The organism is Streptomyces sp. TRD_SC_5, from assembly GCF_056836825.1.
In genome coordinates, this window is record NZ_JBWZZS010000001.1 from 3574238 (window position 1) to 3630584 (window position 56347).

Here is a 56347-nt window from a genome sequence, read left to right on the forward strand (position 1 = left end):
GAGCTGGTCGCGCCCGCCGTCAGTACCACCGATACCGCAACCGCTCGTAACACCCAGACGTCTCGCAGCGCACGGCGTTAAGCCCGCGTCGCACGACCATCCCGTCCCAGGGGGACTCCTTCATGTCCGAAGCCATGCCCGGATCCATGCCCGGATCCATGCCTCAGAAATCACAACAGCCCCACCAGCCACATGAGTCACAGCAGCCCGTACTGCGACTCGAGCAGCTGACCCGCGTCCACGGCAGCGGCGCCACCGAGGTGCACGCCCTGCGCGGCGTCAACCTCTCCGTCTTCCCCGGTGAACTCGTCGCCGTCATGGGCCCGTCCGGCTCCGGCAAGTCCACCCTGCTCACCATTGCCGGCGGCCTCGACAGCCCCACTTCGGGCCGCGTCGTCGTCGAAGGTACGGACATCACGGCCGTAGGCCGCAAGGAACTCGCCGCCCTGCGCCGCCGCAGCATCGGCTACGTCTTCCAGGACTACAACCTCATCCCGGCCCTGACCGCCGCCGAGAACGTCGCCCTGCCCCGCGAACTGGACGGCGTATCCGCCCGCAAGGCCCGCGTCGTCGCCGTCGCGGCGCTGGAGGAGATGGGCCTCGGTTCGCTCGCCGACCGCTTCCCCGACGAGATGTCCGGCGGCCAGCAGCAGCGCGTGGCCATCGCCCGCGCCCTGGTGGGCGACCGTCGCCTCGTCCTCGCCGACGAGCCCACCGGCGCCCTGGACTCCGAGACGGGCGAGTCCGTACTCGCACTGCTGCGCGCCCGCTGCGACGCGGGCGCCGCCGGCATACTCGTCACCCACGAGCCGCGCTTCGCGGCCTGGGCCGACCGGGTGGTCTTCCTGCGCGACGGCTCCGTCGTCGACGAGACCCTGCGCAGCCAGGCCGACTCCCTGCTCTCCGGGCAGGCGGCCGCACAGTGAATCGCTGGTACCACTCCTGGGTGGCCGCGGTGCGCATCGCCCGCCGCGACGCCTGGCGCTTCAAGGGCCGCAGTTCCCTCGTACTCGCCATGATCGCCCTGCCGATCCTGGGCGTGAGCGCCGCCGATCTGACCGTGCGCAGCGCGGAGCTCTCCACCGAGCAACAGATGGGACGCGACCTGGGCGCCGCCGACGCCCGGATGTCCGACCCGGGCATGGGCGGCGTGCCGATCCACCAGTCGCCCGACGGCATCAACAGCACGCCGGTCAAGGACTACGAGGACGGGCCGTGGCCCGAGGGGCCCGGTGACATCCCGGCGGCCTTCCCTGCGGGCGCCAAGACGCTCAAGGACTCGAACGGCAGCGGCAAGCTCCGTACGAAGCACGGCCTTCTCAACGCCGTGATCCACGAGCTGGACGCCACCGACCCCATGACCCGGGGCATCATGACCCTCGACGAGGGCCGGTTCCCGGACAAGGCCGGCGAAGTCGCCGCGACCACGCACTTCCTGGAGTCGGGCGGCCTGGAGGTGGGCTCGACGATCGCGGCCCGCGGGCTGGCCACCGAGTACCGGATCGTCGGCTCGTACGAACTCCCCGACTCGCTCAAGGCCGATGAGGTCCTCGCCCCGCCCGGCACCTTCCTGGCGCCGCTCGACAAGGCGCTGAAGGCCGACGGCCTGCCCGGCACGGAGGCCGGCAGCACCTACCTGGTTTCCGTGGGCGGCGCCGGCGACGGCGACGGTTTCACGTGGAACATGGTCAAGAAGGCGAACAGCCAAGGCATTTCGGTCGTTTCGCGAGCCGTCGCCCTCGACCCGCCCGCCGACTCCGAGGTGCCGCTCTACCAGAGGGACGGCTGGAGCAACTACGAGCAGAGCGCGGCGTCCGAGGCCGCGGCGCTCGCCGCCGTCGCCACCGTCGTCGGCCTCGCCATGCTGGAGATCTGCCTGCTGGCCGGCCCCGCGTTCGCGGTCGGCGCCCGGCGCTCCGCCCGCCAGCTCGGCCTGGTCGGCGCGAACGGCGGCGACCGCCGCCACATCCGCGCCATCGTGCTCTCCGGCGGTCTGGTCATCGGCGTCGCCGCGGCCGTCGTCGGCACCGTACTCGGCCTGCTCCTCACCTTCGCGCTGCGGCCGCTGCTCGAGGACTACATGGGCAAACGGTTCGGCAGCTTCGACATCCGGCCGCTGGAACTGCTCGGCATCGGTCTGCTCGCCGTCCTCACCGGCCTGCTCGCCGCGATCGTCCCGGCCATCACCTCCTCCCGGCAGACCGTGCTGGCCTCGCTCACCGGCCGCCGCGGCGTACGCCGCTCCAGCCGCGTACTGCCCGTCATCGGCCTGATCGCGGCCGGCCTGGGCATCACCATCACCCTGTACGGGGCCACCGCCACCGACAACGTCACCATCGTCGCGGGCGGCAGCGCCCTCGCCGAGCTGGGCATCGTCGCGCTCACCCCCGCCCTGGTCGGCCTCTTCGGCAGGCTCGGCGGATGGCTGCCGCTGTCGCCGCGCCTCGCTCTGCGTGACGCCGTACGCAACCGCGGCCGTACGGCCCCCGCCGTCGCGGCCGTGCTGGCCGCCGTCGCGGGCACGGTCGCGGTGGCGACGTACGCCGCCAGCACCGACGTACAGCAGCGTGCCGCGTACTCGGCGCGGCTGCCGCACGGCGCGGTGAGCGTGATGGCCGCCGAGGGCGGCGGCCGCGATGTGCCGGCCGTGCGCGCGGCCGTCCAGAAGCACTTCCCCGTCGACGTACGCGCCGACGTGGACCGCATAGCCGTGGGCAACGCCAACTGCGCGCCGTACAGCGACGCCAAGGGCTGCGGGCGGTACGAGATCTTCACACCCAAGGACAACCGCTGCGCCCTGTGGACGGAGGACGTCCCCGGCTCGAAGGAGCTCACACCGGCCGAGCGCCGCAAGCTGTCGGAGGACTGGCGCTGCAAGGAAGGCTCCCAGTACTCCGAGTACGACGTCCTCGTGGCCGACGACAAGCTGCTGTCGGTCCTCGCGATCGACGATGCGGCCGCCGCCGCCGCGCTCAAGAGCGGCAAGGCTGTCTCCTTCGACCGGCGCAATGTCGAGAAGGGGCAGGTCGGCATCAAGCTGATCACCGACACCAAGAAGGCCGACCTGATGGCGCAGGAGGGCAAGGAGGCCCCCGGCGAAATCAAGTCCTTCCCCGTCCACCAGGTCCCGGAATCAGCCACCGCGTACGGGCTGAAGATCGTCCTTCCCGAGCAGGCGGCGAAGGCCGCCGGGCTCACCACCGCCCCGCTCGGCGCGTACTTCTCGACCGACAAGCTGCCCAGCAGCACCCAGCAGCAGAAGCTCGACGCGGCACTCGACGCACTGGGCACCAACGACGCCCTGTACGTCGAAACCGGCTACACCAGCGACAACAGCATCATCCTGCTGGCCCTGACCGTCTTCGCCGGGCTCGTCACCATCGGCGCGGCAGGCATCGCCACGGGCCTCGCCCAGACGGACGCCGAGCCCGACCTGAAGACCCTCGCCGCGGTCGGCGCGCCCCCACGGGTGCGCAGGACGCTGAGCGGATTCCAGTGCGGGGTGGTCGCCGCGATGGGCGTGGTGCTCGGCTCGGCGGCGGGCGTGCTGCCCGCGATCGGGCTGCGGCTGACCGAGGAACGCCAAGAGCTCAAGTGGTACGAGGAGGCCCTCGCCTCCGGCATGGGCGGCATGAGCGACGCACCGTACGTCCCGATCGTCATCCCCTGGGAAACCCTCGCGGCACTGCTCGTCGCCGTACCCGTGGGCGCGGCGCTCCTCGCCGCACTGGTCACCCGGTCCCGCACCGCTGTGGCGCGGCGCGCGGCGGCCTGACACACGGCGGTTGTTTCCCGTGCCCCCGTACAGGGTGGATCACCTCTGTGCGGGGGCACACCGTGTTGTGACGCAGGTGTACGAGAGAATGGCCGCATGGAGATGCCGAGGAGTGAACGGTCGCAGGAGAGCCCCCATGTCCTGGTCGTAGGACAGGACGGAATGGCTCTCGGCGGCGCGGACGACGAGTCTCGCGAGGTGCCAGTGACGGAGATGGTCGAACAGCCCGCAAAAGTCATGCGCATCGGCAGCATGATCAAGCAACTCCTGGAGGAAGTACGGGCGGCTCCCCTCGACGAGGCGAGCCGGGTACGCCTGAAGGACATTCACGCCAGCTCGGTGAAGGAGCTCGAAGACGGCCTCGCGCCCGAGCTCGTCGAAGAGTTGGAGCGGCTCTCCCTGCCCTTCACGGACGAAGCGATCCCCTCCGAGGCGGAACTGCGCATCGCGCAGGCCCAGTTGGTCGGGTGGCTCGAAGGTCTCTTCCACGGCATCCAGACGGCGCTTTTCGCCCAGCAGATGGCGGCGCGGGCGCAGCTGGAGCAGATGCGACGCGCGCTTCCGCCGGGGTCGGGTCACGATGACGACGACCAGGAGGACGGCCACGGTCCGGTGCGCTCGGGCCCGTACCTCTAAGTCCTTTCGGCAGCTGCTTGCGAGCGACGAGAGGCCCGCACCGCCAGGACGGCGGTGCGGGCCTCTCGCGTACGTCGACCGCGGACTGCTCAGGCCGTCGTCGTCAGCAGGATCTTGCCGACGTGGTCGCCCGCCTCCAGTGCCCGGTGCGCCTCCGCCGCCTCGGTCATCGGCACGACCCGGTGCACGACCGGGCGTACGCGGCCGGTGGTGATCAGCGGCCAGACGTGCTCCCGTACGGCGGAGACGATCGCCGCCTTCTCGCCCAGCGGGCGCGCCCGCAGCGTCGTCGCCGTGATCGCGGCGCGCTTCTTCATCAGCGCGCTCAGGTTGATTTCGCCCTTCACACCGCCCTGCATGCCGATGATCGCGAGGCGGCCGTTGACGGCGAGCGCCTTCACGTTCCGGTCCAGGTACTTCGCGCCGATGATGTCGAGGATGACGTCGGCGCCGGCCCCGTCCGTGGCCTTGCGGAGTTCCTGTACGAAGTCCTGCTCGCGGTAGTCGATGAGGATGTCGGCACCGAGTTCCGCGCAGCGCGCCAGCTTCTCGGGGCCGCCCGCGGTGACCGCCACCCGCGCACCGACCGCCTTGGCGAGCTGGATCGCCATCGTGCCGATACCGCTCGCGCCGCCGTGCAGCAGCAGCGTCTCGCCGGGCCGCAGGTGGGCGATCATGAAGACGTTCGACCAGACCGTCGAGGTCGCCTCGGGCAGGGAAGCCGCCGTGACGAGGTCCATGCCACTGGGCACGGGCAGCAGCTGCCCCGCCGGTACGACGACCTTCTCGGCGTACCCGCCGCCGGTCAGCAGCGCGCACACCTCGTCACCGACGGACCAGCCCGAGACACCGGGCCCCAGGGCGGCGACCCGCCCGGAGCATTCGAGACCGGGGTACGGGGACGAGCCGGGCGGCGGGTCGTAGAAGCCCTGGCGTTGCAGCAGGTCGGCGCGATTGACGGCGCTCGCGGCGACCTCGACAAGGACCTCGCCCTCGCCGGGTACGGGATCGGGGACCTCCGCCCATACGAGCGCCTCGGGGCCACCGGGTTCAGGGATCGTGATCGCATACATGGCCGCGAGGCTACTCCGCACCGGAGGCAAGCACTCCGTCTCCCCGGCTACTCCGGCGCTGTCACCCGCATGTCCCCCGCGCTCGTGGCACCGGGCGAGACGCGCACGATGGTGATCACGCGGTCCGTCAGCTGGAGCGGGCTGGCCACCGGGTCGTCGTAACCGAGCAGCCGGTGTCCGCGCAGGACGCTGACCACCAGGTCGTCGGTCTCCCGTACGTTCCGTCCCACCTCGGCCTTTATCACCGGCCGTTCGATGAGGTCGAGACCGCTGCCCTGCTGGATCAGGTCCTCCATCACCGTGCCCGCGCTGGGGCTGAGCACGGACAGGCCGAGGAGGCGGCCGGCCGCGCTGGCGCTGGTGATGACGGCGTCGGCGCCCGACTGGCGCAGCAACGGCGCGTTCTCCTCCTCACGGACCGCGGCGACGATCTTCGCGCCCCGGTTGAGCTGGCGTGCGGTGAGCGTGACCAGGACCGCCGTGTCGTCGCGCTGGGTCGAAATGACGATCTGCCGGGCCCGCTGGACTTCGGCGCGCAGCAGTACGTCGCTGCGGGTCGCGTCGCCCAGGACGCCCGTGAACCCGTCGGCGTTGGCCGCTTCGATGACCTTCGCACTCGGGTCGACGACCACGATCTGCTCTTTCCTGAGCCCTGTGGCCGCCAGGGTCTGGATCGCGGAACGGCCCTTGGTGCCGAACCCGACGATGACGGTGTGGTCGCGCAACTGGGTCCTCCAGCGGTTCAGCCGCCACTCCTCCCGGGTCCGCTCCGTGAGGACCTCGAGAGTGGTGCCGACCAGGATGATCAGAAAGAGCACGCGCAGCGGCGTCACCAGCAGCACGTTGGTGAGCCTGGCGCTGTCGCTGTGCGGCACGATGTCGCCGTAACCCGTCGTGGAGAGGGTCACGGTGGAGTAGTAGACGGCGTCGAGGAAGTCGAGGCTCTCGTCGGCGTTGTCGTGGTAGCCGGCGCGGTCGACGTAGACGATGAAGACCGTCAGCACCAGGACCGCCAGCGCCATCAGCAGCCGCTTGCCGACCTGCCGCAGCGGACGGTCGACGATACGGCGCGGCAGCTTGATCCGAGCGGTGACAAGGTGCTCGTCGGCATGCCTGGCCATCGCGTCTTGGCCGGGAAGTTTCACGTGAAACGTCCTTCTGTCCAGGGCAGGTCGAGGATTTCCAGTTCCTGGCCGGCCCGTGCGCCGCCGGGCGGGACGACGGCCAGGCCGTCGGCGGTGGCGATGCCGCGGAGCATCGCCGGACCGTTGTAGTGCAGCGGCACGGCCCGCTCCGGCCCGTTTCCGTCCCTGCCGCCTGCGCGGTGGACGACGGGGACGAGCCGGGTGTCGTACGGATGGCCGCTCACATCGTCCCGTACGGGCGAGACGTACGGCGCGAGGGGTGGCCGCTGGGCACGGGCGCGCAACAGCGGCTCGGCGAGGGTCAGCAGCCCGGACACGGCGGCGAGCGGATTGCCGGGCAGGCCGACGAGGTACCGGCCGCCGTCTTCACCATCTGCCAGGCGCGCCAGCAGCATCGGATGGCCTGGACGCACCGCGACACCGTCCACGAGCAGCTCGGCGCCCGCCCTCCGCAGGATCGGGTGGACGTGGTCGAGGGGGCCGGCCGCCGTACCGCCCGTGGTGACGACGAGGTCGGCCTCGGAGTCGGTGACCGCCCGGTGCAGCGCGTCGGCGTCGTCACCGAGATGCCGGGTGCCGATCACATCGGCGCCGAGCGCGCGCAGCCACGGGTCGAGGAGGGGGCCGAGGGCGTCGCGGACCATACCGTCGTGCGGCAGGCCCTCGCTCAGCAACTCATCGCCCAGTACGAACACTTCGACGCGGGGCCGGGGCGCGACGGACAGCCCGTCATAACCGGCGGCCGCGGCGAGCCCGAGCACGGCGGGGGTCACGAGCGCACCGGCGGGCAGCAACTGGTCGCCGGTACGGCACTCCTGGCCGCGCGGCCGGATGTCCTGCCCCTGCACCACCTCGCGGCGGGTGTGCAGCCGCCCCCTGGCCTCGTCCAGCCGGGCGTGCTCGCTGCGGATCACGGCGGTGGCGTCGGGCGGGATGCGGGCTCCGGTGGCGATACGTACGGCCGCACCGTCGGCGAGCGGGCCGGGCGCGGCATGCCCGGCCAGCACCTGCCCGCCTTCCGCTACGTTCCACCACGGTCCCGGCCCGGCGACCGCCCACCCGTCCATGGCTGACGTATCGAAGGAGGGCAGGTCGGTGAGGGCGTCGAGAGGCTCGGCGAGGACCAGCCCGAGGGCCTGCGCGAGCGTCACCCGCCGCGCGGGGGGCACGGCTGCCCCGCCGACCCGGGCGGCAACGGCACGGGCCTCGGCCCAGGGCGTGGCGCCGGTACGGGGCGGGGGCGGCGGCACGGCACCGGGCTGACCTGGGCCGTTGGTGGGGCCGTTGGTGGCGCCGGAGTGGCCGGAGTGACCAAGGTGCGCGGCGTCACCGGCGCCACGGGCGTGGCCGGTCTGACCGACGTGGCCGACATGACCCGCCTGACCCGCCTGACCGGCCCGACCGGCCTGGCCCGCCCGACCAACCTCACCGGCCTCATCGGCATGACCGGCCTGATTGGTGTGACTGGCGGGGCTGACGTGGCCAAGAGGAGCGGCGTGGCCGACGAGGTGGTCGGCCTGATCGCCGTGGCCGGCCTGACCCGCGTGACCAACCTCAGCCTCCTGACCGGCCTGGCCGGTGAGATGTGTGTGGCCGGTGTTCTGGCCCGCCTGCTTCGGCGACTGCCCCGGCTCATGCTCCGCGCCAGGAGCCGGTGATGCCGGCGCCCGGCGTACGAGAGCGAGCGCCTCTTCGACCTCGCGGTCCTCCTGGCTCACCCGGCGCCGTCTTCCGTGCCGTGTCCGCTCGCTTCGCCCTTGGCCTCTTCCTCCGCTTCGGCCGCCCAACGGGCGGCGAGAGCAGCAGCCTTGCGAGCCGCTTCGGCGACGGCGTCCGGCCCGTCCCCGCCGGCCTTCGCAGCCGCGTAACCGACCAGGAAGGTGGTGAGCGGCGCTGCGGGCCTCGCAACACCGTGCGCGGCGTCGCGGGCGAGGTCGAGCAGGACGTTGATGTCGACATCGAGTTCGATGCCGAGTTCGTCCTTGACTGCGGTCATCCATTCATCCAGCACGTGCCCATGCTCCCTGATCCTGGACCGGGCGGCGGCAATGTCTTCCCAGGTGTCGCAGTCGAAGGAGTCGAGCGGCCCGGCGGCGACGCGGGTCAGGGCGAGCTCGTGCGTGAGCATCCGCAGCGGCAGCCCGGAGAGGCCGCCGTGCTCGGTGGCGAGGAGGGCCAGTTCGCGGCGCAGTGGTTCGGCGCGGTAGGCGGCGACGAGCGGCTGGTCCCGCCCGCCCGCGTCCACGAGCAGCGCCGCTTCCCGCCCACTGCTCTCCAGCGCATCGAGCAGCCGCTGGACCGTCCCGCTGCCGATGAAGGGCAGATCGGCGGAGAGTACGAGCAGACTCTCCGCGGTGGTACGCCGCACTCCGGCGTCGAGCGCGGCCAGCGGCCCGCCCCCGGCCGGTTCCTCACGCGCCCACTCGACGGCCCGCAGGGTCGCCCGCCGCCCGCCGACGACGACGGTCGTCCCGGCCCCGCGGCAAACACCCAGCACCCGGTCGAGGAGGGTACGCCCGCCCACGCGGACACCGGGCTTGTCCGCCCCGCCCAGCCGCTTGGCAGCCCCTCCGGCCAACACGATGGCGTCGTACGCGGTCGCGGTCATGCCACGAGTATGCGGGGCGGGGTTTTTCTTCAAGACGCCGGAGGGGCTGAAGTTGCCCTGGGGGCAACATCCAGCCCGTCCGGCGTTTGAGGACACGCCGGAGGGCGTCCGGGTGTCCTCCGGGCGCCTGGGGGCTTGCCCCCCACGCGGCGTGGCCGCACATGTCACAGCCGGGAAGGGGCGGGTAGGAGAAGGCCCCGCGCAGCGGCCCTAAAGCGTGCGCAGCAGCAGCGTCGGCCGCTCCACGCAGTCCGCCACGTACCGCAGGAACCCACCCGCAGTCCCCCCGTCACATACCCGGTGGTCGAACGTCAGCGACAACTGCACAACCTTGCGCACCGCCAACTCCCCCTCATGCACCCAGGGCTTCGGCACGATCCGGCCGACCCCGAGCATCGCCGCCTCCGGGTGGTTGATGATCGGCGTGGACCCGTCGACCCCGAACACCCCGTAGTTGTTCAGCGTGAACGTGCCACCCGTCAGATCCGCCGGCGTCAGCGACCCCTTCCTGGCCGACTCCGTCAACCGGGCGAACTCCGCACTCAGTTCATCCACGTTGCGCGCATGCGCGTCCCGTACGACGGGAACGACCAGCCCCCGCTCCGTCTGCGCTGCGAACCCGAGGTGCACGCCCGGAAGACGGACGATCTCGCGGGAGGCCATGTCGACGGTGGAGTTGAGCTCCGGGAAGCGGGCCAGCGCAGCCGTACAGATCCGGGCGAGGAGCGCGAGTACCGATACCGGTGGCCCGCCCGCCTGGTTCATCGACGTACGAGCCGCCATGAGCTCGGTCGCGTCCGCGTCCACCCAGCAGGTGGCATCCGGGATTTCACGCCGGCTGCGCGACAGCTTGTCCGCGACAGCGCCGCGCATCCCACGCAGCGGGACACGTTCACCGACGGCAGCCACCGCAGGTACGGGCACGGGCGCCGGCGGAGCCACCTCCTCCGCCCCACGGATCGCGCCCTCCACATCGGCTCGCAGGATCAGACCGTCGGGCCCCGATCCCTGCAAGGCCCGCAGGTCCAGACCGTTCTCGCGCGCCAGCCGCCGCACCAGCGGTGAAATGACCGGCACGGGCCCGACCTCAGCGACCTCGGCCTCGGCCACCGCCACCGACCCTGCAGCCGCCACCGGCCGGATACGCCGTCGCCGCGCGACCGCCGCTCCCGTGCCGTACCCCACCAGCACGTTCCCCGATGACTCCGCCTCACCGGCATCAGCAACCGAAGCCGACGCCGACGAAGCAACCGAAGAGGACGCCGCCGCCCCCACCGCGACCGTCAGCAGCGGTGATCCGACCGGAAGTTCGGTCCCCTCCTCGCCGAAGCGGGCGGTCACCACGCCCCCGTACGGGCAAGGCACCTCCACCATCGCCTTGGCCGTCTCGACCTCGACCACCGGCTGGTCGACGGCGACCACATCGCCCACCTCCACCAGCCAGCGCACGATCTCCGCCTCGGTCAGTCCCTCCCCGAGGTCGGGCAACTTGAATTCCAGGACCTGAGGCATCAGATGCCCGCCTCCCACTGGAGCCGCGCGACCGCGTCGAGCACCCGGTCCACTCCCGGCAGATGGTGCCGCTCCAGCATCGGCGGCGGATACGGAATGTCGAACCCGGCGACCCGCAGCACCGGCGCCTCCAGGTGATGGAAGCACCGCTCCGTCACCCGGGCGGCGATCTCCCCGCCGGGCCCGCCGAAGCCGGTGGACTCGTGGACGACGACCGCCCGGCCCGTACGCCGTACCGAAGCCGCCACCGTCTCGTCGTCGAACGGCACGAGCGAGCGCAGGTCGACGACCTCCAGGTCCCAGCCCTCCGCCTCGGCCGCCTCCGCCGCCTCCATGCACACCGGCAGGGACGGCCCGTACGTGATGAGCGTCGCGCTGCGCCCCGAGCGCCGTACGACCGCACGCCCGATCGGCTCGACGGCGGTGGGCGCGTCCGGCGACCACGCCGCCTTCGACCAGTACAGCCGCTTCGGCTCGAGGAAGACCACGGGATCGTCCGACGCGATCGCCGCCCGCATCAGCCCGTACGCGTCCTCGACCGTCGCCGGCGTCACGACATGGAGCCCCGGAGTCGCCATGTAGTACGCCTCGGACGAGTCACTGTGGTGCTCGACCCCGCCGATCCCGCCGCCGTACGGCACCCGGATCACCATCGGCATCGGCATCGCGCCGCGCGTACGGTTGCGCATCCGTGCCACATGGCTGATGAGCTGCTCGAACGCCGGATACGCGAAGGCGTCGAACTGCATCTCGACGACGGGCCGCAGCCCGTACATCGCCATGCCCACGGCCGTTCCCAGGATCCCCGCCTCGGCGAGCGGCGTATCCGTGCACCGGTCCTCGCCGAACTCCTTCACGAGCCCGTCGGTGACCCGGAAGACCCCGCCGAGCGCGCCGACGTCCTCGCCCATCACATGGACGCTCGGGTCCTCCGCCATCGCGTCGCGCAGCGCCCGCCCGAGGGCCTGCGCCATCGTCGCCGGCTTGGCGGCCTTCGCGTCGACCGCGGTCGTCGCTGCCGTCGTCATCGTTCGTCCTCCGCATCGAGCTCGGCCCGCAACAGGGCTTCCTGCTCCCTCAGCTGCGCGGTCTTCTCGGCGTAGACGTGCGCGAAGAGGTCCATGGGGTCGAGCACCGGGTCCGCGTTCATCCGCTCGCGCAACTGCGCGGCCATCGTCTCGGCCGCCTCACGGGCCTGCTGTATGCCGTCCTCGTCAAGCATTCCGCGCTCCGTGAGTTCCCGCTCGAGGAGCTGGACCGGGTCATGGGCGCGCCATGCCTCGACCTCGGCGTCGCCCCGGTAGCGGGTCGCGTCGTCGGCGTTCGTGTGGGCCTCGATGCGGTACGTGACCGCCTCGACCAGCGTCGGACCGCCACCCCGCCGGGCGCGCTCCACCGCTTCGGCCAGCACCTCGTGCACGGCGGCGGCGTCGTTGCCGTCGACGAGCCGGCCCGGCATTCCGTACCCGACGGCCTTGTGGGCCAGCGACGGGGCGGCGGTCTGCTTGGCGAGCGGCACGGAGATCGCGAAGCCGTTGTTCTGTACGAGGAAGACGACCGGCGCCTGCCATACGGCGGCGAAGTTCAGCGCTTCGTGGAAGTCGCCCTCGCTGGTGCCGCCGTCGCCGACCATGGCGAGCGCGACCACGTCGTCGCCCTTGAGGCGCGCGGCGTGCGCGAGGCCCACCGCGTGCGGCAGCTGGGTCGCGAGCGGGGTGCACAGCGGCGCGATGCGGTGCTCGCGCGGGTCGTAACCGGTGTGCCAGTCGCCCCGGAGCAGCGTCAGCGCCTGTACGGGGTCAAGACCGCGCACCACGGCGGCGAGGGTGTCCCGGTAGCTCGGGAACAACCAGTCCCGCTCCTCCAGGACGAGCGCGGCCGCGACCTCGCAGGCCTCCTGCCCGGTGCTGGACGGGTAGACGGCGAGGCGGCCCTGCTTGGTGAGGGCGGTGGCCTGCGCGTTGTACCTGCGGCCGCGGACCAGCTCCGCGTACAGCCGCCGCATCAGCCCTGCGTCGAGCCGGTCGGCGGCGGCGGTGCCGAGCACGCGGTGCGGCTCGCTGTCCGGGAGCAGCGGTGCGGGGTCGGTGCGGGGCTTCCAGGCCGGGGGAGGGGTGGGCCGGTAGGCGGCGGCACCGGGCAGGTCCTGGACCGGCCGGACCGTCATCGTGCTTTTCTTCATCGCGTGCACCTCCTCGTGGGAGCGGTGAGAGGGCACAACGATGTGGTGTGCCTCACCTACCGATTGTTCGGTCGTGGACGCAATTTGGCTACAGGCGCCTTCAGCCTGTGGACAAACGGTTCTGCACAGCCTGGGATAGAGGCAGGTCGTCCATGAGAGGGAAGCGGGGGGACATGGCAGCTGAACAAATGGCCGACGCAGGAGCGGGTCCTCCCGCGCGCCCGCTGGACGCCATCGACCGCGACATCCTGCGGATGCTCCAAACGGACGGCCGCGCGTCGATACGGTCCGTCGCCGAGCGCGTGCACGTGTCGCGTGCCAACGCCTACGCGCGCATCAACCGCCTCATCGACGACGGCGTGATCCGCGGCTTCAGCGCGCGCGTGGACCACGAACGCGCGGGGCAGGGAGCGTCGGCGTACATCACGCTCAAGATCGTGCAGAACTCCTGGCGCACCGTGCGCGAACGGCTTCAGGAGCTGCCGGGCGCCGCGCACATCGCGCTGGTCAGCGGGGATTTCGACGTACTGCTGCTGGTGCACACAGCGGACAACAGGGCGCTGCGCGAGCTCGTACTGACGAAGATCCAGTCGATACCGGAGGTACTCAGCACGCGCACCCTGCTGGTCTTCGAGGAGACGGACCTGGACTCGACCGGCTCCCCGCAGCTGCCTCAGACGCCCCAACCGCCCCAGGAGTCGTGAAGGAAGCGCTCAGCGGCTGGTCCGCAGCCCCTCGAAGGCCAGCCGCACCACGGTTTCGGCGAGCTGCTCCCCGTCCACTCCCGCGCTGCTTTCGGCCGTTTGCGGCCGGTACCACTCCACCAGCGAGTTGATCATTCCGAAGAGCAGTCGCGTCGCCATGCGTATGTCCACATCGGCACGCAGATCGCCGTCGGCCGCCGCCGCCTTCATCAGGTCGGCCACTCGCTGGTCGAACTCGCGGCGCCGCTCCAGGGCCCAGCGCTCGGCCTGCGTATTGCCGCGTACGCGAAGGAGCAGCGTGACGTACGGCAGCTCGGCCAGCAGCACCTCCACGGTGCGGCGGGTGACGTATTCGACCCGCTCGACCGCACGGCCGCGCAGCGCGCCCGGCTCGTCGAGGACCCCGAATAGCCCGTTCAGCGCGCGGCTGACCGCGCGCCGCAGCAGCTCCTCCTTGCCGGCGACGTGGTGGTAGATCGAGGACTTCGAAATGCCGGCGGCCTTGGAGAGATGCTCCATGGACGTGCCGTCGTAACCGCGCTCGTTGAAGACCCGGACGGCCACCGACAGGAGCGTCTCGGGGGTGTACGTGTCGCGCTTCGCGGTGGTCATCAGGCGCCCTCCTCCTTCCCGGCGAAAGCCTGCCGGTAGAGCGCCAGAGACGGGGCGTAGCGCCCGGTCGGACAGCACTCGTGCAGGTTCTTCAGCAGGTCGTACGCCCAGTCCTGGCCGAGCGCACCGCTCCACTCGCCGGGCCCCAAGGGGTAGTTGACGCCAAGACGCATCGCCGTGTCGATGTCCTCGGGCGAGGCGACGCCCCGCGCGACGGCGTCCGCCGCCAGGTCGACGAGCATGGCGACCGTACGGGCGACGATCATGCCGGGGACGTCGCCGATGACGCTGACGTCCTTGCCGAGCTTCTGGAAGAGCCCGGTGGCCTCGGCGACCGCCCTCGCGGACGTGTCCTCGGACGCCGACAGGGCGATACGGGTGGCACCGCGGTAGTCGAGGGCGAGGTCGAAGTAGACGACGTCTTCGAACTCGACGGAGGTCCGTCCGTCGGCCGGTACGAGCTGCCCTTCGCCCGGCAGCTCGATGTACGGGCCGCCCGCCTCGACCCGCTCCACGGCGATGCCCGCCTCCTCCATCATCGCGACGAGGACGTCGGCGTGACCGAGGTCGCCGACGACGGTGACGGCTTCGGGGGCCTCTTCGGGTCCTGCGGTCCGGGGAGCCGGCCTGGCCGTCTCTTCGCCGCCGTACGGGAACCAGCCGTGGCCCGACTTGCGGCCGAGGCGGCCCGACTCGACGAGGCGGCGCTGGGCGAGGGAGCGGGCGAATTTGGGGCTCTGGAAGAACGACTCCCAGACGGACCGGCTGACGGCTTCGTTGACGTCCTGTCCGATCAGGTCGGTCAGCTCGAAGGGGCCCATTTTGAAGCCGCCCGACTCGCGCAGTACGGCGTCGATGGTGGCCGGGTCCGCGCCCTGCTCCTCGTACACCGCGAAGGCCTCGGCGTAGAAGGGGCGGGCGATGCGGTTCACGATGAAACCGGGGGTGTCCGCGCAGCGGACGGGGGTCTTGCCCCAGGCGGCCGCTGTCGCCCACGCGCGCGTGGCGCTCGTTTCGTCGGTCGCGAAGCCGCTGACGACCTCGACCAGCGGCAGGAGCGGCGCGGGGTTGAAAAAGTGCATCCCTACGAAGCGGCCGGGGTTCTTCAGGGGACCCGCGATGGCCGTGACGGAGAGGGAGGAGGTGTTTGTGGCAAGGAGGCAGTCCTCGGTGACGATCGCTTCGAGCGCCGTGAAGAGCTGCTGCTTGACGGGCAGGTGCTCGACGATCGCCTCGACGACCAGCGCGGCGTCGGCCAGCTCGGCGAGATCGTCGGCGGTGTGCAGCCGGGCGCGGACGCTGTCCGCGTCCCCGCGGTCGAGCCTGCCCTTCTCGACGAGCCGGTCCAGGCGGGCCCCGACGGCCTTGGCGGCCTCCCGGGCGCGTCCGGGGCCGGCGTCGTACAGACGCACCGGGTGACCGGCCAGGAGGGCGACCTGGGCGATGCCCTGACCCATGGTTCCGGTGCCGACGACGGCGACGGTGCCGGCCCGATCGATTGCTGTCATGGCCCCGATCCTCCCGCATGAGTTGTCCACAGGTTTTACCGGGCCCTCTTGTCCCGACCGATCGTTCGGTTACTGTATCTCGTGTCCGCCTGTCCCTGCCCAGCTCGACGAGGAGTTGGTCCGCCGTGGCCGCCGAACTCACCACTTCCCAGCTGTCCGACAAGCACCGGACCACGCTCGACCAGGCGCTCGACGTGATCCGCACGCGGGCGTACTGGTCCCCGCACCCCGAGCACCCCAAGGCGTACGGCGAGAACGGCAGCCTGAGCGCAGCCGAAGGGCTCGCGGCCTTCCAGGACCTGCACGGCAGCCGCTTCGAACTCGACCAGCCCGGCACCGACGGCTGGACGGGCGCCGAGGTGTCCCCGTACGGCCCGGAGCTGGGCATCGAGTACCCGCACGCCGACATCGACGTACTGCTGCCCGCGATGCGCGCGGGCATGGGCGCCTGGCGGGAGGCGGGCCCCGAGACCCGCGCCCTGGTCTGCATCGAAATCCTGTCGCGCATCAGCGCCCGTACGCACGAATTCGCGCACGCGGTCATGCACACCAGCGGCCAGGCCTTCATGATGGCGTTCCAGGCGGGCGGGCCGCACGCGCAGGACCGTGGCCTGGAAGCGGTGACGTACGCGTACGCGGAGCAGATCCGCACCCCCGGCATCGCCGAGTGGTCCAAGCCGCAGGGCAAGCGCGACCCGCTCAGCCTCAGCAAGTCCTTCACCGCCGTTCCGCGCGGCATCGCGCTGCTGATCGGCTGCAACACCTTCCCCACGTGGAACGGCTACCCGGGCCTCTTCGCCTCCCTGGCCACCGGAAACCCCGTCCTGGTCAAGCCGCACCCGCGCGCGGTCCTGCCCCTGGCCCTCACGGTCCGGGTCGCCCGCGAGGTCCTCGGCGAGGCGGGCTTCGACCCGAACCTGGTCGCGCTGGCCGTCGAGAACCCCGGCGAGGGCATCGCGAAGATCCTCGCGACCCGCCCCGAGATCCGGATCATCGACTACACAGGCTCCACGTCGTTCGGCGAGTGGCTGGAGGCCAACGCCCGCCAGGCGCAGGTCTACACCGAGAAGGCCGGCGTCAACACGGTCGTCATCGACTCCACCGACGACTACAAGGGAATGCTGTCCAACCTGGCGTTCTCGCTGTCCCTCTACAGCGGCCAGATGTGCACCACCCCGCAGAACCTCCTGATCCCCAGGGACGGGATCATGACGGACGCCGGTGAGAAGTCCTACGAAGAGGTGGTCTCCGACCTCGCGGCCTCGGTCGCCGGCCTGCTGGGCGACGACGCCCGCGCGAACGCCCTGCTGGGCGCCCTGGTCAACCCCGACGTGAAGGCCCGCCTCGAAGCGGCGGCCGGAATGGGCGAAGTGGCACTCCCCTCACGGGAGATCACAAACCCGGACTTCCCGCAAGCGGTGGTCCGGACGCCGGTCATGGTCAAGCTCGACGGCGCCAAGCCGGACGCGGAAGCGGCGTACATGTCCGAGTGCTTCGGCCCGGTCTCCTTCGCGGTCGCCGTCGACTCCACGGAGGACGGCCTGGAGCTGCTGCGCCGTACGGTGCGCGAGAAGGGCGCGATGACGGTCGGCGCGTACACGACCTCGCAGATCACGGAGGCCGCCATCGAGGAGGTCTGCCTGGAGGAGTCGGCGCAGCTCTCGCTGAACCTGACCGGCGGGGTCTACGTCAACCAGACCGCGGCGTTCTCCGACTTCCACGGCTCGGGCGGCAACCCGGCGGCCAACGCCGCGCTGTGCGACGCGGCGTTCGTGGCCAACCGGTTCCGGGTGGTGGAGGTCCGCAGGCAGGCGTAGCCGGCCGGCTTTCCGACTGCCTCACGCCCTTCTGACGCCCGTCGTCGTGACCCACGTCGTCCTGACGCCCGTCGTCGCTCCGCTCAAGCAGGGGTGGCGACGGGCGGCCCGCCCCAGTGGAACAGCGTCATGGCCACGCTGGTCGCCAGGTTGTAGCTGGACACCTGCGGCCTCATGGGCAGGGCCACCAGCCTGGTCGCCCGACTGCGCAGTTCCGGCGAGATCCCGTGCCGCTCCGAGCCGAACGCCATGAGCGCATCGTCGGGGACCTTGACGGACCTGATGTCCTCGCCCTCCGGGTCCAGTACGTACAACGGGCCCGGCGGCAGCTCGTCGAGGCTCCTGCGTTCGACGGCCGTGGCGTAGTGCAGCCCCGCGCCGGCACGCACCACGTTGGGGTGCCAGGGGTCCATGTCACCGGTCGTCACGACGCCCGTCACGCCGAACCCGGCAGCCAGCCGGACCACCGCACCGACGTTGCCGAGGTTGCGGGGGTTGTCGAGCACGACGATCGGGGCCGGCCGGGGCAGCCGGTCCAGCGCGTCCGCGTTGGCGCGGGCGTCACGCCGGACCGCCAGTGCGGCCACCGCCGTCGTGTGCACGCGGGGAACCAGCTCGCGCAGGGCGTGTGCCGGGATTTCGACGACGGACTCGGCGAGCACACCCGACACGTCGTCGGCCAGCTCCCGCGCGAGATCCAGCACGGCCTGCCGGTCGCTCGCGACCGTCAGCCGTACGTCCGCGCCGAAGCGCAGCGCGTGCTTCAGGGCGTGGAAGCCGTCGAGCAGAACGGCGTGCGGGGCGGCCTCACGCCACTGCCGCATCACGGCCTCGGCCGCCTCGCTCACGTCCTCAGTCATGGCCTCAGCCTACGGGGGGCCAGCGGCCCGCCCCGCTCACTGGACGGGCGTACGGACCGTGCGGGTCTGTTCCTCATGCCGCGGCCGCTCCTGCGGTGCCGCCTTGGCGGCCGGGCCCTCCAGCATCCGGGCCCGCCCGCGCGACGCCCACCGGCCGATGCGGCGCAGGAAGCCCGTCGGCAGGAAGACCGCGTCGGCGGCGATCATCGCGAGCGAGAAGAAGGGCAGCCCGAGCAGCACGGCGATCGCCGCATGCTCGGCGATCATGACCGCGAGCAGGACGTTCTTGACCCGCCGGTTGAAGAGCGTGAACGGGAAGGCGACCTGCACGGCCACCGTCCCGTACGTCAGCAGCATGACCATCAGACCGCTGGAGGCGAGCATTCCGGAAAGCCCGGGCCAGGGCGAGAAGTAGTCCAGGTGCAGCGGGTAGTAGAGGGCGGTGCCGTCCTGCCAGCGCGAGCCCTGGATCTTGTACCAGCCGGCGGTGGCGTAGACGAGACAGACCTCGGCCATGATCACGAAAAGCCCGGCGTTGTGCACCAGGTTGGCGATGACGTCCAGCAGAACGCGCGGGTGCCCGGGCGCGTAACGTCCGGCGGCCCACCACATCCCCTGTACGGCCCACAGGCCCCAGAAAATCAGCAGCCAGCCCCCGCTGAGTTCGCCCGTGAACGTAAGCGCGGCGAGGCAGGCGCCCAGCGCGACCCACAGGACGGGCCCCACCCGGTCGGCGCGACCCGGGTCGCGCCGCGCGTCCAGCGACCACACCTGCCCGCACCGCGTCAGCACCAGGTAGATCGCCATGAGGTGGATGACGTTGTCGCCGCCGTCGCCCATGAAGATGCTGCGGTTCTGCAGCGACAGCACACCGATCATGAAGAGGACGGACATGGTCCTGGTACGCCAGCCCAGCATCAGCAGCGCCGCCGACACGACCGCGAGGCCGTAGACGATCTCGAACCAGACCGCGCTCTCCGACCACATCAGCGCGGTGAAGGCCTGGTTGTTCGCTATCAGCTGCTGGGCCATGTCCCAGCTCCACGGCCCGTCCGGCCCGTACAGCTCACGGCGGTGCGGGTACTCGCAGAGCAGGAAGAGCAGCCAGGTCAGCGAGAACCCGATCCGCACGACGGCGCTCTGGTACGGCCCGAGGGCGGTGGAGGTGACGCGCTGAACAGCCCGCGCGAGCTTACGGGCGGGAGCCGCCCCGGCAGCGGCGGGGATACGGACGGACGGGCTCACCGGGCCGCCTCCGTCGACGCGCGCCGCGCGCCCTGCGGCAGATCCGCGTCGGTCACGGGCCACCAGGGAAGCACCCGGTGGGCCGGGCGGCCGTTGGTTTTCTCGTCGCTCCACGACGGCGCCTTCACCCACATGGTCTCCGACCTCACCTGTATCCGCTCGACCTCGCCGCCCAGGTCCTGCCCGGCGAGGCGCAGCATGACGGTGCGACGGACGTAGCGCTCGGAGAGGGCGCCGCGCATGCCGTTCGGCTTGTTCGCGTTGTCGTGCGAGGCGGTGTAGAAGTCCCAGGAACGCCGCAGCGCGTTCTGGACGGTGTGGCTCGGCAGCAGATTGCCGCGGATCGCTTCGCCGTCCTGGGCGGAGAGGTCGATCCAGTCGGTGGTCTTCCACTGCCCGTCGGGCTTACGGACCTGGGCCCGCACCTGTACGGCGATGTTCTGCTGGAGCGGGTTGGGAGCGAAGAGCTTCCAGTTCTGCTCGAATTCGGGGTAGACCCAGTCGTCGATGGCCTCACCGTTCTGCTTGGTGAGGGTGTTGGACGGTGCGACGTGCAGAAAAACCATCCCGAGATGAACGCAGGCGATGACGCCGACGACGGCGAGCGCGAGCGCCGCGACGGCCTGGTACGGGAGAGGCAGGGCTGCGATGCCGCCGCCCGGTATGCCGGGGGCGCGAGGGGAGTCCGGGGCCTCCGGGGCGCCTGCGGCTCCTGTGGCGCCGGGGACAGAACCCTCGTCCCGCGCGACGGTCACGCCCCTGTCGTCGTACGAATCCATCCCGCCCCGATCACCGTCGGCCCCCAACAGTTATCCACAGGGTTGACACCCTACGGGCCGCCGCCTCACCATTGAAGTCACTGGACCGAACGATCGGTCGGTCGGGACGCCGGCAGGGAAGCAGCCGGCAAGGACGGCAGGGGGCTCGGATGGCTACAGCAGCTGTGCACCGCACGACAGCTGAGGCACAGGCCGGACAGGCGGAGCGGTCAGCCGCGCAGATAGCGGCGTTCGACGCGGCGGTGGCGGCGGACGAGCGCATCGAGCCGCGCGACTGGATGCCCGACGCCTACCGGGCCTCGCTGGTCCGCCAGATGGCCCAGCACGCCCACTCGGAAATCATCGGCATGCAGCCGGAGGCCAACTGGATCACCCGCGCGCCCTCACTGCGCCGCAAGGCGATCCTGATGGCAAAGGTGCAGGACGAGGCGGGGCACGGCCTCTACCTCTACAGCGCCGCCGAAACCCTGGGCACCGGCCGCGAAGAGCTCCTCGACAAGCTCCACTCCGGCCGCCAGAAGTACTCGTCGATCTTCAACTACCCCACGCTGACCTGGGCCGACGTCGGCGCGATCGGCTGGCTGGTGGACGGCGCCGCGATCACCAACCAGGTGCCGCTGTGCCGCTGCTCCTACGGCCCGTACGCCCGCGCGATGGTCCGGATCTGCAAGGAGGAGTCCTTCCACCAGCGGCAGGGGTACGAGCTGCTGCTCCACCTCAGCAAGGGGACGCCGGAGCAGCAGGCGATGGCGCAGGACGCGGTGGACCGCTGGTGGTGGCCGTCGCTGATGATGTTCGGCCCCCCGGACGACGAATCGGCGCACTCGACGCAGTCCATGGCCTGGAAGATCAAGCGGCACTCGAACGACGAGCTGCGCCAGCGCTTCGTCGACATCGCCGTCCCACAGGCCGAGGCTCTCGGGCTCACCCTCCCCGACCCGGACCTCCGGTGGAATGAGGAGCGCGGGCAGTACGACTTCGGCGCGATCGACTGGGACGAGTTCTGGGACGTACTGAAGGGCAACGGTCCCTGCAACGAGCAGCGGATCACGCAGCGGCGCACGGCGCACGAAGAGGGCGCCTGGGTCCGGGAAGCGGCGAGCGCGTACGCCGCGAAGCACGGGAAGGCAGCAGCATGACGAACTCCGACTGGCCGCTGTGGGAGGTGTTCGTGCGCTCGCGCCGCGGACTGTCCCACACCCACGCCGGCAGCCTGCACGCGCCGGACGCGGAGATGGCCCTGCGCAATGCCCGCGACCTCTACACCCGCAGGTCAGAGGGCGTCTCGCTGTGGGTGGTGCCGTCGGTGGCGATCACCGCTTCCTCGCCCGACGAGAAGGACCCGTTCTTCGAGCCGGCGGCCGACAAGCCCTACCGGCACCCGACGTTCTACGAGATCCCCGAAGGGGTGAAGCATCTGTGAGCGCGGCCCTCGCCCTGGGCGACGACGCGCTGGTGCTCTCGCACCGGCTGGGGGAGTGGGCGGGACACGCCCCCGTGCTCGAAGAGGAAGTGGCCCTCGCGAACATCGCGCTGGACCTGCTGGGGCAGGCGCGGATCCTGCTCTCCCTCGTCGGTGACGAGGACGAGCTGGCCTACCTCCGCGAGGAGCGGGCCTTCCGCAACCTCCAGCTGGTCGAGCAGCCGAACGGCGACTTCGCGCAGACCATCGCCCGCCAGCTGTACTTCTCCACCTACCAGAGGCTGCTGTACGGACAGTTGGCGGCCGGGGACGGCGAGTTCGCGCCGCTGGCGGCGAAGGCGGTCAAGGAGGTCGCCTACCACCAGGACCACGCCGAGCACTGGACGCTGCGCCTCGGCGACGGCACCGAGGAGAGCCACGAGCGGATGCGGCGGGGCTGCGACGCGCTGTGGCGGTTCACCGGCGAGATGTTCCAGCCCGTCGAGGGCGTCGACGTCGACTGGCAGAAGCTGGAGGCCGGCTGGCGGGCGTCCGTCAGTGCCGTCCTGGAGCGCGCGACGCTCAGCGTGCCCGAGGGGCCGCAGAGCGGCGCCTGGGCGGCGGGAGCCGGCCGCCAGGGGCTGCACACCGAGCCGTTCGGGCGGATGATCTCCGAGATGCAGCACCTGCACCGCAGCCACCCGGGGGCGACATGGTGACCGAGACACTCCTGGAAGCCGAGCTGCGCCGGGTCGCGGGCTCGGTCCCCGACCCGGAGCTGCCCGTGCTCACCCTCGAGGAGCTCGGTGTCCTGCGCGCCGTCCACGTCTTCGGGCCCGGCAGGGTCGAGGTCGAGCTGACGCCGACGTACACCGGCTGCCCGGCGATCGAGGCGATGTCCTCGGACATCGAGCGCGTACTGCACGACCACGGCATACCGGAGGTCACGGTCCGCACGGTCCTGTCCCCCGCCTGGTCGACGGACGACATCAGCGCGGAGGGCCGCCGCAAGCTCGCGGAGTTCGGCATAGCCCCGCCGCGCCCGCAGCCCACCGACGGCGGGCCCGTGCCCCTCACGCTGTCGGTGCGCTGCCCGCACTGCGGCTCCACGGACACGGAACTCCTCAGCCGGTTCTCCTCCACCGCGTGCAAGGCGCTGCGCCGCTGCGTCTCCTGCCGCGAACCGTTCGACCACTTCAAGGAGTTGTAGATGCTGTCCTCAGACGCCGGACGGGCCGGGTTCCATCCGCTCCGGGTCCACGAGGTCGAGCGGCTCACCGACGACTCCGTGGCCGTCACCTTCGCCGTGCCGCCCGAGCTGCGCGAGACCTTCCGGCACGCGCCCGGCCAGCACATCGCGCTGCGCCGGGTCGTGGCCGGCGAGGAGATCCGGCGTACGTACTCGATCTGCGCCCCGGCCACCGAAACGCCGCTGGAGCCGGTGCTGCGGGTGGGCATCCGGCTGGTCGACGGCGGTGATTTCTCGACGTACGCCCTCAAGGAACTGGTCGTGGGCGACACGGTCGAGGCCATGGCCCCGACCGGCCGCTTCGTCCTGGAGCCACGCCCCGGCCGCTTCGCGGCGATCGTCGGCGGCAGCGGCATCACGCCCGTGCTGTCGATGGCGGCGACGCTGCTGGCGCGGGAGCCGGACGCCGGTTTCTGTCTGATCCGCAGCGACCGCACGGCGGCTTCGACCATGTTCCTGGACGAGGTCGCCGACCTCAAGGACCGCTGGCCGGACCGATTCCAGCTGGTCACCGCGCTCTCCCGGGAGGAACAGCAGGCGGGTCTGCCGTCGGGCCGTCTCGACGAGGAGCGGCTGACCGAGCTGCTGCCCGCGCTGCTGCCGGTGGCGGATGTGGACGGCTGGTTCCTGTGCGGGCCCTTCGGTCTCGTCCAGGGCGCGGAGCGGGCGCTGCGCGGTCTCGGCGTGGCCAGAAACCGTATCCACGAGGAGATCTTCCACGTCGACGACGGAACGGGAACAGTCACGAGCAGTCCGGTGACGGCCCCCGCGAGCAGCACCCTCACCGCCACGCTCACCGCCACGCTCGACGGCCGGTCGGGCAACTGGCCGGTGCTGGAAGGCGAATCGCTGCTCGAGACGGTCCTGCGCAGCCGCGCGGACGCTCCGTACGCCTGCAAAGGCGGCGTCTGCGGGACGTGCCGGGCCTTCCTGGTCTCCGGCGAGGTGCGGATGGACCGCAACTACGCGCTGGAGCCGGAGGAGACCGACGCGGGCTACGTCCTGGCCTGCCAGTCGCATCCGGCGACGCCGGAAGTGGAGCTGGACTTCGACCGCTGAAGTCCCGGCCCGGCCGGATTCTTCCCGCCTGTGTTCATTTTCAGGAACGTGTTCTATCTTGACGCTCCGTCAGATGTCAGACGCCAGATGCGGGCACGGTATCCGGGGCACGGGAGGGCAAAGACGTGGACTTCACCTTCACCGAGGAGCAGCAGGCGGCCGTCGAGGCGGCGAAGGCGGTCTTCTCGGGCGTCGCGCCGGACCAGGTGCCCAGCCCCGCGCTCACCCCCGGCGCGGTGGCCGAGGACTTCGACCGGCCGCTGTGGGCCCGGCTCGCCGGGTCCGATCTGCTGAGCCTGGTCCTGGCGGCCGAGCACGGCGGGGCGGGCCTCGACCCGGTCGCGCTCTGCCTCGTGCTGCGCGAGTCGGCGAAGGTGCTTGCCCGCGTACCGCTGCTGGAGACCAGCGCGGTCGCGATGGCCGTACAGGCCCACGGCAGCGCGGAGTTGGCCGCCGAGATCCTTCCCCGTGTCGGGCGCGGCGAGCTGGTGCTGACGGCCGGCGCCAACGGCCGCACCGGCCACGACCCCGCCGAACTCGCCGTCACCGCGCGGCGGGACGGTGAGTACTGGCTGCTCGACGGGGTCCAGACAGGTGTGCCCTGGGCGCAGAGCGCGGACCGTATCGCCGTGCCCGCGCACACCGGCGAGGGCCGCGCCGTGCTCGCCCTGGTCCCCCGCGACCTCGCGGGCGTCGCCCTAGCCGACCAGGTCTCCACCAGCGGCGAACGCTTCGCCGAGATCCGCCTCGACTCCGTGCGGATCACCGCCCGGCACGTGATCGACGCCGAGGGCGCCTGGGAGTGGCTGCGCGATCTCCTCACCACCGGCACGTGCGCACTCGCGCTGGGGCTCGGCGAGCGCGTGCTGGCCATGACGAGCGAGTACACGGGCAAGCGCGAGCAGTTCGGCTTCCCCGTCGCCACCTTCCAGGCTGTGGCCGTCCAGGCAGCCGACCGTTACATCGATCTGCGCGCCATGGAAGTCACCCTCTGGCAGGCCGCCTGGCGGCTGGCCACGGGATCGCACGGCGCGCTGCCCGTGACGGGCGATGTGGCGGTGGCGAAGATCTGGGCGTCCGACGGCGTACGCCGCGTCGTCCAGACCGCGCAACACCTGCACGGCGGCTTCGGCGCGGACACCGACTACCCTCTGCACCGCTACCACGCGTGGGCCAAGCAGATCGAGCTGTCACTCGGCCCGGCCGCCGCTCACGAAGAGGCGCTGGGCGACCTGCTGGCCGCCCACCTCCTCGGCTGAAGACGGTCTCAGAGTACGAAGGCCGGGCTTCCGCTGTCGGCGACCATCGGGCGTCCGGCGCCGTCCCAGGCGAGCATCCCGCCGTCCACGTTCACCGCGTCCACGCCCTGCTGCACCAGGTACTGCGTCACCTGCGCGGAACGGCCGCCGACCCGGCACATGACGTGCACCCGGCGGCCGTCCTCCGCCGCTTCGGTGAGCTCACCGAAGCGGCCCACGAAGTCGCTCATGGGGATGTGCAGCGCGCCCTCGACGTGACCGGCTGCCCACTCGTCGTTCTCCCGCACGTCCAGCACGAAGCCGTCGGCCGGCACCGCCGCGGCGTCGACGGAAGGGAGCGGGGCGAAGTTCATGAGTCAGGCCTTCTCTCGTACGTACACAGTGTTCGGCAACCTACTGCAACAGTTTCGCCAGATCCGCTTCCCGCTCGGAGACCTGGGCGAGCAGCTGCTCGGCGATCTCCTCCAGCAGCCGGTCCGGGTCCTCGGGCGCCATCCGCAGCATCGAGCCGATGGCGCTGTCCTCCAGCTCCTGGGCGATCACGGACAGCAACTCCTTGCGCTGCGAGAGCCACTCGAGCCGGGCGTAGAGCTCGTCGCGCTCGGGCTGCTGCTCCTCGGGTACGGGCCCTGCGGCCCACTCCTCCGCGAGCGCGCGCAGCTGGTCAACGTCACCGCGCCCGTACGCGGCGTTGACCCTCGTGATGAACTCGTCCCTGCGGCCCCGCTCGGCCTCGTCCTGCGCCAAGTCCGGGTGAGCCTTGCGGGCCAGCTCGCGGTAGAGCTTGCGCGCCTCCTCGGTCGGCCTGACCCGCTTCGGCGGCTGCACGGTCTGCTCGGTGAGCATCGCGGATGCCTCGGGGGAGAGCCCGTCGGAGTCCATCCACTCGTGGAACAGCTCCTCGACGCCGGGCATCGGCATGACGACGGCCCGCGCCTCGTCCGCCTTGCGGCGGTCTTCCGGATCACCGGTACGGGCGGCCGTGGCCTCCGCGATCCGGGCGTCCAGTTCGTCGAGGCGCGCGTACATCGGGCCGAGCTTCTGGTGATGGAGCCGGGAGAAGTTCTCCACCTCGACCCGGAAGGTCTCCACCGCGATCTCGAACTCGATCAGCGCCTGCTCGGCGGCGCGCACAGCCCTCTCCAGCCGCGCCTCAGGCCGCTCGGGCCCCTGGCCCTGGCCCGGTTCCTGGCCCTGCTCCGTAACCTGGCCCTGGCCCGGTTCCCGGCCCTGCTCCGTAGCCTGGTCCTGCCCCGGTTCCCGGCCCTGCTCCGTAGCCTGGTCCTGCCCCGGTTCCTGGTCCGCGACCTGTTCGGCGCCCTGGTGGCCACCGGCGGTCTGCTCACCGCCGGCCCGCCCAGCGGCTTCCGGCCCAGCGGTTCCCCGCTCAGCGGCTTCCCGCCCAGCGCTCTGCTGACCGGCGGCCTCGTGCCCGGCCGCGTGCGGGTCCTGCGCGTCGTCGTTCCGGGTCGTCGGCTCCCCGGGAGCTTCCTGAGTCACCCGCCCAGCGTACGGGCGGCCGGGGCACCCGTGCTCACACCCCCGCTCCCACCGCCGCCGACCGGCCCCGTCACACCCCGGGCTCGGCGGCTATTCGCCCGTCCTTGACCGCCGCCACCAGATCGGCGTGATCCGCTTCCGTACGGTCCGCGTACGCCACCGCGAACCGCGCCACGGCCTCGTCGAACTCCTCGTTCTTCCCGCAGTACCCGGCGACCAGCCGCGGGTCGACGCTGTGCGCATGGGCCCGCGCCAGCAGGGCCCCGGTCATCCGTCCGTAGTCGTCCAGCTGGGCGGGCTCCAGCGCCGCCGGGTCCACGCTGCCCTTGCGGTTCCTGAACTGGCGCACCTGGAACGGCCGCCCGTCCACTTCGGTCCAGCCCAGCAGACTGTCGCTGACCACCTGCATCCGCTTCTGCCCGAGCACCACCCGACGCCCCTCGTGCCCGGCCTCCGGCACGTCGAAGCCCGCGCGAGGCAGATACGGCGTCAGGGCCGACGCGCGCGCCTCCTTCACCTGGAGCACCAGCGGCTCGCCCCGGTGGTCGACCAGCAGCACCACATACGACCGTGTACCGACGCTTCCGGTGCCGACCACCCGGAACGCCACGTCGTGGATCGCGTACCGCGCGAGCAGCGGCAGCCGGTCCTCGGGAAGCGTCTTGAGGTATCCGCCGAGCGCCGAAGCGACCGCGGCCGCCTCCACGTCCGGCACCCGCCGCAGGACCGGCAGCGCGTCCACGAAGCGCCGCGTCCCGCCGGGCCCCTCGGCCGTCGCCCGGGCGGCGAAGCGCGCACTGGTGTTGTGACGCGCCTTCTCCGCGACCCGCTCCAGCGTGCCGAGCAGGTCCCGCGCGTCCGTGTGCGAGACGAGCTCCTCGTCGGCGATCGCGTTCCACGCGTCCAGCGCCGGCTTCCTGGCCAGCAGCCGCATCGTGCGCCGGTACGTCCCGACCGCGTCGAAAGCCGCCTGCCGGCATATGTCCTCACCGGCCCCCGTCTGGCGCCCCGCCAGCACCAGCGACGTCGCGAGCCGCTTGACGTCCCACTCCCACGGGCCGACGACCGTCTCGTCGAAGTCGTTCAGGTCGATGACCAGGCTGCCGCGCGCATCGCCGTACAGGCCGAAGTTCGCCGCGTGCGCGTCACCGCAGATCTGCGCCCCGACTCCGGTGACGGGCGTACCCACCAGGTCGTGCGCCATCAGCCCGGCTGCGCCCCGCAGGAACGCGAAGGGAGAGGCGGCCATACGTCCGACCCGTATCGGGGCCAGCTCCGGCACCCGGCCGCGGCTCGACTCCTCGACCGCCCGCACCGCGTCCGGCCGCTGCACGGCGAGCACCAGCGAATCGTGCGAGGCCCGGGGCACCCGCGACCGCAGCGCCTTGCCCTCGTCCTTGGGCGACTCCCTGGCCGCCCTTTCGGCCGAGTCCCCGGGCGCACCCTCAGCCGCGCACCGCGCGAAGCCGGGCACCACCGGAATACGCCCGCCGGACGGCCCGGACGGCCCCGAAGGCCCCGAAGGCCCGGAAACCCCGGACGACCCGGAAAGCCGCGTCTCGTTCTCGGCCATGGTGCGCCGCCTCCCCGTCCTCGCACAGCACCGGCTGCCGGCGTCGGCCGCGCGCTTCACCGCACACCCCGAACGCCAACATCAACTGTTCACGACCGTACCGCCGCCCGCCGACACCCGTCTCCCCCTGTGGAAAACCACAAAACCACCGTCACGTCCCCTACCGCAGCGTGCCGACCGTCGCCGCCCTCACGGCCCCGTCCGTCCCGATCTCGCGTACGTCGGCCTCCCGACCCCCCGGCCGACCGAGCGGTGACGCCTCGACAACGCACGGCGACAGGGACGAACACGCCCCCGCCGTGTGCATGGCCGCGAACCCCTACACCGGGTCGGGGCAGCTCTTCCGCATCCCCGACATGCTCGCCAACCGGGCCGACGTCCGGAACCTGGGCGACGTACTGACCGGCAAGCAGGACGCCTTCGCGCTCAGCTTCGTCGAGAACGCGCTGACCTCCAACCCGTTGCTCGCTCCCCTCGCCGTACTGCGCCACCTGCTCGGGGCACGGCGGACGGTACTCGCCGTCAACGCGGCCTACATCGCCTCCGCCGCCCAGAGTGACGCCGACCGCACCGAACCGCCCTTCCGGCTCCAGGGCTCGTACCGCGACATGAACAAGATCGCCGCCCGGATCTCCCCCGTCATGAACGACACCGAGCTGACCGCCGTGATCGACGACCACTACAAGGACGAGGCGCAGACCCTCGGTTCAGGAGCCGAGGCCGCCCTCCTCGAGCTGGGCGCTCTGCGCGGCACTCTCACCGAGGATCATTCCGCCCGCTGGTCGGCGATCACGGCCGCGTACGTACGGTCCCAGGCTCTCGGCGGCTCCGGCGAGGACGCTCTCGGCCGGGCGGTGGCCGCCCTGGGGCCTGCTCGCCGACCGGGTCGCGGCCGTCGAGACGGCCATCGTCCGCGCCACGGACCCCCGCCATCTGCTCAGCCGCCCGACACCCCGCCACGCGGCGCGCTAGTGAAGGAGGGCAGCGGACTCTCCGCCGACGTCAAGGTTGCGGCGAGGGTGCAGCAAGGGTGTACTGCTCACCGCCGCCCGTGCGCTGCCCTGGCCCATAAATTCTGATCATAGGATGCTTTGGTCGACTTTTCCCTCTCGTTAGAGTATAGTTACTCGCCGGTCGGCGGCTCGCGTTCGCGTGCCCCGTCCGGCTCGGGGGGGCCATCCCGTGATCCCTTGCGCCCTGCGGCGAACCATCTTGGCTAGACGGAATGGATGCACGTTCATGCATAGACCCGATATTTCAGTGATTATCGGTGCATACAATGCGATGCCATATCTGACTGAGACCCTCACCTCGGTGGTCGGGCAGAGCATCGGCCGCGACCGGCTGGAGGTCATCGCGGTCAACGACGGCTCGACGGACGGCACGGGCAAGGAACTTGAGCGGTTCGCCGAGCTCTACCCGGGCTTGTTCCAGGTGTTCCACCAGGAGAACTCCGGGGGCCCTTCGGCTCCACGCAACGCGGGTCTGGAGCAGGCACGTGGCCGGTATGTCTTCTTCCTCGACGCTGACGACTATCTCGGCGAGGAAGCACTGGAGCGCATGTTCCGGATGGCCGAGGCCAACGCCACCGATGTGGTTCTGGGCAAGATGGTCGGAGTCAACGGACGTGGCGCGCCGGCGTCGATGTTCGCGCGCAATCAGCCGCGTACCGACGTCTTCAATTCGAGGGTGTACTGGGCTCTCAACCCGCTCAAGTTGATTCGCCGGGAGTTCGTCGAGCGGCACCAGTTGCGTTTCCCTGTCGGCTACAAGGTCTGCGAGGACCAGTTCTTCACGGCCCTGGCCTATCTGCGCGCCGACGGCATCTCGGTCGTGGCCGACTACGACTGCTTGTTCATCGTCAAGCGCGACGACGGTCAGAACATCACGGTGACCACGCGGGGTGCGGAGCAGCGCATCCGGACGCTGGGGATGATGGTCGGCCTGGTCGAGGAGAACGTGCCCGCCGGCCCTGACCGCGACACGTTGCTGAACCGGCATCTGACCATCGACCTGCACCATGCCCTGGTCCATCTGACCCGGGAGAGCGACCGACAGGTTCAGGAGGAGCAGCTCCACGAACTGCGTGAGTTGCTGAGGCGCTCCTACCCCGACTCTCTCAGGGAGCGGATCAACGCCATTACGCGGCTGCGGTGCGAGCTGATCCTGCGGGACCGTCTCGACGAGCTGGTCGCCATGGAGCGGCTCGACCTCGGAATTCGTTCCGCGGGCAAGCACCCCGACATCCTCGTGGAGAGCGGGCACGCGTATGCCCGGCTGCCACATTTCCGGGACGGCGTCCTGGACATTCCCGACCATGTGTACGACGTGACACGGGACGTTCCGGTCCGTCATCGGCTTGATTCGGTGAGCATGGAGGGCAGCCGGCTGACCCTGACCGGTCACGCCTTTCTGCAGGACGTCCTCACCGTGCCCTACAGCACGGAACTCGTACTGCGCGAGCGGAACTCGGGTGTCGAGTACCGAATCGCGACTGAGGCCGCGGCCATGGCCGCTCCCTCTCCTGATGACAGAGCCCGCGGTGGGCAGGACGCTGCGCCCCCTGGAAGCTTCACCGTGGTCGCCGACCTCGCTTCGGTTGCCGACGGCGAGCGCCTGCCGAAGGGGCTCTGGGACGTTCTGCTCGCTCTCGACGCCGCAGGGGTCCGCAAAGAATTCCGTATTGGTCATCAACGGCTGCCCTCGGTCAGCGCCAAGCCAGAAGTTCATGTCGTCGCAGGAGCCGGCGGCAACTTCGCGGCGGCCCTGTACTACACCCACCCGTACGGCAACCTGACCGTCGATGTCGGTGAAAACAAGCACCGCGTGCCCAACCAGCTCATCACAACCGAAGTCACATGGACGCGGGCAGGCGAACTGCACGTCAAGGGCGACTGGACGCTCGCAGGGTTCCCTGCTTCTGCGCTCGGCGTACGACTGGAGAACCAGGACGGCGAAAGCATCCAGTTCCCGGCATCCGGTACTCCGACCGCCACAGGTTTCGCCGTCTCCATGCCCGTAACCGGCCTCGCACCCGGCACATGGCGGATGGCCGTCCGGCTCGCGGCCGACGGCGGCGACACCAAGGCCTGGTCGATCGAGGTCCCTGCCGCGGCGCCCCTGCCGCCGGTGCACCGAGCCCTGATGAGATACGTGAAGGCGGAGGCGCACGGCGGGCAGCTCGCACTGCGGGTGGACCGGCTCCGGCTGCGCGGCGCGTTGCGCCGCCGCCTGGGGGCGGTGGCCCGGAGAGCAGCGAAACGCCGTTCCGGTGATCACCACCGGTAACCTCGGGGGCAGGCGGCTTCCCGGGACCTGGAGGGGAGCCGCCGCTCAGTGCCCGGCGGTGAGCTGACCGGCGAGCTTGCCGTGCATCTCGGCGCTGGGCTCGTTCAGGCCGACGATGGTGACCTTCTTGCCACGCTGGGCGTACTTGGTCTCTATGGCGTCCAGGGCTGCGACCGAGGAGGCGTCCCAGATGTGGGCGCCGGTCAGGTCGATCACTACGTCGTCCGGGTCGTCCTTGTAGTTGAACTGGTAGACCAGATCGTTGGACGAGGCGAAGAACAGCTCGCCGGTGACCGCGTAGACAACCTGCTTGCCGTCCGGGTCGACGACCCCGGAGACCTCGGCCAGGTGCGCGACGCGCTTGGCGAAGATGACCATGGCGGTGACCGAGCCGAGAACGACGCCGATGGCGAGGTTGTGGGTGGCCACCACGGCGGCCACGGTGACGACCATGACGGTGGTCTCGCCGACCGGCATCCGCTTGAGCGTCTTCGGCTGGATGGAGTGCCAGTCGAAGGTCGCCATGGAAACCAGGATCATCACGGCGACCAGCGCGGCCATCGGGATGGTCGAGACGACCGGGCCGAACACGACCACGAGGACCATCAGGAAGACACCGGCCAGGAACGTGGAGAGCCGGGTGCGCGCACCGGACGTCTTCACGTTGATCATGGTCTGGCCGATCATGGCGCAGCCGCCCATGCCGCCGAAGAAGCCGGTGACGATGTTGGCGATGCCCTGTCCGACGGACTCACGGGTCTTGTTGGAGTGCGTGTCGGTGATGTCGTCGACCAGCTTGGCGGTCATCAGCGACTCCATCAGCCCGACCAGCGCCAGGGCGAGGGCGTACGGGGCGATGGTGGTCAGCGTGTCCATCGTGTACGGCACGTCCGGCAGGCCCGGCACCGGCAAGGACGAGGGCAGGTCGCCCTTGTCACCGACGTTCGGCACCGCGATGCCGGCGGCGACAGTGATCACGGTCAGGATCACGATGGAGACAAGGGGGGCCGGGACGACCGTGGTGACCTTGGGGAAGAAGATCATGAGCGCGAGGCCGCCGGCGATCAGCGGGTAGACGGCCCACGGGACGTCGCGCATCTCGGGCACCTGGGCCATGAAGATCAGGATGGCGAGGGCGTTGACGAAGCCCACCATGACGCTGCGCGGTACGAAGCGCATCAGCTTGGCCACACCCAGGGCTCCGAGAACGATCTGGATGACGCCGCCGAGGATGACAGCGGCGATCAGGTACCCGAGCCCGTACTCGTGGTTGAGCGGCGCGATGACCAGGGCGATCGCGCCGGTCGCGGCGGAAATCATGGCCTTGCGGCCGCCCACGATCGAGATCACCACCGCCATGGTGAAGGACGCGAACAGTCCGATGGCCGGGTCGACCCCGGCGATGATCGAGAAGGAGATCGCCTCGGGGATCAGAGCCAGCGCGACCACGAGTCCGGCCAGGACCTCGGTGCGGAAGACCTTCGGGGAGGCGAGCCAGTCGGGCTTTGACATACGCAGCTTGGGAACTACGGACAGCGGTGAAGACATGCAACCGTTTCTGTTCGGGCGCACACATCCAGCCGCTGAATGCACACGCGTCGTACTCGACTCCGCACCGAGGAACGGAATCCCTCCGGCGGCCCGGCCTCGATGGGGGCTCTGCCGGATGGAAGGGGCAGCCACTGGCTGCCGGTCGGGCATCATTGCCCGGGAAGTCTGCGGGTGAAGACGGGCCCTGTGGGCCCCCTCTGGCGGGGCTGCCCTGCCGCACCTGCACAGCGCGGGCACCCTCACCAATGACTCTACTCTGACGTGAGGGCAGAGTGCGAGTTGTGGCTTGTGAAATGCAGGTAAACAGGCCGCCGAATCATGTGATTCGAGACACGTATGCTGCGCACTTCGAGTGTTCGAAGTCCGGCGGAACGCAGAAGGTGAAGGCGTGGAGAATGGCTGAGCGGCAGATGCAGATCGGCGAGGTGGCCGAGCGGACGGGCTTGTCGCTGCGCACGATCCGGCACTACGAGGAAGTCGGCCTCGTCATCCCCTCCGCCCGCAGCAAGGGCGGCTTCCGCCTCTACACCGAGGTCGACGTCGAGCGCCTGATGGTGATCCGCCGGATGAAGCCGCTGGACTTCTCCCTGGAGGAGATGCGCGACCTGCTGGAGATCACCGACCGCATCGCCGCGGTCGACGACCCGCCGACGGGCGAAGAGCGCGACCGGCTGCGCGAGCGCCTGGACACCTACCGCAAGGTCACCGACGCCCGCTGCGAGACGCTGCGCGCCCAGCTGATGGCAGCCGAGGACTTCGCCACCACGCTCCGCCGCCGCCTGGGGACGACACGGAACTGACGGTCACGACAGATGAGTGCTCGCTTCCGCGCGACGCTCTGCCTCGTAATCGGGTTCAACAAAACAAGCGGGGCCCTCCGGGTGACTGATGCCACCGGGAGGGCCCCGCTGCGTACATACTGACCCGCAGGCAGCTGACGAGACCTCAGCCGTTGCGGGCAACGCGAAACGGGCCCCTGCGAGCGACTTTCGTCACCTGCCGAGACCCGTTTCGTCGGTTTCTCAAAAGTGCGCGAGGGGGGATTTGAACCCCCACGTCCCTAAGGACACTGGCACCTGAAGCCAGCGCGTCTGCCGTTCCGCCACTCGCGCATGAGTGGTGCCGTTCGAATCTCTCACTGGTTTGTGCGAGCGCCTGACGACATGCAGAAGATTAGCACGGTGGCCAGGGTGGATTCACACCCGTTGTTCGGGGGGACCCGAGGAGGGGAACGAAGGGGGAAACCGGGAAGGGAACGCCGCCGCCCGTCACCCACTCCTCCAGAGTGTCCCCCGGGTGCGGGACACTGTCATCAGGCCACCTCTACGATCCCTGTGAGAGGTGACACTCATCCACTGTGCAGACAAGGGGAACCAGCCGATTTCCCGACGCGTGGATACGATCAGTAAGCAGTATCAGGACGGCAACGACGGAGGAGGTGCCCCATGGGAGTCATGAAGCGTTTCGAGCAGCGTCTCGAAGGTCTGGTCAATGGCACCTTCGCCAAGGTCTTCAAGTCCGAGGTCCAGCCCGTCGAGATCGCCGGCGCCCTCCAGCGCGAGTGCGACAACAACGCCACGATCTGGAACCGCGAGCGCACCGTCGTCCCCAACGACTTCATCGTCGAGCTCTCCACCCCGGACTACGAGCGCCTCAGCCCGTACTCCGGACAGCTCGGCGACGAGCTCTCCGGCCTGGTCCGCGACTACGCGAAGCAGCAGCGCTACACCTTCATGGGCCCCATCAAGGTCCACCTGGAGAAGGCCGAAGACCTCGACACCGGTCTCTACCGCGTACGCAGCCGCACCCTCGCATCGAGTACGTCGCAGGCCGCCCCGCCGCAGAGCCCGGCCCCCGGCCGGCCCAGCCCCGCACCGGCCGCCCCGCGCGGCGGCGGCTACGGCTACCCGCCGTCGGCCTCCCCCGGAGCACCCCCCATGCCGGCGTCCCCGCCGCCCGGCGCGCGGCCCGGACCGGCAGCCGCATCCGGCAGACCGGCCGGCCCGGCCCCGGGTCCGATGCCGGGCGCGCAGACGCGGCGCTGGATCGAGATCAACGGCACCCGCCATCAGATGTCCCGCCCGACGCTGGTGCTGGGCCGCAGCACCGAAGCAGACGTGCGGATCGACGACCCCGGCGTATCGCGTCGGCACTGTGAGATCCGGACCGGAACGCCCCCGACGATCCAGGATCTCGGGTCTACCAACGGGATCGTGGTAGACGGACAGCACACCACCCGCGCTACGCTCCGCGACGGCTCGCGGATCGTCGTGGGCAGCACGACCATCGTTTATCGGCAAGCCGAAGGGTGAAGCGGGGGCAATGTCAGAGCTGACCCTGACGGTCATGCGGCTAGGTTTCCTGGCCGTTCTGTGGCTGTTTGTGATTGTGGCCGTCCAGGTCATCCGCAGCGATCTGTTCGGTACGCGGGTCACGCAGCGCGGCTCACGCCGCACCGCGTCCGCCGACGCCAGACCGCAGCAGGCCGGACGCCAGCAACAGGCTGCGGCGCCGCCGCAGCAGCGCCAGCGCCGCGGCGCCCCCACAAAGCTGGTGGTGTCCGAAGGCACACTCACCGGCACGACGGTGGCCCTCCAGGGGCAGACCGTCACGCTGGGGCGGGCGCACGATTCGACGATCGTGCTGGACGACGACTACGCGTCCAGCCGTCATGCCAGGATCTACCCGGACCGTGACGGCCAGTGGATCGTCGAGGATCTCGGGTCCACCAACGGCACGTATCTCGACCGGACCCGACTCACCACCCCGACCCCCATTCCGCTGGGCGCGCCGATCCGCATCGGCAAGACCGTCATCGAGCTGCGGAAGTAGTGCCACGTCATGATTGAGCGCGAGCGGAGCGAGCGAGCCGCGGCGGTCCCGACAGCGGATCACCGATGGCTCCCGACCGGAGGGTGGGCACCGTGCGGATGTACCCGGAGCCGACGGGCGAGGTGCGCATGAGTCTGTCGCTGCGCTTCGCCGCCGGATCGCACAAAGGCATGATCCGGGAAGGCAACGAGGACTCCGGTTACGCGGGTCCACGCCTTCTCGCCATCGCCGACGGCATGGGGGGACAGGCCGCCGGTGAGGTGGCCAGCTCCGAGGTCATCTCGACCCTGGTCACCCTCGACGACGACGTACCCGGCTCGGACATCCTGACCTCGCTCGGCACCGCCGTGCAGCGGGCCAACGACCAGCTGCGCATGATGGTCGAGGAGGACCCCCAGCTGGAGGGCATGGGCACCACGCTCACCGCCCTCCTGTGGACCGGTCAGCGCCTCGGCCTCGTGCACGTCGGCGACTCACGGGCGTACCTGCTCCGTGACGGCGTACTGACCCAGATCACGCAGGACCACACCTGGGTGCAGCGCCTCGTCGACGAGGGCCGCATCACCGAGGAAGAAGCCACCACCCACCCGCAGCGCTCCCTGCTGATGCGCGCGCTGGGCAGCGGCGACCACGTCGAACCCGACCTCTCCATCCGTGAGGTCCGGGCCGGCGACCGCTACCTGATCTGCTCCGACGGCCTGTCCGGCGTCGTCTCCCACCAGACGATGGAAGAGACGCTCGCCAGCTACCACGGCCCCCAGGAGACCGTGCAGGAGCTCATCCAGCTCGCCCTGCGCGGCGGCGGACCCGACAACATCACCTGCATCGTCGCGGACGTCCTCGACGTCGACGGCAACGACACCCTGGCCGGGCAGCTCAACGACACCCCGGTCGTCGTCGGCGCGGTCGCCGAGAACCAGCTCCAGGCGAACGACGGCGGCGCCATGCAGACCCCCGCGGGCCGCGCGGCGGGCCTCGGCCGGCCCGTCCCGCCGCAGGCCGCACCGGGAGGCGCGTTCGGCCCGCCCGGCAGCGGTGACAACAGCGGTTACGGAGATGCCCCCGACGGCGCCTTCGGTGCGTACAGCGACGAGGACTTCACCAAGCCGCGCGCCGGACGCAAGTGGCTCAAAAGATCCTTCTTCCTGCTCCTCGCGCTCGCCGTCGTGGGCGGCGGTCTGTACGGCGGCTACCGCTGGACCCAGACCCAGTACTACGTCGGCGCCAACGACGACCACGTCGCGCTCTACCGGGGCATCAGCCAGGATCTCGCCTGGGTCTCCCTCTCGGAGGTCGAGAAGGACCACCCCGAGATCGAACTCAAGTACCTCCCGCCCTACCAGCAGAAGCAGGTCGAGGCGACCATCACCGAGGGCAGCCTCGCCGACGCGCGGGAGAAGGTCGCCGAACTCGGCAACCAGGCCTCCGCGTGCAAGAAGGACGAGGAGCGCCGCAAGGCAGAGCGCGAGAACAACGCGCGTACGGGCGAGGGCGAGGCGGGCGGCACGACCGGTTCCGGCGCCACGACCCAGACCACCAAGACCCGCAAAATTCCGACGGCTACAGCTTCGCCCACTCCTGGCCCCAGCCTCTCCGAGGAAGAGCAGAAGCTGGTCTCGCAGTGCGGTAAGCCGTAAAGCCGTAGGGGGCCTTACCACCATGAGCGTTGTCACCAACACGACCACCATCGGCGCGATCGAAGCGCCGAGCCGGCGCAACACCGAGCTCGCCATGCTCGCGTTCGCCGTCATCATCCCCGTCTTCGCGTACGCCAATGTCGGCCTCGCCAAGGACGGCAGCCTGCCCGCCGGCATGCTCGGCTACGGGCTGGGGCTCAGCCTCCTCGCGGGCGTCGCGCACCTGATGGTGCGCAAGTTCGCGCCGTACGCCGACCCGCTGATGCTGCCACTGGCCACCCTGCTCAACGGGCTGGGTCTGGTGCTGATCTGGCGGCTCGACATGGAACCGTCCATCACCACCGCCGCGCTGGGCGGCGCGATGGCGCCCAAGCAGATGATCTGGTCCGCGCTCGGCGTCGCTCTCTTCCTGGGCGTCCTGCTGTTCCTCAAGGACCACCGCGTACTTCAGCGCTACACGTACATCTCGATGGTCGTGGCCCTCGTACTGCTGATCCTGCCGATGTTCTTCCCGGCCAAGTTCGGCGCACGAATCTGGATCACCATCCCGGGCGTCGGATCGCTCCAGCCCGCCGAGTTCGCGAAGATCATCATCGCGATCTTCTTCGCCGGCTACCTGATGGTCAAACGCGACGCGCTCGCCCTGGCCAGCCGCCGCTTCATGGGCATGTACCTGCCCCGCGGCCGCGACCTCGGACCGATCCTCGCGATCTGGGCCATCAGCCTGATGATCCTGATCTTCGAGACCGACCTGGGCACCTCGCTGCTCTTCTTCGGCCTCTTCGTGATCATGCTGTACGTCGCCACCGAACGCACCAGCTGGGTCGTCTTCGGCCTCACCCTCAGCGCCGCCGGCGCCGTCGGCGTCGCCTCCTTCGCCAGCCACGTGCAGTCCCGCGTCGAGAACTGGCTCAACCCCCTCGCCCTCCAGAACGGCGGCGTCACCGAAACCGCCCAGGCCGTCTACGCCTTCGGCTCCGGCGGCCTCTTCGGCTCCGGACTCGGCCAGGGCTACTCCAAACTCATCGGCGGCATCGCCCCCAAGAGCGACTACATCCTCGCCACCGTCGGCGAGGAAATGGGCCTCACCGGCCTCATGGCGATCATCCTCGTGTACGGCCTCCTCATCGAGCGCGGCGTGCGCACCGCCCTCGCCGCCCGTGACCCCTTCGGCAAGCTCCTCGCCATCGGCCTCTCCGGCGCCTTCGCCCTCCAGGTCTTCGTCGTCGCGGGCGGCGTCACCGGCGTCATCCCGCTGACCGGCATGACCATGCCGTTCCTCGCACAGGGCGGCTCCTCCGTCATCGCCAACTGGGCGCTCATCGCCATCCTGCTGCGCATCAGCGACACCGCCCGCAGGCCCGCGCCCGCCCCCGCACCTACCTCCGACGCCGAGATGACCCAGGTGGTCCGCCCGTGAACAAGCCCCTGCGCCGGGTCGCGATCTTCTGCGGCCTGCTCGTCCTCGCCCTGCTCGTACGCGTCAACTGGGTCCAGTACGTCAAGGCCGACGAACTCTCCAAGGACCCCAACAACCGCCGCGTCCTGATCGACCGCTACGCCCACAAGCGCGGCGACATCATCGTCGACGGCAATGCGATCACCGGGTCCGTAGAGGCCAAGAACGGTGACCTCAAGTACAAGCGGACCTACAAGGACGGCGCCATGTGGGCCCCCGTCACCGGCTTCGCTTCCCAGGTCTACGGCGCCACCCAGATCGAGAGCATCGAGGACGACATCCTCACCGGCACGGACGACCGGCTGTTCTTCGACCGCACGCTTTCCATGTTCACCGGCGACAAGAAGCAGGGCGGCAACGTCCTCACCACCCTCAACGGTGACGCCCAGCGTGCCGCGTACAACGGCCTCAAGGGCAAGAAGGGCGCCGTCGCCGCCCTCGACCCGCGCACCGGCAAGATCCTCGCGCTGGCCAGCGCGCCGTCGTACGACCCCTCGACGATCGCCGGCATGGGCGACGGCGAGGCATGGAAGAAGATCGACAAGAAGCTCAACCCGGACGACCCGTCGCTCAACCGCGCGCTGCGCCAGACCTACCCGCCGGGCTCGACCTTCAAGGTGGTCACGGCCGCGGCGGCCCTGGAGCACGGCCTGTACAACGACATCGACGAGAAGACCAAGTCACCGCTGCCGTGGCGACTGCCCCTCTCCAGCAAGAACCTGGTGAACGAGGGCAACCTCCCCTGCGAGGACGCCACACTGCGGGTCGCCCTGAAGGTGTCCTGCAACACCGTCTTCGGCAAGATCGGCGCCGACCTCGACAACGAGAAGATGCTCGAGACCGCGGAGAAGTTCGGCTTCAACGAAGAGCAGTTCGTACCGGTGCGCTCCAACGCGAGCGTCTTCTCCAAGGACATGGACAAGGCCGGGACCGCGCTGTCCTCCATCGGCCAGTTCAACACCGCCACCACGCCCCTCCAGATGGCCATGGTGGCCTCCGCGATCGCCAACGACGGCAAGCTGATGAAGCCGTACATGATCGACCGGCTCACCGACCCCAACCTGGACGTCCTGGAAAAGACGAGCCCCGAGGAGATGAGCCAGCCGCTCTCCGCCGAGAACGCTCAGAAGGTCCAGGAAATGATGGAGACGGTCGTCAAGGAAGGCACCGGCACCAGGGCGCAGCTGCCGGGCGTCACCGTCGGCGGCAAGACCGGCACCGCCCAGCACGGCGTCGACAACAGTGAGAAGCCGTACGCCTGGTTCATCTCGTACGCCAAGACCGATCAGGGCTCGCCCGTCGCGGTCGCCGTCGTCGTCGAGGACGAAAACGCCAACCGCGAGGACATCTCCGGCGGCGGCCTCGCCGCTCCCATCGCGAAGAACGTGATGAAGGCGGTCCTGGAGAACAACAAGGAGTGACGCCGGTCACCTGACGGCCGCGTACGCCCACGTCGCGGTACCGGTCCGGTCTCGGCCCGCAGTCGCGGGCGGACCGGATACGGCCCGCCCGGTACCGTATGCGCGGACAGCACACCGCCGGACCACACACAGGTGCGGTCGGGACAGACGGAGAGGGCTGGAAAGCTATGGAAGAGCCGCGTCGCCTCGGCGGCCGGTACGAGCTGGGCTCGGTGCTCGGCCGTGGTGGCATGGCCGAGGTCTACATCGCGCACGACACCCGGCTCGGCCGCACCGTCGCTGTGAAGACGCTGCGGGTGGATCTCGCCCGCGACCCGTCCTTCCAGGCCCGGTTCCGCCGCGAGGCCCAGTCGGCCGCCTCGCTGAACCACCCGGCGATCGTCGCGGTCTACGACACCGGCGAGGACTACGTCGACAACGTCTCCATCCCGTACATCGTGATGGAGTACGTCGACGGATCGACCCTGCGCGAGCTGCTGCACTCCGGGCGCAGGCTGCTGCCCGAGCGCACCCTCGAAATGACCGTGGGCATCCTCCAGGCACTCGAGTACTCGCACCGCGCCCAGATCGTGCACCGTGACATCAAGCCGGCGAACGTCATGCTGACGCGCACCGGCCAGGTCAAGGTCATGGACTTCGGCATCGCCCGCGCCATGGGCGACTCCGGCATGACGATGACGCAGACCGCCGCCGTCATCGGCACCGCGCAATACCTCTCCCCGGAGCAGGCCAAGGGCGAGCAGGTCGACGCACGCTCCGACCTCTACTCCACCGGCTGCCTGCTCTACGAGCTGCTGGCCGTACGGCCGCCGTTCATCGGCGACTCCCCGGTCGCGGTCGCCTACCAGCACGTACGGGAAGAGCCTCAGCCGCCCAGCAACTTCGACCCCGAGATCACGCCCGAAATGGACGCCATCGTCCTGAAGGCGCTGACCAAGGACCCCGACTACCGCTACCAGTCCGCCGACGAGATGCGCGCCGACATCGAGGCCTGCCTCGACGGCCAGCCCGTCGCGGCCACCTCGGCGCTCGGCTCGGTCGGGTACGGCGGTTACGGCGGCCACGGCGACGACCAGCCCACCACGGCGCTGCGCTCGGCCGACGCAGGCGGCGGCCAGACGTCGATGATGCCGCCGGTCAACCCGGACGACGGCGGCTACGGCTACGACGACCGTGTGGACCGCCGCAGGCAGCAGAACAAGAAGAGCAACACCTCGACGATCCTGCTCGTCCTCGCGGGCATCCTCGTCCTCGTCGGCGCGATCCTGATCGGCAGGTCGCTGTTCGCCGGCGACAGCAACAAGGGCAACCGCGAGGTGCCGGTCCTGATCGGCGAGACCCTCGCCAAGGCGAAACAACTCGGCACGAACTCCGACCTCACGGTGGAGGTCGGAGAGCGCAGGGAGTGCGAGGAGCAGCCCAAGGGCAAGGTCTGCGACCAGACCCCGGCGAGCGGCCAGGAGGTCAAGGCGGGCGAGACCATCACGGTCGTGGTCTCCACGGGCGCCCCGAAGGTCGAGGTCCCCGACGTCATGGACCAGACGGAGGACAGGGCCACCAAGAACCTCAAGGACGACGGCTTCGACGTCGACACCAAGCAGGTCGAGTCCGAGAAGACGGCCGGCACGGTCATCAATCAGGACCCGGAGGGCGGCACGAAGGCGGAGAGGGGCGAGACGATCACCCTCTCCATCGCCAAGTCCACCAAGGCCGATGTCCCGCCGGTGGTCGGCCAGCCCTTCGAGGCGGCCAGCCAACAGCTCACGAACCTCGGCTTCCAGGTCACCCGAGTCGAGGAAGAGTCGACCGAAGCCCCCAACACGGTCATCAAGCAGGACCCGGTGGGCAACAGCCAGACCGACAAGGGCGGCACGATCACCCTGACCGTCGCGAAGGCCCCGGCCCAGCCGGAGCAGGTCGCGGTACCGGCCGTGACCGGCCAGAAGCTCAAGGACGCCCGCAAGGCGATCGAGGACGCCGGCCTGAGCGTCGGCACGATCACCGGCCCGCAGGACGACGAAGCCCTCGTCTTCCTCGCCCAGCCCGCGGTGGGCCAGCAGGTCCCCAAGGGCACTGCGGTCAACCTGACCACCGCGGCCGGCGGCGGCGACGGCGGCGGTGACGGGGGCGGCGACAACAACGGCGGCGGCAACAACGGCGGCAACGACGCCGGCGGCCTCTTCGGCGGCGGCTTCGGCCGCAACGGCGGCGACGGCGACTAGCCCCGGGTGCAGCAACGCAGAAGGGCCGTGGACTTCGAAAGAAGTCCACGGCCCTTCTTGCGTCGAGATCCACGGCGGAAGCGGGGATCGTGGGGCGGACATCACCGGTCGCACGGCCGACGGGCGTCGGTTCGTCGTGCAGTGCAAGCACTGGGCCCCGTACCGCTCCGTGCTGAGTGGAGAGATGCAGAAGTTCGTCGGCTCCAAGACCCTGCACGACGCGGACGTGGCCGTGTACGCCGCGACCTGCCCGTTCTACCTCCGAGTCACTCGCCATCGCCGCGCAGGCCGGCATCACCGCCGTGCACCGGGGGCTGCTGGAGACCTGGAGCGCGGGCGCAAAGCTGGAAGTCCTGCGCTGGCAGCGCACGAAAAAGGGCCCGAAGTCGCAAATCGAAGTTGCGACTTCGGGCCCGGCTCATGGGGGTGACGCTAGCGCAGCTCCGCCGGTGGGGTGCGGTCCCTGTCGACCTTTTCCGTACGCTCCAGCTCGCCCCACACGATGTACCGGTGCTTCGACGTGTAGACCGGCGTGCACGTCGTCAGCGTGATGTAGCGGCCCGGCTTGTTCTTGCCCGACTCCTTCGGGACCGGCTTCAGTACGTCCACGTTGTACTTCGAGGTCTCAGGGAGCTTCGCGTACACCTTGTAGACGTACCAGGTGTCCTTCGTCTCGAAGACGATCGCGTCGCCGTCCTTGAGCTTGTCGATGTTGTGGAACTTCGCGCCGTGCCCGTCCCGGTGCGCCGCCAGCGAGAAGTTGCCCTGCTTGTCGGCCGGCAGCGCGGACTTGACCGGGTCCGTGTAGTAGCCGGCGACACCGCGGTTGAGGCCCTTCGGGTCGGTGCCCTTCTGGACCAGCACCTCGCCGTTCTTCATCGCCGGTACGTGCAGGAACCCGATGCCGTCCTTCGTGTCGAGCTCCCCGGGACCGCCCGCCCACCGGTCGCGCACCTGGTTGCCCTGCTTGTCCGCGTCGCGGTCGGCCAGCACGTTCGTCCACCACAGCGAGTAGACGACGAACAGGCCGAGGATCAGGCCCGCCGTGATCAGCAGCTCGCCGAAGAGGCTGACCGCGCCCGCGACGCGCCCGCGCTTCCTCCGCCCCGCCCCGGGTGCCGACGCGGGCACGGGCGTGCCGGTCTGCTCGTCCTGCTCGGTCGTCCTGGCTGCCACCGCACCCGTCCCCGTCCTGAGTCTCTTACGTCCGGCCGGCCCGCTCTCAGCCGACGAGCGCGTCGGGCTGCCCCTTGCTGCGCGGCCGTTCGTCGACCATCTTGCCCCACACGATCATTCGGTACGTACTCGTGAATTCCGGCGTGCAGGTCGTCAGCGTGATGTACCTGCCGGGCCGGGTGAAACCGGAACCCGGCGGCACCGGCCCGATCACGCTCACGTTCGAGGGAGAAGTCTGCGGCAGGATGCTCGCCATCTCGTACGTGTAGTACGTGTCCTGCGTCTCCACGACGATCGGGTCGCCCGGTTTCAGCTGGTTGATGTACCGGAACGGTTCGCCGTGCGTGTTGCGGTGCCCCGCGACCGCGAAGTTGCCCCGCTTGTCCGACGGCATCGCCGTCTTCAGCTTGCCCTCCGCGTAGTGGCCCACCATGCCGTTGTCGAGGACCCGCGCCTTGTCGATGCCCTCGGCGACCGGGACGACGACGTCCAGCTTGGGGATGTGCATGATCGCGAAGCCCTGGCCCGGCTCGAACGCTCCGGGCTTGCGGCCCTTCGCCCAGCCCTCCTGGATCTTGTCCGTCTCGTTGCCGGCGAACAGATCGGCACGGATGTTCGTCCACCACAGCTGGTACGTGACGAACAGCAGCATCAGCACGCCTAGCGAGATGAACATCTCCCCGAAGAACCGGCTGGCGACGACGGCCGGGCTGTCCTTGGCGGCGCGGGCGGCGCGCCTGGCCTCCAGGCGGGAGCGCGGCGGCTCCGCGCTGTTCGACTCCGCGCTGTTCGCCCCGGCCTTCCCCGCGGGGGCGGCCCGGCGACGGCTGCCCTTCGCCTTGGCCGCCCTGCGGCGCTCCGCGCGGCCGCCGGTGACGGGTTCGGGTTCCGGTTCTGCGTCGGGCACGGGCTCGGCTATTCGGCGGGTGTCGTCGGTCCGCAGCGCCACGGTCTCGTCGTCGAACACGGGCGCCGGGGCTTCCGGCACGGGTGCGGGCGCCGGCTCGGGGGCCGGTGCGGGCTGCTGGGCGCCGTACCAGTCCTGGGTGGGGCCCGGGGAGTCGTACCGCCCCTGAGGCTGCTGGCGGGGCTGCTGGGGCCCCTGTGCGGCCTCTTGTACGGGCTGCGTGGCCTGCACGGGCTGCACGTACGGGTCGTACTGCTGCTCCTGGGGGTACTGAAGAGGCTGCTCGTACCCAGGACTCACCGGACTTGTCGGCTGCGCCTGCGGCACCGTCGGCACCGTCGCCGACCGGAACCACGGCGACGTCGCCCCGGGGTCCGGAGCCGAGGCAGAGGCCGGGGCCGGCGCGGCCGCCCGCCCCTCCTGCCCCGGCAGCGGATCGTTCAGCGGATCCGCGAGTTGTTCCACCGCCGCCTCGAACGCGCCCGCCGCCTCGTACGCACCCTGCCCGTACGAGGCTTCCCGGCCGGCGTCGTGTTCGGGGCGGAGCGCCGTCACGCGGCGGCCTTGCCCACCACCGGCGCGAGCCCGGCCGATCGCTCCACCGCTCCCGGGTCGCCGCACCGGGCCAGCCAGTTGGCCAGCATCAGATGCCCGTGCTCGGTCAGTACCGACTCGGGGTGGAACTGCACACCCTCGACCGGCAGATCCCGGTGGCGCAGCCCCATGATGATCCCGTCGGCCGTCCGCGCGGTGACCTCCAGCTCGGCGGGCCACGCCTGCGGTTCGGCGGCCAGCGAGTGGTAGCGCGTCGCCGTGAACGGCGACGGCAGCCCGGCGAAGACGCCGACACCCGTGTGCGTCACGGGGGAGGTCTTGCCGTGCAGCAGCTCGGGGGCCCGGCCCACCACACCGCCGTACGCCACCGCCATCGACTGCATGCCCAGGCAGACGCCGAAGACCGGCACGCCCGTCGCGGCGCAGTGACGCACCATGTCGACGCACACGCCCGCCTGTTCGGGGGTGCCGGGGCCCGGCGACAGCAGCACCCCGTCGAAGCCGTCCTGGGCGTGGCTCAGGTCCACCTCGTCGTTGCGCAGTACCTCGCACTCGGCGCCGAGCTGGTAGAGGTACTGGACGAGGTTGAAGACGAAGCTGTCGTAGTTGTCGACCACCAGGATTCGCGCGCTCACTGGCCCGACCCCCCGTCCACCGTCACATCGTTGAACGGAAGCAGCGGCTCCGCCCACGGGAAGACGTACTGGAACAGTGCGTAGACGACCGCCAGGATCAGTACCAGCGCGATCATCGCCCGCACCCATACGTTGCCCGGCAGATTCCGCCAGATCCAGCCGTACATGCTGTCCCTTCCGTTCGGTCGAAACCCAGAGTAAAGGGAGACGGGGAAGGCTCGTGGGTCAGCCGCTCAAAGCGCGCGGCCTGCCGTCCTCCACGGGCTGCGTGGCGTCGAGGTGCGCCCACACGATCAGCCGGTGGCTGCTGCCCCACTCCGGCTCGCAGGTGGTCAGCGTCAGATAGCGCCCGGGACCGTCGAAACCGGCCTTCCCGGGAACGTCGTCGATCACGCCGATGTCGCCGGGAACGGTCCGGTACGGCTTGTTGTCGATCCGGTACGTGAACCAGGTCGCCCCATCGGTCAGCACCACCGCGTCACCGGGCCGCAGCCTGGGGAAATCCTTGAAGGGGTCCCCGTACGTACGGCGATGGCCGGCGACGGCGAAGTTCCCCGTCTCGCCGAGGCGCGCGGTCCCCTCGTAGTGGCCGAGGCCCTTCTGGAGGGTCTTCGTCCGCGTGCCCTCCAGGACCGGCCAGTCCCAGTCCTTGCCGAGGCGCGGCACGTACATCACGGCGAAGGGCCTGCCCGGCTCGTACGCCTCGGGGGCCGACGCCGGGTCCTCGGCGGCCGGTACTTGCCCGGGAAGCGGGCTCTGCGCAGCCCATGTGTCCTGCAGCCGGCCGATCTGCCCGTCGCTCGCGTCGGTGGCCTTGACCCCGGTCCAGAACATCACGTACGCGACGAAGAGAACGATCAGGGTGCCGGCGGTGACGCACAGTTCGCTGAAGGTCCTGACGATCAGCCGCACCGACATGCGCACCGACACCGGCTCCCCCGTTTACTCGCCTCGCTCGACGGGCTTCGCGTAATGGAGATCCACTGTGCCCGAGTAGCCGGGAAGAGTCATCGCCTCGTGTTCGTCGACTTTCCAGCCGAGGCCGTAGGCCTTCACGTACAGCTGGTAGTTCTGCAACGCCGTGGAGGCCGTCAGCGCGCGCTGGAGCTTGTCCTGGTCACCGATCGCGGTGACCTTGTACGGCGGCGAGTAGACGCGGCCCTGGAGGATCAGGGTGTTGCCGACGCAGCGCACCGCGCTGGTGGAGATCAGCCGCTGGTCCATGACCCGGATGCCCTCGGCGCCGCCCTGCCACAGGGCGTTCACCACCGCCTGGAGGTCCTGCTGGTGGATGACCAGGTCGTTGGGCTGGGGCTCGGGGTAGCCGGGATTGGCCGTGGCGTTCGGCGGGGCGTCGTCGAGCGTGACGGTGAGGCCCGCGCCGGAGAGCTTCTTGGTGCCGGCCGCCGCCTCCAGCGCCTTGAGCTTCGCGTCCTCGGCCTGCGTACTGCTGTCGCCGCGCTCAGCGAGCGCGTCGACGTCGTCGCGTACGGCGGCCAGCGACTCGCCCAGCCCCTTGTTCTTGTGACTGCGCTGATCAATGAGGTCGGAGAGCTTCAGCAGCGAGGCGTCCGTACGGATATTGGTGCCCCTGGCCGTATTGAAGCTGGTGACGAAGATCAGGCCGGCAAGCGCGAAAACTCCGGCCGTCAGCAGCCTGACCGGCCGCAGGGCGGGGCGCCGGGCGGGTTCGGTGGGGGAGTCGGCAGAATTGCTCAACGTACCCTTATCTCCTTCGACGCCGCGGAAGCACTACGCTAACGGACGCCCGGGGGAGGCAGTGTTCCCCGTCGCTCCCGCACCGGGCACCAGTCACAGTTCCCTGCGCGGTAACGCAGCGCATCGACAGGAGAGTCCCTCGTGCCGAAGTCACGTATCCGCAAGAAGTCAGACTTCACGCCGCCGCCGGCGCCGTCGAAGCAGGCGACGTCCATCAGGCTGACGAACCGCAGCTGGGTGGCTCCGGTGATGTTGGCGCTCTTCCTCATCGGGCTCGCCTGGATCGTGGTCTTCTACGTGACCGAGGGAGACCTGCCGATCCAGAGCTTCGACAACTGGAACATCGTGGTCGGGTTCGGCTTCATCGCCGCCGGCTTCGGCGTCTCCACCCAGTGGAAGTAGACGGAGCAGAGGCCAAGTAGGCCCTGACCGGCCTGGGCCGCGCAAGCTCTGACCAGAGGTTATCCACAGCGTTGTCCACACGGTGGGGAAAGGTCAGACGATCTGTGGATAACTCACAGCGTGTTGACGCCGGTGTGACTGCCGGGACCTTCTGACACGTACGGCCCACCCCTTGTCCTGACTGGGAAAAGCCAGTTCAGCGACAAGGGGAACGGCTGTTCCCATCAGGTCCACCTGAATGCACAAGGTCCGGCCGCTGCTGTGGACAACTTGGCGCACAGCCGTCGTCGGCGGCGCTCAGGTGAGCATGGCCGTCCTCGCCACGACCAGGCCGACGGTCACCAGCAGCACCAGCCCACAGGTGCCGTACTGCACCAGCGCGCGGCGCTCGCGTGGGGCGTGCACCAGGGCGATCGCGACGAGGGTGCCGGCGACGAGGCCGCCCACGTGCGCCTCCTTGGCGATGCCGTCCCAGGTGAATGTGAAGAGCAGGTTCAGTGCGAGGAGCACGAGAACCGGCTTCATGTCGTACTTCATGCGCCGCATCAGCACGGCGGTCGCGCCGAGAAGCCCGAAGACGGCGCCGGACGCGCCGAGCGAGCCCTGCGAGGGATCGGCGAAAAAGTACGTGAGCGCGCTGCCCGCCAGACCGGAGATCAGGTAGAGCGCCAGGTACCGGACGCGGCCGAGCGCTGCCTCCAGGGGGCCACCGAGCCACCACAGGCCCAGCATGTTGAAGGCGATGTGCCAGGGCTCCTGGTGCAGAAACATGGATGTGAAGAGCCGGTAGTACTCGCCGGCTGCGACGCCTTCGACGGGTACGAACGGATTGGTCCGCCACGCACCGACCAGCGCGAGATCGTTGACGAGCGACTCGCGCGACAGCACCGCGACGAACACCGCCACATTGATCGCCAGCAGGATCTTGGTGACCAGCCTCGGGTCGGCGGCGACCGTGCCCCCCGCGAGCGTGCGCGGCCGGCTCGCGTCCGGGGGGTGGCCCGTACCGGAGCCTTCGCGGACGCAGTCCGGGCACTGGAAGCCGACGGACGCGCTGATCATGCACTCCGGGCAGATCGGGCGTTCGCAGCGCGTGCAACGGATGCCCGTCTCACGGCCCGGGTGCCGGTAGCAGTGATCCATCGGTCCGTCCCCAGGTCGCTAGGTGTGCCTCTTGGCGGTACGGCGCGGTACGGCGCAGTGCGCAGCCCCGCCTATCCAGTACGGATGGACGGGGCGATTTGGTTCCCGACAGGGGGAGCGCCGGTCTCAGCTGGTCTCCACCACGACCGAATCGATGACGACGTCGGTGAGCGGGCGGGCGGTGCGCGGGTTGGTCTTCGTGGCCGCGATCGCGTCCACAATCTTCTGGCCGGCGGGGTCCGTGACCTCGCCGAAGATCGTGTGCTTGCCCGTCAGCCACATCGTCGGCGAGACGGTGATGAAGAACTGGGAGCCGTTGGTAGCCGGGCCGGCGTTGGCCATCGCCAGCAGATAGGGCCTGTCGAAGGCGAGGTCGGGGTGGAACTCGTCCTTGAACTCGTAGCCGGGGCCGCCGGTGCCGTTGCCCAGCGGGTCGCCGCCCTGGATCATGAAGTCGCGGATCACGCGGTGGAAGACAGTGCCGTCGTACAGCCGGTCCGTGGTCTTGTGCCCCGTTTCGGGGTTGGTCCACTCCCGAGCACCCTGTGCCAGTTCCACGAAGTTCTTGACCGTCTTCGGCGCGTGATTCGGCAGGAGCCGGATCCGGATGTCGCCCTGGCTGGTCTTCAGGGTGGCGTAAAGCTGCTCGGCCACGTGGTGCCTTCCATAAGTCTTCACTGACAGTCTTCACTGCCGCGTCCGGCGATCCTCGCACGGACGGTTTACGACGAGTAGCCGCCGAACCGGCGCGCGGGACGGCGAACCGTGGCATTGTCGTGCACGAGGTCCGCTTGCACCGCATTGCCCACGAGAGCCTGAGATTGCCCCGAGTCGCCGCCCATGACCCGGATGCCCGCCCGCACGTGCCGTGTTGGCCTCTGGCAGGCATGATTTCGATTTGGGTGGACAGGCGATATACCGAACCGCCACCAAGGAGGAGGATCCAGTGACCCGCATCGACAGCGTGCGCGCCGCATCCGAATCGGCGAAGGAAAGCGTGCTGCACGCCGCGGAAGTGGTGGCGCCCTACGCCGGTACGGCCAAGGAACAGGCCACGCAGTATGCGCACGACGCCCGCGTACGGCTCGCGCCGAAGGTGAACAAGGCCGCTCACCAGGCCCGTGTCCAGTACGGAGTGCATGTCGCGCCGCGCATAGAGCAGGCCCGTACACACGTGCCACCGAAGGTCGACGTGGCCGCGCACCGGGCTGCGGTACGCACCCGCAGCGCGGCCCGGCAGGCCGCCGACTACACCGTTCCGCGCGTGGAGCACGCGATGGCGGCCGCGCAGCCCGTACGTGAGCAGGCCGCCGCGCGCAGTGCTGCCGCTGTGGCCGCCCTGCGCGGGCAGGTCACGGCGAAGGACATCCGCAAGCTCGTCAAGAAGCACGAGCGGCGCGCCAGGGCCGGCCGGCTGGCCAAGGGTCTCGCGGTCGTCGGTGTGCTGGCGGGCGGTGCCTTCGCGGCGTGGAAGTGGTGGGACAAGCAGGCCAACCCGGACTGGCTGGTCGAGCCCCCCGCTGCCACGGAGGTGTCCGACCGTGCGCCGCTGACCTCGGTCGACGGCAGCGGTCAGGTGCTGGACCCGGAGGTCCAGGCGAAGCAGGCGGAGGCCGAGGCCGAGGCGGCGGAGCGCGACAAGAAGAACAACTGACGCGTCGCCACATCGCATGACGGACGGGTGCCGGGAGACCTTCGGGTCTGCCGGCACCCGTCCGTCGTGCCCGGTGTTCTCTTTCGTAGCGCGGGGTCGCGACGAAAGTGGGCGGCGGCTGCCGGAGCCCGCTGCTTAGAGTGCGGCCGTGGACGTGTCATCGAGGATCAGGGCCGGACGGCTGTGGCTGGCAGGACCGGATCCCTGGTCGGGGCGCCGCGTCGCGGGCGAGATCGTCCTCGCCGTGGTGCTGGCGCTGCTGGCGGCCGGGACCCAGGAACTGATGGGCAGCACGGGGCTGGTGCAGTTGGCCACCGCCGTCGCCGTCGCCGCGGCGTCGCTGCTGCGCCGCCGGCTGCCGGCGAGTGTGCTGGTGGTCTCGGGCGGGGCGGCGGGGGTGCTGGCCGGGTTCGGGCCTCTGCTGATCGTCTCGGGGTGGTCGGCGGGGCGCCGGATCCCGGGGGCCGGGCGGGCGCTGGCGGCTTTCACCGCGTCGTACGTCCTGACTGTCGGCATCGGGGTCGCCGCCGAGTGGCCGCGGTTCTCGCCGCTGTCGCTGATCTTGTTCAGTACCCTCTACTTCCTCGCGACGACGGTTGTACCGGGCCTGGCCAGCCGCTATTGGACCCAGCGCCGCACTCTGTTGCACGCCCTGCAGGACCACAACGCCCAACTGCTGCGCGAGCGGGCCATGGTGGCCGGGCAGGCGCGGCTGCGCGAGCGGCAGCGGATCGCCCAGGACATGCACGACAGCCTGGGCCACCAGCTGGCGCTGATCTCCGTGCACACGGGCGCGCTGGAGGTCGACCCCGCCCTGACGGACCGGCAGCGGGAGGGTGTCGGCGTACTGCGGAACGCTTCGGTGGCCGCGATGCACGAACTGCGCGAGGTCGTCGGCATCCTGCGGGACGGGGTGGAGCGGGACGAGGCGGCTGCCGCCCCCGGTCCGCCGTCCGCCGAGGACCCGCATCCGGCGGCGCGCGGGGCCGCGGGCATCGAGGGCCTGGTGGCGGCGGCGCGGGCGGCCGGGAACAGTGTCGAGCTGCGGTGTGCGGGCGGGCGGCGGGCGCTGGCCGCGGCCGCCGATCACGCGGCGTACAGGATCGTGCAGGAGGCGCTGACCAACGCGTACAAGCACGCGCCGGGCGCCGCGATCACCGTCGAGCTGCGGTACGAACCGGACTCGCTGGTCGTCGAGATCGCGAACGGTCCGGCCCCTTCGGACCCGGCTGACGTCGTCAGCGGCGGGCAGGGCCTGACGGGGCTGCGCGAGCGGGCCCGGCTGGTGGGAGGCATGGTCCACGCCGGGCGTACGGACGGCGGGGGATTCCGGGTCGCCGGCGTCCTGCCGTACGGCGCCGACGGCCTCCCGCCGGCCAAGGCGTCCTTCGCGGCGCCTTTGGCCGGCGCCGAGGACGACTTCGGGCAGCGGTCTCCTTCGGTTCCTGTCGGCAACGGCGGTCGGGTCATGGACTGGACCGCTGTGCACAGGGAGCTGGCGATGAGTGGCGGGCGCGGGAGCAGGGCCGGCGGGGTGGCCCTGGGCTGCGGGATCGCGGCGGTGGCAGCGGTACTGCTGGCGGTCGCGGGCGGGATCGGTCTGTACTTCCTCGCGGGAGCGGCGGACAGCGGCATGATCGAGCCGGGTGAGTACGAGGCGGTGCGGGTCGGCGCGTCGGAGACGGAGGTCCGCGACAGGCTGCCGGACGGTGATTCCTTCATGACGTCGGGCCTTCGGGACGGCGGGCCCGAGGAGCCGGAGGGGGCCGACTGTCTGGTCCTCGCGTCCTCGGAGATCGGCGACAGCCTGGCGTCGGAGCCGGTGTTCCGCTTCTGCTTCAAGGGCGGCAAGCTGGTCGAGAAGAAGTCGTACGACGTTGAGCAGTAGATGAGCGGGAGCTGTGGGAGTGAGCGTGACGGTTCCGCACATCAGGGTGGTGATCGCGGACGACGAGCCCCTGATCCGGGCGGGGATCCGCATGATCCTCACCTCGGACCGGGCCATCGAGGTCGTGGCGGAGGCGGGAGACGGCCGCGAGGCCGTCGAGCTGGCGCGCGTCCACGCGCCGGACGTGGTGCTGCTCGACCTGCAGATGCCGGTGATGGACGGGCTCACCGCGCTCGCCGAGCTGGGCAGGGCGGTGCCCGCGGTGCGCGTGATCGTACTGACGACGTTCGGGGAGCGGGACAACGTCCTGCGGGCCCTGGAGAGCGGCGGCGCGGGTTTCCTGCTGAAGGACTCCGCGCCCGCCGAACTGATCCGGGCGGTACGGGCCGCCGCGGCCGGGGACGCCTATCTGTCGCCGGGGGCGGCCCGGCACGTGGTGGAACAGCTCGCGTCCGGGCGCGCTCCGGCGCGCGCGGAGGAGGCGCGGCGGCTGGTCATGGCACTGAGCGGGCGGGAGCGGGATGTCCTCGCGCTGCTCGGGGAGGGCCTGTCCAACGCGGACGCGGGCAAGCGGCTGCACATGAGCGAGGCCACGGTGAAGACGTACGTCAGCCGGATTCTGGCGAAGCTGGGCTGCGAGAACCGTGTACAGGCGGCGCTGCTCGCCCGGGACGCCGCGCTCTGAACCGGACGGGAGCGGTGGCTACGGGGCGGCGGCCTCGTGGTTGTCGTCGGCGAGGTGGGGGGCTTCGCAGCGGCAGCCGGTGGGCGGCGGGCTGTCCAGGAGGCCGGTCTGGGCCATGAGGTAGGCGAGCTGGGCGCGGCTGTTGCTGCCGAGCATGTCCGATGCCTTCTTCAGGTGGGTCGCCACCGTACGGGTGCTCATGCCGAGGCGGCTGGCGATCGCCGCGTCCGTGTAGCCGTCGACCATGAGCCGCAGCACCCGCAGCCGGGTCTTCTCGGTGAGGAGGACGGGGCGCTGCTGGTCCGGCTTGAAGGCAACCGGTTCGGCCCGCTCCCAGGCGTGCTCGAAGACCGACACGAGGAACTGCACGATGGCGACGTCGTGAATCACGAGGGCGTGGTTGCTGCGGTCGCCCCCCTTGTCCGGGATGAACGCGGTGGACCGGTCGCAGATGATCAGCCGGTCGAAGACCTCGTCGAGAGTGCGTACCTGCACACCCGCCTCGGTGACGGTCCTGATGTATTCGACTGTGGGGACGTGCGCCCGCACGGTGTGCTGGTAGAGCGTGCGCTGAACAACCCCCCTGCCCAGGGCGGGCGCGACGCGCTGGAGGGACTCGGAGAGTATCCCCTCGGGCCTGCCGCCCCCGGGCTGTGCGGTCAGCAGCTCCGTGGTCGCGCCCTGTGCGGCCTCGTCCAGTGCCGCGCTGATCACGGCCGGTCCGACCAGTCGCTGCACGGTGAGCTCACCGACCGGCCGCGCTTCCTGGTAGATGCTCTCGACCTGGGACACCGAGGCGCGCAGTGAGGCCAGACGCTGCTGCTGTACGAGGATGGCCTGCTCCAGGGGGTACGTCTGGGCCGCGGTCGCGACCGACGGCGGTACCGGTACCAACGTGTACGGGTCCCCCATCGAGGGCGTCAGCAGTCCCAGCGCCGTGAGGCAACCGGGGGCCTCGGCCCTGTCGACCGCCCCGCGCGTGAGCGCGACCCGGTAGAGCCTGCGGCCCTCCTCGCAGATCTCGGCGTGGTTGTCGCCGGGCCCCCCAGGCCCCCCGCCGTCCGGTCTCATGCACATGAGCCCCCCCTTCAGGTTTCAGCAGTGCATGATCCTGATGCCTGAAGGCCCTTCCCGCAACCTCTTTCCCCGGGCAGTATTTCCAACGAAGACACCGGCAAATGCCGGTCGGTCAGAAGTTATCCGGGGGGATAAACAATGAAGACCAAGCGTTTTCTTTACAAGGCTGTAAGCGCCCTTGCGGTGGCCGCCGCAGTACTGATCGGGATCACCGCCGTTCCGGACGTCGCCGATCAAGCCGCCGTCGCCGGCGGCACGGCGTCTCCGCGGGACATGGGCTGGGGCTGAGCCCCCGAAACCAAGCCGCGAACTGCGATTTTCCGACAGTTCACGCGAGCAGGTACCCCGCCACCGGTAAGTGATGGGTCATCAACACCGCATGAGGCGCGCGATGTTGCGCCGACTTCCGCAGGGACGTCGGCGCATTGCCCGCGGACTCTGCCGACATAACTCATGGCGCGGTTGTTTCGGCATGCCGATTTACAGTTCACAGAGAAAGAGTGTTCAACATGACCACCGCCATTGCGGTCCCGAAGTGCCTTGTGTGCGACACGGATTTCGAAGTCCAGGAGGACTGGGAAAAGGGTGAGATCACCGAGTGCACGGCCTGCGGCCAGGAGCACGAGGTAGTCGAGAAGTCCGACGCGATCGTACGCCTGGACTTGGCCCCCGAGGTCGAAGAGGACTGGGGCGAGTGACATCTCCCACCCAGGTCCTGCTCTCGGTCACCATGCTGCGGCCCGACGAGAAGCTTCTTCTCGGCGCGTTGCGTGACGAGGGCCTGACGGCACAGCCGTTGCTCATGGAGGATCTGGCCGGGGTCGTGGCGGGCCACACAGGCCCGCCCGGTCTCACCCTGATCAGAAACCTCTCTCATCGCGAGGCGATCAGCGTCTCCCGCCGGCTCGAACACGCGGCGATCCCCACACTCAACCGCGCCGCGACCATCGAGACGTGCAACGACAAGGGGCTCCAGTCCCTGGTCTTCGCCCGGCACGGCATCCCTCACCCCGCCACCCGGCACGCCTTCAGCTACGACCAGGTCCGCGCGACCGTCGCGGAGTTCGGCCTGCCGGCGGTCGTCAAGCCCGTCAGCGGGTCGTGGGGGCGCGGCGTCACCAAGATGACCAATGCCGAGTGCGTGGAGGCCTGGGCCGGCGGCCGTGAGTCCGCCGACGCCGCGGGCAAGCTGTTCCCCGTCGTCGTCCAGGAGTACATCGACAAGCCGGGCCACGACCTGCGCGTGGTGGTCGTGGGACGTACCCCCGTGGTGGCGATCCAGCGGGTCTCCGACAACTGGCGCACCAACACCCACCTCGGAGCCGAGGTCCGGCGCGTCGAGATCACCACGGAGATCGAGAAGCTCTGCGCCCAGGTCGTGGACGCCCTCGGCGAGGGCTTCTACGGAGTGGACCTGGTCGAGAACCGGGCCACGGGTGAGCTGCTCGTACTCGAAGTGAACGCCAACCCCGAATTCGCCCGCTCCTCCGCCGTGCACGGAGTGAACGTGGCCGGCCACCTCGCCGCCTACGTCGCGCAGCAGCTCGCGGCCACGGCCGCGTGAGACGGAGAAGACCCATGGAACTGTTCGACACCGC

The 56347-nt window shown here is 70.2% G+C and carries 54 protein-coding genes, 1 tRNA gene and 2 pseudogenes (2 of these 57 cut by a window edge); 31 read left to right on the top strand and 26 right to left on the bottom strand.

The annotated features are described in order from the left end of the window. The 4 genes from AC1P0E_RS16595 to AC1P0E_RS16610 all read left to right on the top strand — a co-directional run. Positions 1 to 81, top strand: the final stretch of a protein-coding gene (locus AC1P0E_RS16595) for a PadR family transcriptional regulator (protein ID WP_482742944.1). It extends 660 nt beyond the left edge of the window; the window shows 81 of its 741 coding nt (coding positions 661-741); the start codon falls outside the window, past its left edge; the stop codon is at positions 79 to 81. A gap of 77 nt (positions 82 to 158) precedes the next feature. After that, positions 159 to 926 (top strand): ABC transporter ATP-binding protein, encoded by a 768-nt coding sequence (locus tag AC1P0E_RS16600; RefSeq protein WP_482742945.1) that lies wholly within the window; start codon positions 159 to 161, stop codon positions 924 to 926. Further along, positions 923 to 3775 (top strand): FtsX-like permease family protein, encoded by a 2853-nt coding sequence (locus tag AC1P0E_RS16605; RefSeq protein WP_482742946.1) that lies wholly within the window; start codon positions 923 to 925, stop codon positions 3773 to 3775. Before AC1P0E_RS16600 ends, AC1P0E_RS16605 begins: the two co-directional genes overlap by 4 nt. 96 nt (positions 3776 to 3871) lie before the next feature. Beyond that, positions 3872 to 4411 carry a bacterial proteasome activator family protein gene (locus AC1P0E_RS16610; RefSeq protein ID WP_482742947.1) on the top strand — a complete coding sequence of 180 codons (540 nt, stop codon included), beginning with the start codon at positions 3872 to 3874 and terminating at the stop codon, positions 4409 to 4411. A gap of 89 nt (positions 4412 to 4500) precedes the next feature. On the opposite strand, the gene AC1P0E_RS16615 is transcribed toward AC1P0E_RS16610, so the two are convergent. The 3 genes and pseudogenes from AC1P0E_RS16615 to AC1P0E_RS16625 form a co-directional block, all read right to left on the bottom strand. Beyond that, a complete protein-coding gene (locus tag AC1P0E_RS16615) occupies positions 4501 to 5484 on the bottom strand; it encodes an NAD(P)H-quinone oxidoreductase (protein ID WP_482742948.1) in 984 nt (327 codons plus the stop codon). A 47-nt stretch (positions 5485 to 5531) separates the two neighbouring features. Beyond that, a complete protein-coding gene (locus tag AC1P0E_RS16620) occupies positions 5532 to 6605 on the bottom strand; it encodes a potassium channel family protein (RefSeq protein ID WP_482745779.1) in 1074 nt (357 codons plus the stop codon). A 20-nt stretch (positions 6606 to 6625) separates the two neighbouring features. Next, positions 6626 to 7852, bottom strand: a pseudogene (locus AC1P0E_RS16625) (molybdopterin molybdotransferase MoeA); the annotation flags it as partial. A gap of 84 nt (positions 7853 to 7936) precedes the next feature. Between AC1P0E_RS16625 and AC1P0E_RS16630 the strand changes: the two are divergent. Next, a complete protein-coding gene (locus AC1P0E_RS16630) occupies positions 7937 to 8287 on the top strand; it encodes a hypothetical protein (protein ID WP_482742949.1) in 351 nt (116 codons plus the stop codon). A gap of 56 nt (positions 8288 to 8343) precedes the next feature. Here the strand turns inward: AC1P0E_RS16630 and AC1P0E_RS16635 are convergent, their stop codons facing one another. The 4 genes from AC1P0E_RS16635 to pdhA form a co-directional block, all read right to left on the bottom strand. Continuing rightward, on the bottom strand, positions 8344 to 9237 hold the full coding sequence (locus AC1P0E_RS16635; protein WP_482742950.1) for an NTP transferase domain-containing protein: 894 nt from the start codon (positions 9235 to 9237) through the stop codon (positions 8344 to 8346). Positions 9238 to 9447: 210 nt separating this feature from the next. After that, positions 9448 to 10749 (bottom strand): dihydrolipoamide acetyltransferase family protein, encoded by a 1302-nt coding sequence (locus AC1P0E_RS16640; protein ID WP_482742951.1) that lies wholly within the window; start codon positions 10747 to 10749, stop codon positions 9448 to 9450. Next, positions 10749 to 11777, bottom strand: a complete 1029-nt coding sequence (locus AC1P0E_RS16645) for an alpha-ketoacid dehydrogenase subunit beta (protein ID WP_482742952.1) — start codon at positions 11775 to 11777, stop codon at positions 10749 to 10751. The genes AC1P0E_RS16640 and AC1P0E_RS16645 overlap by 1 nt, the downstream gene beginning before the upstream one ends. Then, positions 11774 to 12931 carry a pyruvate dehydrogenase (acetyl-transferring) E1 component subunit alpha gene (gene pdhA, locus AC1P0E_RS16650; protein WP_482742953.1) on the bottom strand — a complete coding sequence of 386 codons (1158 nt, stop codon included), beginning with the start codon at positions 12929 to 12931 and terminating at the stop codon, positions 11774 to 11776. Before pdhA ends, AC1P0E_RS16645 begins: the two co-directional genes overlap by 4 nt. A 173-nt stretch (positions 12932 to 13104) precedes the next feature. On the opposite strand from pdhA, the gene AC1P0E_RS16655 reads away from it, so the two are divergent. Continuing rightward, entirely contained in the window at positions 13105 to 13635 is a 531-nt protein-coding gene (locus AC1P0E_RS16655; protein ID WP_482742954.1) for an Lrp/AsnC family transcriptional regulator, read from the top strand. 9 nt (positions 13636 to 13644) lie between these two features. On the opposite strand, the gene AC1P0E_RS16660 is transcribed toward AC1P0E_RS16655, so the two are convergent. Both AC1P0E_RS16660 and AC1P0E_RS16665 read right to left on the bottom strand, forming a co-directional pair. Then, positions 13645 to 14247 carry a TetR/AcrR family transcriptional regulator gene (locus AC1P0E_RS16660; protein ID WP_482742955.1) on the bottom strand — a complete coding sequence of 201 codons (603 nt, stop codon included), beginning with the start codon at positions 14245 to 14247 and terminating at the stop codon, positions 13645 to 13647. Further along, positions 14247 to 15755, bottom strand: a complete 1509-nt coding sequence (locus AC1P0E_RS16665; RefSeq protein ID WP_482742956.1) for a 3-hydroxyacyl-CoA dehydrogenase — start codon at positions 15753 to 15755, stop codon at positions 14247 to 14249. Before AC1P0E_RS16665 ends, AC1P0E_RS16660 begins: the two co-directional genes overlap by 1 nt. Positions 15756 to 15880: 125 nt before the next feature. On the opposite strand from AC1P0E_RS16665, the gene paaN reads away from it, so the two are divergent. Continuing rightward, positions 15881 to 17572 (top strand): phenylacetic acid degradation protein PaaN, encoded by a 1692-nt coding sequence (paaN, locus tag AC1P0E_RS16670; protein ID WP_482742957.1) that lies wholly within the window; start codon positions 15881 to 15883, stop codon positions 17570 to 17572. 83 nt (positions 17573 to 17655) lie between these two features. On the opposite strand, the gene AC1P0E_RS16675 is transcribed toward paaN, so the two are convergent. Genes AC1P0E_RS16675 through AC1P0E_RS16685 form a run of 3 tightly spaced genes read right to left on the bottom strand, consistent with a single transcriptional unit; the run spans position 17656 to position 20456 of the window. Next, positions 17656 to 18432 (bottom strand): TrmH family RNA methyltransferase, encoded by a 777-nt coding sequence (locus AC1P0E_RS16675; protein ID WP_482742958.1) that lies wholly within the window; start codon positions 18430 to 18432, stop codon positions 17656 to 17658. Positions 18433 to 18468: 36 nt separating this feature from the next. Continuing rightward, a complete protein-coding gene (locus tag AC1P0E_RS16680) occupies positions 18469 to 19677 on the bottom strand; it encodes an HTTM domain-containing protein (protein ID WP_482742959.1) in 1209 nt (402 codons plus the stop codon). After that, on the bottom strand, positions 19674 to 20456 hold the full coding sequence (locus AC1P0E_RS16685; RefSeq protein ID WP_482742960.1) for a DUF5819 family protein: 783 nt from the start codon (positions 20454 to 20456) through the stop codon (positions 19674 to 19676). Before AC1P0E_RS16685 ends, AC1P0E_RS16680 begins: the two co-directional genes overlap by 4 nt. Positions 20457 to 20605: 149 nt before the next feature. On the opposite strand from AC1P0E_RS16685, the gene paaA reads away from it, so the two are divergent. From paaA to AC1P0E_RS16715, 6 genes are all read left to right on the top strand, one after another. Next, positions 20606 to 21595, top strand: coding sequence for a 1,2-phenylacetyl-CoA epoxidase subunit PaaA (gene paaA, locus AC1P0E_RS16690; protein WP_482742961.1), 990 nt, complete (start codon positions 20606 to 20608; stop codon positions 21593 to 21595). Next, positions 21592 to 21879 (top strand): 1,2-phenylacetyl-CoA epoxidase subunit PaaB, encoded by a 288-nt coding sequence (paaB, locus tag AC1P0E_RS16695; RefSeq protein WP_482742962.1) that lies wholly within the window; start codon positions 21592 to 21594, stop codon positions 21877 to 21879. Before paaA ends, paaB begins: the two co-directional genes overlap by 4 nt. After that, entirely contained in the window at positions 21876 to 22577 is a 702-nt protein-coding gene (gene paaC / locus AC1P0E_RS16700) for a 1,2-phenylacetyl-CoA epoxidase subunit PaaC (protein ID WP_482742963.1), read from the top strand. The genes paaB and paaC overlap by 4 nt, the downstream gene beginning before the upstream one ends. Continuing rightward, entirely contained in the window at positions 22571 to 23068 is a 498-nt protein-coding gene (paaD, locus tag AC1P0E_RS16705; protein ID WP_482742964.1) for a 1,2-phenylacetyl-CoA epoxidase subunit PaaD, read from the top strand. Before paaC ends, paaD begins: the two co-directional genes overlap by 7 nt. After that, entirely contained in the window at positions 23069 to 24166 is a 1098-nt protein-coding gene (locus AC1P0E_RS16710) for a 2Fe-2S iron-sulfur cluster-binding protein (RefSeq protein ID WP_482742965.1), read from the top strand. Positions 24167 to 24291: 125 nt separating this feature from the next. Further along, positions 24292 to 25425, top strand: coding sequence for an acyl-CoA dehydrogenase family protein (locus tag AC1P0E_RS16715; RefSeq protein ID WP_482742966.1), 1134 nt, complete (start codon positions 24292 to 24294; stop codon positions 25423 to 25425). Positions 25426 to 25433: 8 nt separating this feature from the next. On the opposite strand, the gene AC1P0E_RS16720 is transcribed toward AC1P0E_RS16715, so the two are convergent. The 3 genes from AC1P0E_RS16720 to AC1P0E_RS16730 all read right to left on the bottom strand — a co-directional run bounded on the left by AC1P0E_RS16720 (position 25434) and on the right by AC1P0E_RS16730 (position 28498). Then, entirely contained in the window at positions 25434 to 25778 is a 345-nt protein-coding gene (locus AC1P0E_RS16720) for a rhodanese-like domain-containing protein (RefSeq protein ID WP_482742967.1), read from the bottom strand. A gap of 40 nt (positions 25779 to 25818) precedes the next feature. Further along, on the bottom strand, positions 25819 to 26925 hold the full coding sequence (locus tag AC1P0E_RS16725) for a J domain-containing protein (RefSeq protein ID WP_482742968.1): 1107 nt from the start codon (positions 26923 to 26925) through the stop codon (positions 25819 to 25821). A gap of 70 nt (positions 26926 to 26995) precedes the next feature. Beyond that, the gene (locus AC1P0E_RS16730) at positions 26996 to 28498 is read right to left on the bottom strand and encodes a DUF2252 domain-containing protein (protein WP_482742969.1); all 1503 of its coding nucleotides are present in this window, start codon (positions 28496 to 28498) and stop codon (positions 26996 to 26998) included. A gap of 296 nt (positions 28499 to 28794) precedes the next feature. On the opposite strand from AC1P0E_RS16730, the pseudogene AC1P0E_RS16735 reads away from it, so the two are divergent. Further along, a pseudogene (locus AC1P0E_RS16735) lies at positions 28795 to 29470 on the top strand (DNA repair ATPase); the annotation flags it as partial. Between the two features lie 267 nt (positions 29471 to 29737). Beyond that, positions 29738 to 31786: a glycosyltransferase family 2 protein gene (locus AC1P0E_RS16740; RefSeq protein WP_482742970.1), complete on the top strand. Its 2049-nt coding sequence runs from the start codon at positions 29738 to 29740 to the stop codon at positions 31784 to 31786. A 45-nt stretch (positions 31787 to 31831) separates the two neighbouring features. Here the strand turns inward: AC1P0E_RS16740 and AC1P0E_RS16745 are convergent, their stop codons facing one another. Continuing rightward, on the bottom strand, positions 31832 to 33334 hold the full coding sequence (locus tag AC1P0E_RS16745) for a SulP family inorganic anion transporter (RefSeq protein WP_482742971.1): 1503 nt from the start codon (positions 33332 to 33334) through the stop codon (positions 31832 to 31834). 398 nt (positions 33335 to 33732) lie between these two features. Here AC1P0E_RS16745 and AC1P0E_RS16750 point away from each other — a divergent pair, with 398 nt between their 5' ends. Beyond that, positions 33733 to 34137 (top strand): MerR family transcriptional regulator, encoded by a 405-nt coding sequence (locus AC1P0E_RS16750; RefSeq protein WP_482742972.1) that lies wholly within the window; start codon positions 33733 to 33735, stop codon positions 34135 to 34137. Between the two features lie 229 nt (positions 34138 to 34366). On the opposite strand, the gene AC1P0E_RS16755 is transcribed toward AC1P0E_RS16750, so the two are convergent. Next, positions 34367 to 34449, bottom strand: a tRNA-Leu gene (locus AC1P0E_RS16755). A 333-nt stretch (positions 34450 to 34782) separates the two neighbouring features. Here AC1P0E_RS16755 and AC1P0E_RS16760 point away from each other — a divergent pair. From AC1P0E_RS16760 to AC1P0E_RS16790, 7 genes are all read left to right on the top strand, one after another. After that, positions 34783 to 35649 (top strand): FhaA domain-containing protein, encoded by an 867-nt coding sequence (locus AC1P0E_RS16760; protein WP_482742973.1) that lies wholly within the window; start codon positions 34783 to 34785, stop codon positions 35647 to 35649. Positions 35650 to 35659: 10 nt separating this feature from the next. Next, positions 35660 to 36169 carry an FHA domain-containing protein FhaB/FipA gene (locus AC1P0E_RS16765; protein WP_028810660.1) on the top strand — a complete coding sequence of 170 codons (510 nt, stop codon included), beginning with the start codon at positions 35660 to 35662 and terminating at the stop codon, positions 36167 to 36169. Positions 36170 to 36297: 128 nt separating this feature from the next. Next, positions 36298 to 37806: a Stp1/IreP family PP2C-type Ser/Thr phosphatase gene (locus AC1P0E_RS16770; protein ID WP_482745780.1), complete on the top strand. Its 1509-nt coding sequence runs from the start codon at positions 36298 to 36300 to the stop codon at positions 37804 to 37806. Positions 37807 to 37828: 22 nt separating this feature from the next. Next, positions 37829 to 39226 carry an FtsW/RodA/SpoVE family cell cycle protein gene (locus tag AC1P0E_RS16775; protein WP_482742974.1) on the top strand — a complete coding sequence of 466 codons (1398 nt, stop codon included), beginning with the start codon at positions 37829 to 37831 and terminating at the stop codon, positions 39224 to 39226. After that, entirely contained in the window at positions 39223 to 40686 is a 1464-nt protein-coding gene (locus AC1P0E_RS16780) for a peptidoglycan D,D-transpeptidase FtsI family protein (RefSeq protein ID WP_482742975.1), read from the top strand. The genes AC1P0E_RS16775 and AC1P0E_RS16780 overlap by 4 nt, the downstream gene beginning before the upstream one ends. A gap of 167 nt (positions 40687 to 40853) precedes the next feature. Next, complete coding sequence (gene pknB, locus AC1P0E_RS16785) at positions 40854 to 42908, top strand: Stk1 family PASTA domain-containing Ser/Thr kinase (protein ID WP_482742976.1); 2055 nt, start codon at positions 40854 to 40856, stop codon at positions 42906 to 42908. Continuing rightward, the gene (locus tag AC1P0E_RS16790) at positions 42805 to 43338 is read left to right on the top strand and encodes a restriction endonuclease (RefSeq protein WP_482742977.1); all 534 of its coding nucleotides are present in this window, start codon (positions 42805 to 42807) and stop codon (positions 43336 to 43338) included. The genes pknB and AC1P0E_RS16790 overlap by 104 nt, the downstream gene beginning before the upstream one ends. Before the next feature lie 2 nt (positions 43339 to 43340). Here AC1P0E_RS16790 and AC1P0E_RS16795 read toward each other — a convergent pair whose 3' ends face one another. From AC1P0E_RS16795 to AC1P0E_RS16820, 6 genes are read right to left on the bottom strand one after another with little or no spacing between them, the layout of a single operon-like run. After that, positions 43341 to 44084, bottom strand: a complete 744-nt coding sequence (locus AC1P0E_RS16795; RefSeq protein WP_482742978.1) for a class E sortase — start codon at positions 44082 to 44084, stop codon at positions 43341 to 43343. Between the two features lie 46 nt (positions 44085 to 44130). Continuing rightward, positions 44131 to 45546, bottom strand: coding sequence for a class E sortase (locus AC1P0E_RS16800; RefSeq protein ID WP_482742979.1), 1416 nt, complete (start codon positions 45544 to 45546; stop codon positions 44131 to 44133). Then, the gene (locus AC1P0E_RS16805; protein WP_482742980.1) at positions 45543 to 46181 is read right to left on the bottom strand and encodes an aminodeoxychorismate/anthranilate synthase component II; all 639 of its coding nucleotides are present in this window, start codon (positions 46179 to 46181) and stop codon (positions 45543 to 45545) included. The genes AC1P0E_RS16800 and AC1P0E_RS16805 overlap by 4 nt, the downstream gene beginning before the upstream one ends. Further along, a complete protein-coding gene (locus AC1P0E_RS16810; protein WP_482742981.1) occupies positions 46178 to 46348 on the bottom strand; it encodes a hypothetical protein in 171 nt (56 codons plus the stop codon). The genes AC1P0E_RS16805 and AC1P0E_RS16810 overlap by 4 nt, the downstream gene beginning before the upstream one ends. A gap of 58 nt (positions 46349 to 46406) precedes the next feature. Then, on the bottom strand, positions 46407 to 47099 hold the full coding sequence (locus tag AC1P0E_RS16815; RefSeq protein WP_482745781.1) for a class E sortase: 693 nt from the start codon (positions 47097 to 47099) through the stop codon (positions 46407 to 46409). Positions 47100 to 47123: 24 nt separating this feature from the next. After that, entirely contained in the window at positions 47124 to 47900 is a 777-nt protein-coding gene (locus AC1P0E_RS16820) for a DUF881 domain-containing protein (RefSeq protein ID WP_482742982.1), read from the bottom strand. 141 nt (positions 47901 to 48041) lie between these two features. Here AC1P0E_RS16820 and crgA point away from each other — a divergent pair, with 141 nt between their 5' ends. After that, entirely contained in the window at positions 48042 to 48302 is a 261-nt protein-coding gene (gene crgA / locus AC1P0E_RS16825; RefSeq protein WP_482742983.1) for a cell division protein CrgA, read from the top strand. Positions 48303 to 48599: 297 nt separating this feature from the next. Here crgA and AC1P0E_RS16830 read toward each other — a convergent pair whose 3' ends face one another. Further along, positions 48600 to 49445: a rhomboid family intramembrane serine protease gene (locus AC1P0E_RS16830; RefSeq protein ID WP_482742984.1), complete on the bottom strand. Its 846-nt coding sequence runs from the start codon at positions 49443 to 49445 to the stop codon at positions 48600 to 48602. A 126-nt stretch (positions 49446 to 49571) separates the two neighbouring features. Then, positions 49572 to 50099, bottom strand: a complete 528-nt coding sequence (locus tag AC1P0E_RS16835) for a peptidylprolyl isomerase (RefSeq protein ID WP_482742985.1) — start codon at positions 50097 to 50099, stop codon at positions 49572 to 49574. A gap of 292 nt (positions 50100 to 50391) precedes the next feature. Here AC1P0E_RS16835 and AC1P0E_RS16840 point away from each other — a divergent pair, with 292 nt between their 5' ends. The 3 genes from AC1P0E_RS16840 to AC1P0E_RS16850 all read left to right on the top strand — a co-directional run bounded on the left by AC1P0E_RS16840 (position 50392) and on the right by AC1P0E_RS16850 (position 53672). After that, positions 50392 to 51099: a DUF5324 family protein gene (locus AC1P0E_RS16840; protein WP_482742986.1), complete on the top strand. Its 708-nt coding sequence runs from the start codon at positions 50392 to 50394 to the stop codon at positions 51097 to 51099. Positions 51100 to 51247: 148 nt separating this feature from the next. Then, positions 51248 to 52987 (top strand): sensor histidine kinase, encoded by a 1740-nt coding sequence (locus tag AC1P0E_RS16845; protein ID WP_482742987.1) that lies wholly within the window; start codon positions 51248 to 51250, stop codon positions 52985 to 52987. A gap of 25 nt (positions 52988 to 53012) precedes the next feature. Beyond that, positions 53013 to 53672, top strand: a complete 660-nt coding sequence (locus AC1P0E_RS16850; protein WP_482742988.1) for a response regulator transcription factor — start codon at positions 53013 to 53015, stop codon at positions 53670 to 53672. 18 nt (positions 53673 to 53690) lie between these two features. Here AC1P0E_RS16850 and AC1P0E_RS16855 read toward each other — a convergent pair whose 3' ends face one another. Further along, on the bottom strand, positions 53691 to 54749 hold the full coding sequence (locus AC1P0E_RS16855) for a helix-turn-helix transcriptional regulator (protein WP_482742989.1): 1059 nt from the start codon (positions 54747 to 54749) through the stop codon (positions 53691 to 53693). A 138-nt stretch (positions 54750 to 54887) separates the two neighbouring features. Here AC1P0E_RS16855 and AC1P0E_RS16860 point away from each other — a divergent pair, with 138 nt between their 5' ends. The 4 genes from AC1P0E_RS16860 to AC1P0E_RS16875 all read left to right on the top strand — a co-directional run. After that, positions 54888 to 55037 (top strand): hypothetical protein, encoded by a 150-nt coding sequence (locus AC1P0E_RS16860; RefSeq protein ID WP_482742990.1) that lies wholly within the window; start codon positions 54888 to 54890, stop codon positions 55035 to 55037. Between the two features lie 221 nt (positions 55038 to 55258). After that, entirely contained in the window at positions 55259 to 55447 is a 189-nt protein-coding gene (locus tag AC1P0E_RS16865; RefSeq protein WP_482742991.1) for a lysine biosynthesis protein LysW, read from the top strand. Beyond that, positions 55444 to 56313, top strand: a complete 870-nt coding sequence (locus AC1P0E_RS16870) for a RimK family alpha-L-glutamate ligase (protein ID WP_482742992.1) — start codon at positions 55444 to 55446, stop codon at positions 56311 to 56313. Before AC1P0E_RS16865 ends, AC1P0E_RS16870 begins: the two co-directional genes overlap by 4 nt. Before the next feature lie 14 nt (positions 56314 to 56327). Then, positions 56328 to 56347, top strand: partial view of a PLP-dependent aminotransferase family protein gene (locus tag AC1P0E_RS16875; RefSeq protein WP_482742993.1) — the 5' portion only. Its footprint extends 610 nt past the window's final position; 20 of the gene's 630 nt are visible here — the first part of the coding sequence; its start codon is at positions 56328 to 56330; the stop codon falls past the right edge of the window.

Bases quoted from the DNA above. Each gene is read 5' to 3' on its own strand.
- AC1P0E_RS16600 (WP_482742945.1), top strand. From the start codon at position 159: ATGCCTCAGAAATCACAACAGCCCCACCAGCCACATGAGTCACAGCAG.
- AC1P0E_RS16610 (WP_482742947.1), top strand. From the start codon at position 3,872: ATGGAGATGCCGAGGAGTGAACGGTCGCAGGAGAGCCCCCATGTCCTG.
- AC1P0E_RS16615 (WP_482742948.1), bottom strand. From the start codon at position 5,484: ATGTATGCGATCACGATCCCTGAACCCGGTGGCCCCGAGGCGCTCGTA.
- AC1P0E_RS16620 (WP_482745779.1), bottom strand. From the start codon at position 6,605: ATGGCCAGGCATGCCGACGAGCACCTTGTCACCGCTCGGATCAAGCTG.
- AC1P0E_RS16635 (WP_482742950.1), bottom strand. From the start codon at position 9,237: ATGACCGCGACCGCGTACGACGCCATCGTGTTGGCCGGAGGGGCTGCC.
- AC1P0E_RS16640 (WP_482742951.1), bottom strand. From the start codon at position 10,749: ATGCCTCAGGTCCTGGAATTCAAGTTGCCCGACCTCGGGGAGGGACTG.
- AC1P0E_RS16645 (WP_482742952.1), bottom strand. From the start codon at position 11,777: ATGACGACGGCAGCGACGACCGCGGTCGACGCGAAGGCCGCCAAGCCG.
- pdhA (WP_482742953.1), bottom strand. From the start codon at position 12,931: ATGAAGAAAAGCACGATGACGGTCCGGCCGGTCCAGGACCTGCCCGGT.
- AC1P0E_RS16655 (WP_482742954.1), top strand. From the start codon at position 13,105: ATGGCAGCTGAACAAATGGCCGACGCAGGAGCGGGTCCTCCCGCGCGC.
- AC1P0E_RS16660 (WP_482742955.1), bottom strand. From the start codon at position 14,247: ATGACCACCGCGAAGCGCGACACGTACACCCCCGAGACGCTCCTGTCG.
- AC1P0E_RS16665 (WP_482742956.1), bottom strand. From the start codon at position 15,755: ATGACAGCAATCGATCGGGCCGGCACCGTCGCCGTCGTCGGCACCGGA.
- AC1P0E_RS16675 (WP_482742958.1), bottom strand. From the start codon at position 18,432: ATGACTGAGGACGTGAGCGAGGCGGCCGAGGCCGTGATGCGGCAGTGG.
- AC1P0E_RS16685 (WP_482742960.1), bottom strand. From the start codon at position 20,456: ATGGATTCGTACGACGACAGGGGCGTGACCGTCGCGCGGGACGAGGGT.
- paaA (WP_482742961.1), top strand. From the start codon at position 20,606: ATGGCTACAGCAGCTGTGCACCGCACGACAGCTGAGGCACAGGCCGGA.
- paaB (WP_482742962.1), top strand. From the start codon at position 21,592: ATGACGAACTCCGACTGGCCGCTGTGGGAGGTGTTCGTGCGCTCGCGC.
- paaD (WP_482742964.1), top strand. From the start codon at position 22,571: ATGGTGACCGAGACACTCCTGGAAGCCGAGCTGCGCCGGGTCGCGGGC.
- AC1P0E_RS16710 (WP_482742965.1), top strand. From the start codon at position 23,069: ATGCTGTCCTCAGACGCCGGACGGGCCGGGTTCCATCCGCTCCGGGTC.
- AC1P0E_RS16720 (WP_482742967.1), bottom strand. From the start codon at position 25,778: ATGAACTTCGCCCCGCTCCCTTCCGTCGACGCCGCGGCGGTGCCGGCC.
- AC1P0E_RS16730 (WP_482742969.1), bottom strand. From the start codon at position 28,498: ATGGCCGAGAACGAGACGCGGCTTTCCGGGTCGTCCGGGGTTTCCGGG.
- AC1P0E_RS16740 (WP_482742970.1), top strand. From the start codon at position 29,738: ATGCATAGACCCGATATTTCAGTGATTATCGGTGCATACAATGCGATG.
- AC1P0E_RS16745 (WP_482742971.1), bottom strand. From the start codon at position 33,334: ATGTCTTCACCGCTGTCCGTAGTTCCCAAGCTGCGTATGTCAAAGCCC.
- AC1P0E_RS16750 (WP_482742972.1), top strand. From the start codon at position 33,733: ATGGCTGAGCGGCAGATGCAGATCGGCGAGGTGGCCGAGCGGACGGGC.
- AC1P0E_RS16760 (WP_482742973.1), top strand. From the start codon at position 34,783: ATGGGAGTCATGAAGCGTTTCGAGCAGCGTCTCGAAGGTCTGGTCAAT.
- AC1P0E_RS16765 (WP_028810660.1), top strand. From the start codon at position 35,660: ATGTCAGAGCTGACCCTGACGGTCATGCGGCTAGGTTTCCTGGCCGTT.
- AC1P0E_RS16770 (WP_482745780.1), top strand. From the start codon at position 36,298: ATGAGTCTGTCGCTGCGCTTCGCCGCCGGATCGCACAAAGGCATGATC.
- AC1P0E_RS16775 (WP_482742974.1), top strand. From the start codon at position 37,829: ATGAGCGTTGTCACCAACACGACCACCATCGGCGCGATCGAAGCGCCG.
- pknB (WP_482742976.1), top strand. From the start codon at position 40,854: ATGGAAGAGCCGCGTCGCCTCGGCGGCCGGTACGAGCTGGGCTCGGTG.
- AC1P0E_RS16810 (WP_482742981.1), bottom strand. From the start codon at position 46,348: ATGTACGGCTGGATCTGGCGGAATCTGCCGGGCAACGTATGGGTGCGG.
- AC1P0E_RS16815 (WP_482745781.1), bottom strand. From the start codon at position 47,099: ATGTCGGTGCGGCTGATCGTCAGGACCTTCAGCGAACTGTGCGTCACC.
- AC1P0E_RS16830 (WP_482742984.1), bottom strand. From the start codon at position 49,445: ATGGATCACTGCTACCGGCACCCGGGCCGTGAGACGGGCATCCGTTGC.
- AC1P0E_RS16855 (WP_482742989.1), bottom strand. From the start codon at position 54,749: ATGTGCATGAGACCGGACGGCGGGGGGCCTGGGGGGCCCGGCGACAAC.
- AC1P0E_RS16860 (WP_482742990.1), top strand. From the start codon at position 54,888: ATGAAGACCAAGCGTTTTCTTTACAAGGCTGTAAGCGCCCTTGCGGTG.
- AC1P0E_RS16865 (WP_482742991.1), top strand. From the start codon at position 55,259: ATGACCACCGCCATTGCGGTCCCGAAGTGCCTTGTGTGCGACACGGAT.